The sequence below is a fragment of the Collinsella sp. AF15-51 genome (genome assembly GCF_003462845.1).
In the GTDB taxonomy this organism is placed as follows: domain Bacteria; phylum Actinomycetota; class Coriobacteriia; order Coriobacteriales; family Coriobacteriaceae; genus Collinsella.
The window spans coordinates 1-47,229 of record NZ_QRYG01000017.1; the positions used below are offsets into that span (position 1 = coordinate 1).

The following is a 47,229-nucleotide window of genomic DNA, read 5'->3' on the forward strand; positions in this document are numbered from 1 at the left end:
TGATTGGTTGTTGAGCGTTGGTCAAAATGGTTGTTTTTACAGTAGCGCTAACAGACGAGACCTACGCGTGCCTGCTCACCGTGCCCGGCATCGGGCCGAGGACGGCGGCGCAGCTCGCGGTATCGGTCGACATCGCGAGGTTCCCGGACCACGACCACCTGGCCTCGTACTGCGGCATAGCCCCGAGGGTGAGGAGCTCCGGCACGTCGGTGAGGTCGGTCAGGGCGTCCAGGCGGGGCGACGCGAGGCTCAAGTCTCTTCTGATCTTCTCGTGCAACAGCCTGGTGAGGTCGTCGGGGCGCTACGGCGAGTACTACCGGGCCTGCAGGGCGCGGGGCATGGGGCACGGGCGGGCGCTCAAGGCCGTCGCGAGGAAGCGGCTCAGGGCGATATACGCCGTGATGCGCGACCGGGTGCCCTACCGGGAGTAGCGTCGAAGGTTGACAAAACTATAGGAACACCCAATGACTACCTTTCAAACCTGGCAGTTGGGGACGTTCCTTATGTGCTGGCACTCGGGGAAACTCCTTGCGCCAGCGGACGCGGTTTGCTTGCTGGTATTGCCAGATTGTTGGGCGTTCTCCAAGCCCTGTGGGCAAAAAATGCCAAATATGAGTACTGTTGCTGCTGTAGTGCCATATTGCTCCCACAAAATAATGGACATAAAGTAAATATGTTCATTAACGCTAGTACATATAAGCCTGATACAGAGCTGATTGAGCAATGTGGAGGTGCATACAAGCTACAAGAGCGGTGTTTTGGGTCGTTTTGGATGTTACTAAAAAAGTAACAGTACTCATATTTGCCATTTTTTGTCCACGGGGCCTTGAGGGAGGGCGTCAATCAGGTCCCAGGGGAGGCGGTTCGAGGGCTGCAAAACAAAAACGGGGACGCAGATTGTCCTGCGTCCCCGTTCTAGGGCGTTATTCGTTCCCTGCGGCAGAATTTACGCCGCTTCGTCGAACTGCGAGTTGTACAGGTCGGCGTAGAAGCCGCCCTGGGCGAGCAGTTCGTCGTGTGTGCCCTTCTCGACGATGTCGCCGTCGCGGATCACCAAGATCACGTCGGCGTTACGGATCGTGGACAGGCGGTGCGCGATGACAAAGCTTGTACGGCCTTGCATCAGCGCATCCATGGCGCGCTGAATGAGCTCCTCGGTGCGGGTGTCCACGTTGGAAGTCGCCTCGTCTAGAATCAGCGCCGGGCGGTCGGCCAAAATGGCACGGGCGATGGTCACGAGCTGGCGCTGACCCTGCGACAGGTTAGTGCCCTCCTCGTTGATCATAAAGTCGTAGCCACCGGCGAGCGTATGGATAAAGTGGTCGCAGCGTGCGGCGCGTGCGGCGGCCTCGACCTCGGCGTCGGTCGCATCGGGGCGTCCGTAGCGGATGTTCTCGCGGATGGTGCCGTTAAACAGCCAGGTGTCCTGCAGCACCATGGCAAACTCGCCGCGCAGCGCCGCGCGGTCCCAGTCGCGCACGTCGACGCCTTCGACGCGCAGCGAACCGCCGTCCACGTCGTAAAAGCGCTGCAGCAGCTTAATGAGCGTGGTCTTGCCGGCGCCGGTGGGGCCGACGATGGCAATGGTTTGGCCGGGCTGCGCCTCGCAGCTAAAGTCGTGGATGATGGTCTTGTCGGGCGTGTAGCCAAACTTGACATGGTCGAACTCCACGTGGCCGGGGCGCTTTTCGGGAATCTGCGCGTCGGCCTTTTGCTCCTCCTCGGGCGCGGCCAGGAACTCAAAGACGCGCTCGGTGGCAGCGGCCATCGACTGCATCGTATTGCTCACGTTGCCCAGTTGCTGTACGGGTTGCGTAAAGTTGCGAACGTACTGGATAAAGCTCTGGATGTCGCCGGGCGTGGCATTGCCGGTCAACGCGAGCTGTGCGCCCACCACGACGACGCCCACATAGCCCATGTTGCCCACCAGGCTCATAAGCGGCATCATCAGGCCCGACAGGAACTGCGAGCGCCAACCGCTCACAAACAGTCGGTCGTTTTGACGGTCGAACTCCTCGATCGAGGCCTCGGCGCGGTCGAACACCTGAATGACGTTCTGGCCGGCAAAGTCCTCCTCGATAATGCCGTTGACGGCGCCCAGAACCTGCTGTTGCTCGCGGAAGTACGGCTGCGAGAAGTGAATCATCACGACCAGGATTATCGCGGCGGCCGGCAGCGTGAGCACGGTGACGCCGGTGAGCGGCAGGCTGATCGACAGCATCATGACGAGGACGCCGATAATCTGCGTCACCGACGTGATGAGCTGCGTCACGCTCTGGTTGAGCGACTGGCCCAGCGTATCGACGTCGTTAGTGATGCGGCTGAGCACGTCGCCCTTGCTGTGTCCGTTAAAGTAGCTCATCGGAACGACGGCGATCTTGGCGGCGATCTCCTTGCGCATGCGATAGCAGATCTTTTGCGTGACGCCGGTCATGAGCCAGCCTTGGATCAGGCTGCAAACAGAGCTCGCCAGATACAGGCAGAGCAAAAAGCCGAGCGTCTTGGCGATCCAGTCAAAGTCAACGTCGCCGGTGCCGTTGACCTTGGCAACCAGACCCTCGAATAGCTTGGTGGTGACCTGGCCGAGTACCTTGGGTCCCACGATATTAAAGACGACCGAGCACACGGCAAAGGCGACGGCGGCAAACACGGCAATCTTGTGCTGGCCGATATAGCCGAGCAGCTGCCTCATGGTGCCCTTAAAGTCCTTGGCCTTTTCGCCGCGACGCATGCCGCCCATGCGGCCCATGGGTCCACGCTGGCGGGTGGGCTTGGGAATCTGAGTCTTGGTTTCGTCTGCCATTAGCGCTCGCCTCCTTCCATAACGGCTTCAATCTCTTCTTGGGTAAGCCCCAGCTCCTCGGCGGAAAGCTGTGACTGTGCGATCTCCAGGTACGCCGGGCAGCTGTGCAGCAGCTCCTCGTGCGTACCGGTGCCCACCACGTGGCCGTCGTCGAGCACGATGATCTGGTCGGCGTGCATGATGGTCGCGATGCGCTGGGCCACGACCACGAGTGCGGCGTCGGTAACGTTTTTGGCCAGCTCCTCGCGCAGGCGAGCGTCGGTCTTGTAGTCGAGTGCGCTAAACGAGTCATCGAACACCACGACCTCGGGCTTTTTGGCCAACGCGCGGGCGATGGCCAGACGCTGGCGCTGACCGCCCGAGACATTGGAGCCGCCCTGGCTGATGGGGGAGTCGTAGCCGCCCTCGCGCTCGGCGATAAAGTCCTCGGCTTGGGCGATGCGTGCCGCCCGGTGCATGTCATCATCGCTCACCATGTCGCCGGCAAATTTAAGGTTGCTCTCGACGGTGCCCGAGAACAGGCGACCCTGCTGCGGGATGTAACCAATGCGGCGGCGCAGCTCGGAAAGGGTCATGTCACGCACGTCGATACCATCGAGCGAAATGCTGCCACCCGTGACGTCGTACAGGCGCGGAATCAGCTGCACGAGCGTGGACTTGCCCGAGCCCGTGGAGCCAATGATGCCGAGCATCTGACCGGCGTGCGTGGTGAAGTTCACGCCGCTGATGACGTCGGCGCGGGCAGCGGGATACTGGAAGCTCACGTCACGGAAGGTGAGCTCACCGCGCGGCGCGCTGGCAGCAGGCAGTTTGGGCGAGGCAGGGTCGTTGATGCTCGTGGGGCAAGTGATGACCTCTTCCACGCGCTCGACCGCGACCTCGGCGCGGGGCAGGATGACCGAAACCATGGTGAGGATCATAAACGCCATGACGATTTGCATGGTGTAGGAGATAAACGCCATCATGTTGCCGACCTGCATCACGCCGTCGGACACGCCCTGCGCGCCAAACCAGACGATGAGCACGGTGATGCAGTTCATGACGAGCATCATGAGCGGCATCATAAAGCTCATGGCGCGGTTGGTGTAGAGCTGCGTGGTCATCAGATCGAGCGAAGCCTTGTCAAAACGCTCGAGCTCATGTTCCTCGCGGTTGAACGAGCGGATGGGCATAAGACCGTCGAGCAGCTCGCGGGCGGTAAGGTTCACCCGGTCCACAAAGCTCTGCATCTTTTTGAACTTGGGCATGGTGAGACCCATAAGCACGCCGACGACGGCCGAGACCGCGATGATGGCCACGGCGATGGTCCACTCCAGGCCGGTATGGTTGGCCAGGACGCGCGTGACGGCGACGATGCCCATGACGGGGGCCATCAGACACATGCGGATAAACAGGGTTGCGGCCATCTGGATCTGCTGAATGTCGTTGGTGCAGCGGGTGATGAGCGAGGCCTGGCTAAACTTGCCCACCTCGGCCGGCGAGAAGTGCATAACCTTGTTGAAGGTCTCGCGGCGCAGGTCGCGGGCGATGGAGCAGGCGGTGCGCGAAGCCACGGCGCCGGTCAGGATGGTGGCGACGAGCGACACGAGGCACAGCCCAAACATCGTGGTCGCCATGCGGCCCAGGTAGGCGTTCTGCACGTCGGCGGGGTCGATGCCTTGCGCTTTGTACTCTTCTTGTACGTAGGTCACGGCGCGCTGGGTGACGATGGACCCCGACATGGAGCCCATTTTATCTGCCATTTCGTTGGCGCTTTCGACGAGCTTGCTTTGGTCTACCAGACCGCCTTCGATGCCCAGACGCAGGCTCTTCATGGTGATCTTACCGCCGTCTGCATCAATCTGCTTTTGCATGTTCTGGGCCGCCGTGGCCTTCTGCTGCATCTCGGCGAGCTGCTCGGGCGTCATCGCCGCCATTTGCTCGGGCGTGGGCATGGCCTGAGCGGCGTCGCTGTCTTTCTCGCTGGACGTGCCGGTCATGTCGCCCATGGAGTCGGCGTCGATGCCTTGGTTGAGCGAAAGGACGACGGTCTCGGGCAGGCTCATAATGTCGGCGAGCTTGCTGCCGTCGGCGCGCTCGTCCTCGGTGCCCTTGTACGTGCGAATCCCGTTTTTGTCTGCCTTGCCAAACGCAGCCTCTACCGTCTTGGCGTCTTTGGCGCTCATAAAGAGTTCGAGGTCGTCGAGCGATTCGGAGCGGATGGTGTCGGGCACGGGCGAGGCGATGCCGCCTTGCTGCACGCCCACGTCGACGATGTCGCTCATATAGGTAGGCAGCGCCAGATCGGCGTTGCAGCTGATTACGATAAGTACGATAGCTGCGAACAGTGCCAGGACATGCTTTTTAAAGAGCTTGAGAATCCTCACTCGGCATCTCTCCTTTCTTGGTTGCGGTCGATAATTTCGTTGGCACGTCTTAGAAGGCGCACCATCTCTTGGGTATCTGTTTCGCCGAACTGCTCAAGGAAGGCCGCGGTGCGGTCCTCGAATTCCCGACGCTTGATCTCGAGATCATGGAATCCCTTGTCGGTCACCGTGACGTGTACGCGACGACGGTCGGTCTTTGAGTGCTCACGCTCAACCCAGCCCTTGGCTTCGAGAGCGCGTAGGATATTGGCGATGCGGGCGCTCGAGACCCAGGCACGATTGGCGAGTTCGCTCGGCGTGAGCGAGCCGCCAGCGAGCATGAGAGCGCGCATGACGGCCATCTCGCCGCCGAGAGCTTTGTCCGCAAAGCGCGAAATGCGCTGATGCATGCTGCCAAACTCAGTTAAGAGTTGACGCCCAAGCTCATGGAAATCGGTATCTTCCACCGAAAACCCCTAACACTAGAAACTATTTTCGGTGGAAGATGATACCCCTGCACGCGCACCCTATACGGTAGATTTTTGGGACATGTCTAGAAAACTACCTTTAGGCGACCTCCGTGCACCGTCGGTACCAGCAAAGTTAGGGGTAGATCTCTAGGCATGTCCCAAAGCCTACTCAGAGGCACTTTACCCTACTAAAACTGGCATAACAGCTAGAGTGAACGTCGTACAAAGGCAAGGAAATATACCAAACAAATCGGTGAACGGTAGTTGCTCGCGCTCGCATTTCCTGCGGATTTGTTAAAAACGCCCTAATGGTATAAAAAAAGAAACATATAACAGCCCTGATGAAGGGGGTGGCTATGTTATCCTTCTCAAACGGGTGAAATCTTGGGTTTTGGGTTGCAGTTCCAAGGTGGACAAACGTTTTTCCCTGTACCAATGTGTGGTGAAGAACGGAAGAAGCCGGTAGTGCAAGCCGATAATTCAAGAATTCAATAAGCAGCGGTGTGAGAGAGCGCCGCATTACACGTAACTAGGAGCGTGGTTACACAATGCAGGAGGCATGGGAAGGCTTCAAGGAAGGCATCTGGACGGGAGAGGTTGACGTCCGAGACTTCATCCAGAAGAACTACACCCCCTACGAGGGCGACGAGTCGTTCCTCGCCGGCCCGACCGAGCGTACCAAGGAGCTGTGGGGCGAGGTTCTCGACCTGCTGCTCAAGGAGCGCGAGCAGGGCGGCGTCCTCGATATGGACACCAAGACCGTCACGGGTATCGTGAGCCACCCCGCTGGCTACATCGATAACGCCCATCGCGACAAGGAGACCATCGTCGGCCTCCAGACCGACAAGCCGCTCAAGCGCGCGCTGCACGTCAACGGCGGTATCCGCATCGCTTGCCAGGCTGCCAGCCAGCACGGCTACAAGATCGACGAGAACGTTGTCGAGCGCTACACCTTCGAGCGCAAGACTCACAACGCCGGCGTCTTCGATGTCTACACCCCCGAGATGCGCGCCTGCCGCTCGGCCCACATCATCACCGGTCTGCCCGATGGCTATGGCCGCGGCCGCATCATCGGCGACTACCGTCGTGTTGCCCTGTACGGCGTCGACTACCTGATCAAGGACAAGGAGGCCCAGAAGGCTTCCACCCCGACGGTCATGACCGCCGACAACATCCGCGATCGTGAGGAGCTGCAGGAGCAGATCCGCGCCCTCGGCGAGCTCAAGATGATGGCCGAGACCTATGGTTTCGACATTTCCAACCCTGCTACCAACACGCAGGAGGCCATCCAGTGGATGTACTTCGCCTACCTCGCTTCCGTCAAGGAGCAGAACGGCGCCGCTATGTCCATCGGCCGTACCTCCACGTTCATCGACATCTACGCTGAGCGCGACCTTGCCAACGGTACCTTCACCGAGGAGCAGATCCAGGAGTTCGTGGATCACTTCATCATGAAGCTCCGCATGGTCAAGTTTGCCCGTACCCCCGAGTACCAGGCCCTGTTTACCGGCGATCCGCAGTGGGTCACCGAGTCCATCGGCGGCATGGGTGTTGACGGCCGTACGCTCGTTACCAAGATGAGCTACCGCTACCTGCACACGCTCGAGAACATGGGCACCAGCCCCGAGCCCAACATGACCGTTCTGTGGTCGACCCGTCTGCCCGAGAACTTCAAGAAGTTCTGCGCCAAGACTTCTGTCGCCAGCTCCTCGATTCAGTACGAGAACGACGACCTCATGCGCGTCTACCACGGCGACGACTACGGCATTGCCTGCTGCGTGTCCTCCATGCGCATCGGCAAGGAGATGCAGTTCTTCGGCGCCCGCGCCAACCTGGCCAAGTGCCTGCTGTACGCACTCAACGGCGGTGTTGACGAGGTCTCCAAGAAGCAGGTCGGCCCCAAGTATCGCGCCGTCGAGGGCGATACGCTCGATTACGACGACGTTGTGGCCAAGTACAACGACATGATGAAGTGGCTCGCTGGCGTGTACGTCAACTCGCTGAACATCATCCACTACATGCACGACAAGTATTGCTACGAGCGCATCCAGATGGCTCTGCACGACAAGCACGTGCACCGCTGGTTCGCTACGGGCATTGCTGGCCTTTCCGTCGTGGCTGACTCCCTGTCCGCCATCAAGTACGCCAAGGTCCACCCCGTCCGCGACGAGAACGGCATCATTGTCGACTTCGAGACCGAGGGCGAGTTCCCCAAGTACGGTAACGACGACGACCGCGTCGACCAGATCGCTCACGACGTTGTGCACCAGTTCATGGAGTACATCCGCATGAACGACACCTACCGCAACTCCGTGCCCACGACCTCGGTTCTGACCATCACCTCCAACGTCGTGTACGGCAAGAAGACCGGTTCTACGCCTGATGGCCGCAAGGCTGGCCAGCCCTTCGCCCCGGGTGCTAACCCCATGCACAAGCGCGATAGCCACGGCGCCATCGCTTCGCTGTCTTCGGTTTCCAAGCTCCCGTTCCGCGATGCTCAGGACGGCATCTCCAACACCTTCTCCATCATCCCGGGTGCGCTCGGCAAGGAGGACCAGGTGTTCTTTGGCGATATCGACCTTGATCAGCTGGGCGAGTAACTATTGTTAGTGCTATACTAACAATAACGATTACTGATTAGTGCGCCGGTTTCGGCCGGCGCCTATCGATCGAAGGAGACACATTATGAAGGTTTCTGAAGTTTCCGAGACTCAGGCCGATAACCTGGTCCACATGCTCGACGCTTACGCCGAGAAGGGTGGCCACCACCTGAACATCAACGTCTTCAACCGTGAGACGCTGCTCGACGCTCAGGCTCACCCCGAGAAGTACCCGCAGCTGACCATTCGCGTTTCCGGCTACGCCGTGAACTTCCACACGCTCACCAAGGAGCAGCAGGACGAGGTCATTTCGCGTACCTTCCACAACAAGTTCTAAAGGGATTTAACTCCCGCAGGATCGCCGGGGCTGTTTGGGCTACCTCCCAAAACGTCCTCGGACATGCAAGAAGCCCTCGCTGCGCACTTCGTGCGGCGAGGGCTTCTTGCGTCCTGCGGAATATTTTGGGAGGTAGCCCAAACAGCCCCGGCGGGGTCCTGTGTAGTTACCCTTTAGGCGGAACTCTCCTAATGGGTTGAGCGTTCTGGATTCTTGCTTGCTACCGTTTATCGCGTATAGCTACCGTTTGCGGAATAAGTAACACTCCTTAATAAACCGTGTAGAATCTCAGATAAGCACGGAGTTTTCCAGGGAGACGCTGTCCTTTGTTGTGTGCAAGGGGCGGCGTCTCTTTGGCGCTTGGAGGCCGTTCTGCAGCAGGGCGGCGGACGTGCGTCACATATTCAAAAGCCAACGTCGAGATGGGTTGTGATGATAATGGGCAAGTACGTAATCGTGGTTGAGTCTGGTTCGGATGTGACGCCGGAGCTCTGCGAGCGCTATGGCATCGTGCGCGTGCCCATGCATGTCACGATTGGTGACGAGACCGTCGAAGACGGATCGATCGACCCGCTTGAGATTTACTCGCGCTGCAACGAGTTTGGTGTGATGCCCAAGACCAGCGGTTGCTCGCCGGCGGATTTTGCGCATGTGTACGACCGCATCCACGCCGAGCGGCCCGATGCGACCATTTTGCATCTTGCGTATTCCGAGGTTACGACCTGCTCGCATCAGTCGTCGAAGATTGCGGCAAAGGGCCGCGATTACGTCTTCTCCATGGATACGCGCTTTGTGTCGGTGGGCCAGTCGCTTGTCGCCGTTGAGACCGCCAAGTATATCGAAGCCCATCCGGACGCCACCGTCGACGAGATTTTCGCCTTTACCAATTCGGTGATGGACCGCGTGCTGCTGGGCTTTGTTCCTACGGACCTTGCCTTCCTTAAGGCGGGTGGTCGCTTGTCCAACGTCGCGTTTCTTGGCGCCCATCTGCTCAAGATTAAGCCCTGCATTGAGGTAACGGGTGGCAAATTCGTGGCGACCAAGAAGCTCCGCGGCTCTATGCTCAAATGTGCCCGTGCCTTTATTGACCACATGGTTGCGAAGGGCGATATTGATTACTCGCACATTGGTTTGGCGTATTCAGTGGGCCTTTCCGAGGAGCTGCGCGACGATATGGAAGTCTATGCGCACGACCTGGGCTTTAAGGACGTTACCTGGACTCAGGTCGGCGGCGTCATCTCGAGCCACTGCGGCCCGACCGCCTTTGGCGCGGTGCTTACGCTTAAGGCGTAGGGCCTGGCGTCTATCGATTTCTATTGCTTCGGCGGCGAGCGGGTTGTGACAACCTTCCCGCCGCTTTTGCGTGGAGTCAAATAGGACGATCAAATTGACCGCTAAACCGTTTCGCCATCAGGCGTATGGGCTAGAATGGCTCTGGCATTTTAATTGACAAAAACCAAAGAGAGGCAAGGTTGCGGGAATGGCTGAGATGACGCTTGAGGGTGTGGATGCTCATCCCGAGGACTCTGCGTATGCCCTGGGTCGCGTGCATTCGATCGAGACGATGGGAACGGTCGACGGTCCCGGCATCCGCTTTGTAGTGTTTGTTCAGGGTTGCCCCATGCGTTGTGCGTATTGTCACAATCCCGATACCTGGTCTGTTAACGGCGGCACGATGGTGACCGTCGAGCATCTCATGGACGAGTTCCAGAGCAACCATGAGTTCTACCGTAGCGGCGGCATTACCGTTTCGGGCGGCGAACCGCTCCTGCAGCCCGAGTTTTTGGCCGACCTGTTCCGTGCAATGCACAACAACCCCGATGGCCGCGTACACACCTGCCTAGACAGCTGTGGCTATGCATTTGATCCCAAGCATCCGGAGAAGTTCGATGCTGTTCTCAACGAGACCGATATGGTGCTGCTCGACATCAAGCATGCCGATCCGGTTGAGCATAAAAAGCTGACCGGTTGCGATCCTGCGCGCATCCTGGCGTTTGGCGATGAGCTTGCCCGTCGCAAGATTAAGGTTGTTATTCGCCACGTGGTGGTGCCGGGTATCACCGATACGGCGGAGGAATGCGAGAAGCTCGGTCGCCTGATCGCTCCATGGCACAACGTGGTGGGCCTGGAAATGCTGCCGTATCACACGATGGGTGTCGTCAAGTACGAGCAGCTGGGTATTCCCTATAAGCTCGAGGGCGTGCCCCAGATGGATACCGCGCGCATGCCCGAGCTGCGCAACGCCGTCATGGCCGGCATGAAAAAGCGCCGTGCGGAACTCAAAAACGCCATCGGCTAGCGAGCCATTTTCGCTCCCCAAGGGCACTCATTGGGGACAGACATAAATGAGTGCGCGATGGCATTGCGGACGACCAAGCTTTGGTGCGCAACAAGGCCGGCTGGATCAGCGAGGCAGGTTGCAATGCGACGTGCGATGCTGGCCTCATTGATGTTGACGGCGACACCTACATTATGAGCATCATGACATCGATGCCATGGAGCGACCATTCGAGTGAGGTTGTGACTGCCATCGCCAAGGCGCTCTATGATACCCGCGCTACGCTGGCTTAGCGTGTTCGTTTGGCGAGGTCAAACAAAATGCTGGTACCATACCGTGGTTGAGTATTTCGTATAGGTTTGGGGAATGGCATGGCTACCATCGCGATTATCGGTGCGCTCGAAAAAGAGATCATGCAGATTAAGGAAGAGTTGAGTAACGTTTGCATGGTACAGGAGGCGGGCTTGAACGTTGTGGCCGGCGGGCTCGACGGACTGACAGTTGTCGCCACAACGGCGGGCATGGGTACCGTGAACGCTGCCGCCGCAACACAGCACCTCATTAGCAAGTATGCTCCGCAGGCTGTTGTGTTTTCGGGCATTGCAGGCGGTTTGAACCCCAAGCTCCATATCGACGACGTAGTCATTGGCAAACGCCTGCGCTATCTGGATACCGATACCGCGCTTATCGCCGAGTCTGCACCGGGGCTCGAGGAGTTTGGCTCGACGCCTGCGCTGGTCGATATTGCTGCCGATGTGCTTGCTGAGCGTGGCTTTGTCAATGCTTCGACAAATGCAGCCGCTTCGAACGAGGGCACCAAGCAGTTCCTGGTCGGCACGATTGCCACGGGCAACCGTTTTGTGACGGGTGCCGCCATGCGCAACGACGCTATCGAGGCGACGCATGCCGATTGTGTTGGCATGGAGGGCGCGGCGATTGCCCATGTCGCAACTAAAAATGGTGTCGATTGCCTGGTGTTGCGCGCTATCAGCGATAATTGTGACGAGGCGTACGATGCGATTTGCGACCGTGAGTTCGACCTGTTCGAGTATGCCCGTACCGCGAGTGGCATTACGCTCGATATCGTCCGCCGCATTGCCGCTGCGCAATAGCGCGTCTATTTGTAAGAACCTACGACCAAGGAGTGTCCATGGCCGATTCCATTAACTACCAGCTTGCCAAGTTCGTCGCCAGCTACGGCAAGGTTTCGCAGATTCCCGAGTCCACCTGCCCCGAGGTGAGCTTTGTCGGCCGCTCCAACGTGGGCAAGTCGTCGATTATGAACAAGCTCTTTGGCCGCAAGAACCTGGTCAAGGTTTCCAGCACGCCGGGCAAGACGAGCAACATCAACTTCTTTGAGGCCGACGACGTGCATTTCGTGGACCTGCCGGGTTACGGTTTCGCCCGTCGCTCCAAGGCCGAGCGCGACCGTTGGGCCGAGCTCATCGGCGACTTCTTCGACTCCGAGCGCAGCTTTAACTTGGTCGTCTCGCTGGTGGACATTCGTCACGACCCCAGCAAGCTCGACCACGACATGATTGACTACCTACAGGGCAACGAGTTCAACTTTATCGTCTGCCTCACCAAAGCCGACAAGCTCAGCCGCACCCAGCAGGCCCGCCAGGCAGCAGCCATCAAAAAGCAGCTCAACGTCCCGGCCGAGAATGTAATCATCACGAGCTCCCAGACCGGCACCGGCATCGACGAACTCAAAAAGCGCATCGCCGAGGCCTGCCTCTAATCGGGCAGCATCCCCTCAAAAGCTCTCATCTATATCACCCCAGTGATAGTTATTGGTAAACTATCACTGGGGTGATATTTTTTAGGAGGTCGATATGGAGCTTTGGCACGGGTCGGAGGTTGTTGTCGAGCATCCGTCGCTGGATAGATGTAAGCAGTTCAACGACTATGGACGTGGGTTTTATTGCACGCCACATGAGGAAATGGCGATGGAATGGGCATGCCGGACCGAGTCCGATGGTATCGCGAATCGATATGAGCTCGATATGGATGGTCTCGCGGTCTTGGATTTGGAGTCCGGGGAGTTTTCAATTCTTAATTGGCTTGCGATTTTGGCCGACAACCGGGAGTTTAATGTCTCGACGCCAGTAGCACGCGAGGGGCTTCGTTATCTGCTGGATAACTGCCTGATTGATATTTCTCCCTATGACGTTATTCGAGGCTATCGCGCCGACGATTCCTACTTTTTGTTTGCAAGACAGTTCGTTAACGGCATGATCTCGCTCAGGCAACTGCAACTCATTATGCGTTTGGGCGATTTGGGCATCCAATACGCTCTTATGAGTGAGCGCGCGTTCTCGGCGATCAGGTTCCGCGATTGGAAGCAGGCCTCGGGAGCTGAGTTTTATCCCAAACGATTTGAGCGAGAACAGAATGCTCGACGTAAGTATCTGGATACGATAAACGGATTTGACACCGAGGGTGTCGACATTAGGGATTTGATGGCAGGGAGGGTCGATTTAAATGATCCAAGAGTTAACGGATTGTGGGCCGAGTAGGACATATCCCGTCTATTACCTCGAGGACGCAATGAACAACCTAGGCGACTGCTTTGACTATGCCGTTAATGATTATGGAGCAGAGGGATCGGAAGTTGCTGAACTCTTTTGCCTCAGCGGCGTAGCTCGCGAGTTCGAACGCGGCAACGCATGGGTCGTATCGGGAAAATCGGGCGTTGAGCTGTTCGCGCTTATCGCTGAAAGATCGGGCTATCAAAACAGGCCTATACCGGACTGCACCTATCGATTTGAGAAGACGCCGGAATATTGGGCGGGCTGGATGCTGGCATACCTGCAGTGGCGTTTAGGGGAGTCTTTCGAAGATCTGCTGCATGTCGTTCCATTTGATGCGCTGCGCGATCTGTACTATCCCTGGCATGAAGCCTCAGAGGAACGTGTGGCGCGTCTTATTTGCGATATGGCGAAGAAAACACCTCGTCAAACTAAACTGGCGCAAGCAAGAAAGAGGCTCAAGAAAACCCAACAAGACCTGGCATACGAATCGGGCGTATCACTCCGCTCAATCCAAATGTACGAACAGCGCCAGAGAAACATCAACGAAGCATCGGTAACAACCGTAAGGGATATGGCGAAAGTCCTGCACTGCAGCATCGAAGACATCTTAGAGCCAGTCTTTGAATACAAAGAAACTAGCGCAGCCTAAAAGAGATGCTGGCCGCTGATTGCTCAAGTTGCAGTTCGAGCAATTTGAGCAGCGAAGCCGGCTGCCTAGTGGGGGCATGTGGGCCTTCTAGGTATCAAAATCCGCCTACGTATCGAAATGCCCCGCCAAGCTAAAGTGCTCGGCGGGGCATATTTCGATTGACGATGCTAACAGGGGTTGAACTTTAATATGCCGCGAGTAAGAGGCGTCTGCATTTAGCAATTAAAGTAAATTATTCAATTCGGGTGCTCAGCCAGTATTCTCCATTTGAAGCTAAGATTGCGTACGTAATTCCATTTTTGACAGTTGGCGTACCTACGCAGGCAGCGCCAATCTCCTTAGCGTCGGAAAATGAGAGTGTTGGATCAATTGCTTGTATGGTTGCTAATGCTGTCGCCGCGGCATAATCTGAATTTTCGAAGTACATGACTATGTTTTTGAAGCAGTTTTCTGATCCAAGATAGCTGAATAGTAGTTGACTGCTCGAGTCCGAGAAAAAACCTCCAATACCGGCAAGCGTAGAGCCATTTTTTATCTGAAGCTCGAGTCCCGTGCCGCTATCGTCTAACTCGTAACTCGCCTTCATACTGCTGCAATTGGGAATATCGGAGAATTCCTCGTTAAGTCGTTCAATAAAGCCTTCAGGTGAAATTGAAAACGATCCGTCGCCAAGAAAGGAAGTAATTTCCTTTTCGTTGCGGGTGTCAACGACCTCTCCGCATCTCCCGCATTCTCGAATTTCCTTCGAGGTGGCGTCAACGTAATCGACTTCGGTAGTCCAAGAACCTGGTTGATGCCCAAGGGGTTTCCCTTCGGTTTTGCCGCAGCGTTGACAGGTCTTCGGAACCGTGCATGTTGCTTCTTCCCATTCATGTCCGAGCGGTTTCCCCTCGGTTTTGCCGCAACTTTTACAGGTGCGAGGGCTTGTACAGTTTGCATTGGTCCAAAGTTTGTGGGTGCAAAACATTTGAGGAAACAGCATGGGTAAGCAGAAGATGACGGCAACTATCGCAGCAGTTGCGATAGCCGCTCGTTTATTACCACCAAGTTTGTTAATGGCACTCGTTAGAAGTAAATCGTCCTCTTCCTTATTGCATGTGGCACCGTCTTCATTTGATGATCGATCGTCAGGGGAGGTGGTGTCGTCAGCACCATCAGAAACCTGCTTCCCTTCGATATTCGGCTTCTGTTCATCAGATGCACTGGGCGTTTGCTCACTATTGGGCTCTTTCATCTCGTCATCCATGCTTATCGAGTCCCCTCTCTCGTTTCAAATGTGCGATGCGAACAATTGCGATAAGTGAAACAGATACTCACATGAATATATCCTAGTTTGGGATATATCAAAATGGAATATAGCGTAAACGGTATGAACGTTGATGCTAATAGGACATGCGGAAAGTGCCTCTCCCAGATTCGTCGGGAACAAGGTATCACTCAGGTTGAACTCGCAAAGAAACTGAGGGTACCTCAGTCGTTCATCTCGAAAGTCGAAACCGGGGAACGCAGTCTTAGGGTTTATGAGCAGTTCGCCTATGCAGAGGCACTTGGAATTACCGTCGGAGTTCTCGTGCAAAGACTTGAGGCGGTTCTGAGCAGCGGAGATAAATAGATTGCGCCGCGAATCGGGCGATAATTAAATCAGCGAATGCGATTATCCTGTCGAGGCTGCGAAGGTCCCCTTGGGGCTTCCCCTGAAAACAATCCGCAGATCGAATTGCCCCGTCGCGCGAAGCGCACGACGGGGCAATTCATGATCGAGGACGTTTTCAGGGGAAGCCCCAAGGGGACCGGTGAGAGCAATGAGGCAGGGCGCTACAGGTACTCGATTTGAGCGCCCTCGGTGTCGCACGTCAGAATGTGCGTGTCACACTTGGGGAACTGTTCACGCAGTTTGACCTGTAGGAACTTTGCCACGATGGTGTCGTCAGTCACGGCCATGAGGGTCGAGCCCGAACCACTGATCCAGATGGTCTTAGCGCCGCCGTTAAGGCAGGTGTCGCGCACGGCGTTGTAGTCGGGGATGAGGCGACGGCGATACGGCTCTTGGATGCGGTCGTCGTTGGCGGCGGCAATCAGATCCAGGTCGCCGGTCTCCAGGCCGCGCGTCATGCCGGCGATGCGGCCCATTTGCCATACGGCGGTGGAGAGTGGAATCTCCTGCGGCACAACCTTGCGCGCCTCGCTCGTATGTACCTCGTAGGGCGGAATCACGGTAATAAAACGCAAGCGATCGCTCACCTCGTAGCGCAGGCACTGGGGGAGCGAATCGGTCGGCGTAAAGGAGCAGACGGCGCCGCCCAGGATGGCGGGGGCGACGTTATCGGGATGGCCCTCGACCTCGGTGGCAATGCGGACGAGCTCGGCGCGGTCGACGGTGTGGCCTGTCAGCGCGGCGGCGGCCATAATGCCGGCGACGACGCAGGTTGAGCTGGAGCCCAGGCCGCGGGCGACGGGAACGTCAGTCTGAATGTCGATGGCGACGGGGAAGGCCGGCTCGCCCCATGCGGCCAGTGCGTCGACAAAGCTCACGTAGACTAGGTTGTTCTCGTTTTGAAACTCCTCGGGGCAGCCCGTGATGGTGAGCTTGTCGGCGCGCTCGAAGGTGAAGTGCGAGTAGAGGCTGACGGCCATGCCGAGGGTGTCGTAGCCGATGCCTAGGTTGGCGCTCGTTGCTGGGACGGTGATTTTGATCATGTGAGTCCTCCTGGCGTGCCTGGCTGTTTAGTTCGCTGCTCGGGCAGTCCTGCGCAAGACGGAAAGCACATTAAGTGCTTTCCTTTGCGTGCGGAACTCGCGACGAACTAAACAGCCAGGCACGCTGTGCGCGTTCGTCATCATCCCGGGGATTATCTGATAAAAGAAGGTGCGCCGGCTTTCGCCGGCGCTTAATAAGGAATCTAGTTGGTGCTCATTCGTTTTGCTGCAGACTCGACGTAGCTTGCCATCTCATCGACGTCGCAGACGTCTTCGAAACGGACGGGTTTGGATTCGAGTTCGGCGAGCTGGGTCGGGGCGACCGTGTTGGTGGCCTGCTCGAGCACACGCATAGCCTCAAAATCATCCTCGGGAACGTCGAGCCCCAGGGCGTCGCAGCAGGCGCGTGGGAACTTGTAGGGGCTGGCGGTCGAAAGCAGCACGCGGGCCTTGGCGCCCTCGGCGGAAGCGACCTGCTCAAAGACGTGGTAGCCGCAAGCGGTGTGCGGGTCGATCACGTAGCCGTTCGCGTCCCAGCAGCTCTTGATGGCAGCGCGGACCTCGTCCTCGCTGGCCCAACCGCAGCCAAAGACGCTCTGAATCTTTGCCAGCAGTTCGGCGGGTACCTCGTAGCGACCGGTCTGTGCCAGCTGCTCCATAAGGCCGGCAACGAGCTCGCAGTCGCCGTCGGACAGGAAGTAGAGCATGCGCTCCAGGTTGGAGCTGATAAGGATGTCCATCGACGGCGAGATGGTCGTGAAGAACGGACGGTTGCGGTCGTAGACGCCGGTGGTCAAAAAGTCGGCCAGCACGTTGTTCTTGTCGCTTGCGACGACGAGCTTGGCGACGGGCAGGCCCATGCGCTTGGCGTAGTAGCCGGCCAGGATATCGCCAAAGTTGCCGGTCGGCACGCAGAACTCAACGGCGTCGCCGGCCTCGATAGCGCCGGCACGCAGCAGCTGCGCATAGGCGGCAAAGTAGTAGACGACCTGCGGCACTAAACGGCCGACGTTGATGGAGTTGGCGCTCGAAAGCACGGTGCCGGCGGCCTCCAGGCGCTCGGCAAGCTCCTTATCGGCAAAGATGCGCTTGACGGCGCTCTGGGCGTCATCGAAGTTGCCGCGGATGCCGCAGACAGCGACGTTATCGCCCTCCTGCGTGGACATCTGCAGATTCTGCACGCGGCTGACTTTGCCCTCGGGATAAAAGACGGAGATGCCCGTGCCCGGAGCATCGGCAAAGCCGGCGAGTGCAGCCTTGCCGGTGTCGCCCGACGTGGCGGTGACGATCATGATGCGCTCGGCGCCGCCGTCCTTGGCGGAGGTGCGGGCCATGAGGCGGGGGAGCATTTGCAGGGCGACGTCCTTGAAGGCGCTCGTGGGGCCGCCAAAGAGCTCCATTACATAGGTTTGAGGGGCGTCGGCGCCCGGTGCGGCGTCGAGTTTGACGAGCGGCGTGACCTCTTCGCTTGCAAACGTGCCGCGGTATGCCTCATTCACACAGGCCGAAATTTCTTCGGGCGTGTAATCATTCAGTAACATTCCCAACACATCTTGAGCGATTTCAAAGTACGATTTATCGGCAAGTGTGCTGATATCGAGCTGCTGGGTGCCAAGCTCGTCCGAGACGAACAAACCCCCGTCGGGAGCGATGCCGGTGCGGATTGCCACCTTACTTGAGCACGATAAAGTGCGTCCTCGTGTACTATGATAAGTTCCCATATAACACTGCTCCTCGGATGCCTTGGTCCCAATCGGTGAACCCATGGTATCAGAGCGCGCAAAACAGGTTTGCAGAGGCTTTTAGAAAGGTAACCTCCACGCCATGATAAAGATTGCCAAGTTTGGCGGCTCGTCGGTCGCCGACGCCGAACACTTCAAGAAGATCAAGGCCATTGTCGATGCCGACCCGGCCCGCCGTTTTGTGGTGGTTTCCGCCTGCGGTCGCCGCTTTAAGGGTGACACCAAGGTGACCGACCTGCTCTATCTGGTTAACGCACACGTTAAGTATCACGTGTCGTGCGAGGAACTGCTCGAGGACATCGGCCAGCGCTATTTTGATATCGCTGACGAGCTGGAGCTCACCTATCCCATCCGCGAGGAGTTTGCGGCCTTTGCCGAGCGCGCCCGCTCGGGCGGCTACTCCACCGAGGAGCTCGTGAGCCGCGGCGAGTACTTTACCGCCCGCCTGATGGCCGAGTACCTGGGCCTGCCGTTCCTGGACGCCGCGACGGTCGTGGCGTTCCATCACGACGGTACGCTCAGCATGAACCGCACTTCCGAGCTGGTGCAGGAGTATGGCCAGCAGGGCGGCTTTGTCATGCCCGGTTTCTACGGCGCGACGCGCGAGGGGCAGATCAAGCTGCTCGACCGCGGCGGTGGCGATATCTCGGGCTCGATCCTGGCCAAGTGCCTGGGTGCCGACCTGTACGAGAACTGGACTGACGTCTCGGGCTTCTATTCTGCCGATCCGCGTATTGTTCCCGAGGCTCAGCCCATCGCGCGCGTTACCTACGAGGAGCTGCGCGAGCTTTCGTACATGGGCGCGAGCGTTCTGCACGAGGAGGCCGTGTTCCCCGTGCGCGAGGCGGGCATTCCGCTGGTCATCAAGAACACCAACGCCCCGCGGGATCCCGGCACCATCATTAGCGAGACCGCAGACGAGGGCGAGGCGGAGCCCATCATTACCGGCGTGACCGGCAAGCGCGGCTTTGTCGCCATCAACGTGGCCCGCGACCGTACCAAGCCCCGCGTCGGCTTTATGCGCCGCGCGCTTTCGGTTTTCGAGCGCTATGACGTTTCCGTTGAGCATATGCCCACCGGCGTCGATCGCTTTGGCGCCGTGGTGCAGGAGCAGGATGTGCGCGATTCGCTGTACTCGCTCGTGGGCGACATTCAGCAGGAGGTCGAGCCGCTCGAGATCGAGGTTGTTGAGGGCCTGGCGCTCATCGCGACCGTCGGCCGCAACCTGCGCGGCCGCGCCGGTATTTCCGGCCACCTGTTTGGTATGCTCGGCCAGGCCGGCGTGAGCGTGCGCATGATTTCGCAGAGCTGCGACGAGATCAACATCATTATCGGCGTCGAGGAGAAGGACTTCGACCTGGCGATTCGGACCATTTACCGCGCCTTCTCCGACGAGAACGGCATTGTAAAGGTCTCCGACCTGGAGGCTTCCGCGCCGGTCGATCCCGCCCTGGCCGCCTTCCGCAAGTAACGACCATCCCGGTAGATTTTTGGGACATGCCTAAAAATCTACCGTAGGGCGTTTCGTTTCAGTTTCGTTTCGACGGGGCGGGTTTCATGCCCGTCCCGTTTTTGTATAAACTGGGCAAGAAAAACCAGCCTGCTCGGCGTGCGGGCAAAAGCCACAACCTTTAAAGGGGGAAGCATGAAACAGTACACGGTTGCTATTTTGGGCGCGACGGGAGCCGTGGGCACCCAGATGCTCGAGTGCCTCAACGAGCAGGAGTTTCCGGTTGGCAAGCTCAAGCTGCTAGCGAGCGCGCGCTCTGCGGGCAAGACCGTTGAGTTCCGCGGCGAGCAGATCGTGATTGAGGAAGCTTGCCCCGAGGCCTTTGAGGGCTGCGACATCGTGCTCGGCGCCGCCGGCGACGATATTGCGAAGGAGCTACTGCCCGAGGCCGTCAAGCGCGGCGCCGTCGTGGTCGACAACAGCCACGCCTTCCGCATGGATCCCGAGGTGCCGCTGGTTGTGCCTGAGATCAATGCCGACGACATCAAGTGGCATCACGGCCTTATCGCCAATCCCAACTGCGCGACCATCATCGGCCTGGTTCCTACGTGGCCGCTGCATCAGCTCGCCGGCGTGAAGCGCATGATCGTCTCGACGTATCAGGCGGCTTCGGGTGCCGGCGCTCCCGGTATGGCCGAGCTCGAGGCTCAGCTGGCCGCCCTGGGTCGCGGCGAGGAGATTCCCGAGCCGCGTGCATTTGCCGCCCAGCTGGCGAGCAACCTGATTCCGCAGATTGGCGGCGTCAAGGAGGAGGGCTTTACCTCCGAGGAGATGAAGCTGCAAAACGAGGGCCGTAAGATCATGCATCTGCCCGAGCTGCGCGTGAACTGCACCTGCGTGCGCGTGCCCGTGCTGCGTTCGCACTCCGAGAGCATTACGCTCGAGTTTGAGCGCGATATTACGGTCGAGGAGGCCCGTGCTGCGCTGGCTGCCGCTCCCGGCGTCAAGCTGGTTGACGATCTGGGTGCCGAGGGTGCACACGACCGCTTCCCCATGCCGATGGATACGTCCGACCAGGACCTGATTTGGGTCGGCCGCGTGCGTCGCGACATCTCGAACCCCGAGGCCGCGCGCGGCATCACCTTCTGGTGCTGCGGCGACCAAATCCGTAAGGGCGCGGCAACCAACGCCGTCCAGATCGCTAAGCTGCTCTGCGAGTAGTTTGACCTGTCCGGCGGGGGCCGGGCTTGGTTTTCAGAACGTCCTCGACCATGTGTGGCGCCTTGTCCTGCTCCTTCGGAGCCGCGGACAAGGCGCCACACTGGTCTGCGGAATGTTCTGAAAACCAAGCCCGGCCCCCGCCTGCGGTGACGCTGTTGCGAGCGCTCTGCGATGGGGACGTTGTTGGTTGGGGCCGCTGGGCTGATGTGGGGGCGCGTGGTTGTTGCGGGCTCTGGTCCCGGCGGCGGCCTCGGCGCTTCGCGCCTGCCGCCTGGGTCTACTGCGGGGCCGTGGCGGCAGCGGCGGCGCTTCGCGCCTGCTGCCTGGGGTGACTTTGGGCTTGGTGCGAATTGAGGTCTAATACTTTTCCCGTGAAGTGAACGACCTTATTTGGACCCCCGAAGCATTGGCATATTTTGACCGCTATTTCCTGCGGTTTTGCAGCGCGAATCCTGCGGTTTTTTGGTCTAAAGGTGTGGATGCTCCGGGGCTTCGTTTTTACTCGTTCACTTCTCGGGAAAGTATTAGAGCTCAGCTGGCGGGGGTACCGCCCTGGCGTCGAAGCCCCGCGTCTTCTTCGCTTGATTGGGAAAAACAGCCTCGCTGAAGTAATTGCGAGCCCGCCCGGACGTATCTGCGGGGGTTGTCTGCACAGTTCGCGGTATTATGTTTGCTGAGTTTTGAAAGGAGCCGCTGGTGGTCACGACGACATTTGCCTCGCCTTTGGGCGAAATCCTGCTTGCCGCTGATGGCCGCGGTTTGACGGGGCTTTGGTTTGAGGGGCAGGAGCACTTTGGCTCTACGCTGCTCAAAGAGGATGCAGAGTATGTCGTAGGTACCGATGCGGTTTCTGGTACCGGTGGGATGTCTTCGGTGAGTCCGGCAAATGGTGTGGCCTCTTCGGTGCTTGAGCGTTCATGGGCTTGGCTGAATGCTTATTTTGCGGGGCAGGAGCCTCGGTTTACGCCGCCGTTGCATTTGATTGGCACGGCGTTTCAGCGCGAGGTTTGGTTTGAGCTGCTTTCTATCCCGCGTGGCGAGGTCGCTACGTATGGCGAGATCGCCCAGCGTGTTGCGGCTCGACATCATGTGCCGGGAAACGAGGCACCCGTTGTATCTCCTCGCGCGGTGGGGGCTGCGGTTGCGCGTAACCCCATTTCGATTATCGTGCCATGCCATCGCGTAGTTGCCGCCGATGGTTCGCTCAACGGATATGCCGGCGGGCTCGATCGCAAGGAGTGGCTGCTTCGGCTTGAGGGCGCGTACGAGGAGTAATGCTCGAGCACTTTGCATAACTAGGGCGCCGTGAAAGGACGAGTCACTGTCCCTTCGCGCCCGGCATGCGTCAAAGCGCTCGACACGTGCGCCTTAAGTTTGGCTAAGCCACATCCTGCGTATTTAAAAACGCGCAGGCTGAGCAGCTAAGGCTGCGCTAAGGCGGTTGACGGTACGCTATCATCGGCAGTATCGAAACCTGTGGAGCCATGCGCCAATGGAGCAACTATGAAGCTGATGCTTGCCGAGGACGAACCTGGTCTCTCCCGCGCCCTCACCGCGATTCTTCAACATAGCGACTACGAGGTCGACACCGCCCTCGACGGCTTGACGGCGCTCGAGAATCTACTCACCAACGATTACGACGCCGCAATCCTGGACATCATGATGCCCGGCATGGACGGCATCGAGGTGCTCAAGCGTACACGCGCCGCCGGAAAGCGACTGCCCATCATCATGCTCACGGCAAAAAGCGAGGTGTCCGATAAGGTCGAGGGCCTGGATGCCGGTGCCAACGATTACCTGACCAAGCCGTTTGCCGCCAAGGAACTGCTTGCGCGTATTCGTGCCATGACGCGTGCCGCGACGGCAATTGACGCCACGACGCTCAGCGTGGGTAACGTGCGCCTCGACACGGCGGCTTGCACGCTTGTGGGACCCTTGGGCGAGGAGCACCTGGCCAATCGCGAGTTTCAGCTTATGGAACTCTTTATGCGCAACGCCGGCACGCGCATGCCCACTGAACGTCTGATGCTCGAGGTTTGGGGTGAGGACGCGCCCGAAGGCGCCAACGTGGTGTGGGTCTATATCTCGTACCTGCGCAAAAAGCTGACGGCGCTTGGTGCCAACGTTGCCATTCGCGCGTCGCGTAACCAGGGCTATTCGCTCGAGGTTGTCGAGGAAGGCGAATAAGCGTGAGCGCGAGCGCGTGGTGCAAGCGCATGACGGAGTGGTTTCACGCCGCCTCGAGTAGTAAGGGGTGGGCTAATTCTGTTGACGCATTGGGCCGCCGTCTGCGTCGCAAGTTTATCCTCGTTGCCATGGGCGCCGTGACCGTGGTGCTCACGCTCATCATCGCCGGCATCAACATCGTCAATTATTCGCATGTCTGCAAGATGGCCGACGCTCGCCTGGACTATATTCTGGCGGGCAAGGACGGTATCGATTGGGGGGACGAGTCTAAAGCCGAGCCCGCTAATGGCAAGGATGCCGGCGATAGCCAAGCGGGCGTTCGCATCAGACACTTCGAAGGCATGACGGCGGAGTCTCCCTTCGACACGCGCTACTTTACGGTGACGATTGACGCCGGACAGGTTGCCGATGTCAATACGGCCCGCATTGCCGCGGTTGGTGCCAAGCGCGCCGCCAGTATTGCCGCAAGGCTGCATGCCAAGGGCTGGACCTCGGGCTTCTCTGGCAATTATCGTTATACGACCGACGTCCAGGACGACGAGATCACCTATGTGTTCGTGGACTGCTCGCGCGAGCTTGCAAGCTTTCATTCGTTTTTGAGCGCGAGCGTGGCGATCAGTTGCATTGGCTGGCTGGCGGTGCTGGCAATTGTAACGGTCGCGTCGGGTGCCGTGATTCGACCGATGGTCGAGAGCTACAGCAAGCAAAAGCGATTTATTACCGATGCAAGCCACGAGATCAAGACGCCGCTCGCTGTGATCGATGCCGCCAACGAGGTACAGGAGATTGAGAGCGGCGAGAGTGAGTGGACGCAGAGCATTCACGAGCAGGTGGCGCGACTGACGGCACTCACGGAACGTCTAGTGTTTTTGGCACGTATGGACGAGGGCTCGGCGGGCTTTACCATGACATCGATCGATCTTTCGGAGGCCGTGGACAAGGCTGCGGCGCCGTTTGAATCGGTGGCGGTTTCGCGCGGCAAGCGTCTGTCGACGTCGATTGCGTGCGGCGTGCGGGCCCATGCCGATGCTGCGGCGGTGGCGCAGGTGGTTGAGCTGCTTCTGGACAACGCCACGCGCTATGCGAGCGAGGGCAGCGTGATTGAGCTGAGCCTGCGTGCCGTTTCGCGCGTTCAGGGTAAGGGCGCCACCGAGCTTGTCGTATCGAACGCCGTGGACGAGCTGCCCGAAGGCGACCTAGATCGATTGTTCGACCGCTTCTATCGTGCGGACGTGTCGCGCAGCTCCAAGACGGGCGGCTCGGGCGTGGGCCTATCCGTGGTGCGTGCCATCGCCGAAGCCCATGGCGGGAGCGCTTCTGTCTGCGGCCACGGTAACCAGATCACCTTCACCGTCCGCCTCTAAGACCTGCCAAAAAGGGACAGGTTTATTTTGGCAGGTTTTATCTGTGCAGACGGCAGCGGAGGCTGGCGGTGATCGGCGCCATGAACGCCACCGACCCAAATAAACGCACCTCTAACTGCTAAAATATGGACATCGTTGTTCGGCTCCCGAAGGAAAGGAGACGGTCATGCAGTACGAGATCGGCGGAGGGGCTTTCCCGGTTGTTACGTGCAACCTTAGCGACGGCGAATCCATGATCACCGAAAGCGGTGCCATGGTCTGGATGACCCCCAACATGGAGATGTCCACCTCGGGCGGTGGTATAGGCAAGATGTTCTCTAAGGCTTTTTCGGGTGAGGCGTTGTTCCAAAACATTTGGACCGCGCACGGCGATGGCATGATTGCGTTTGGCTCTTGCTTCCCCGGCCGCATTATACCGATCGAGATTGGCCCTGGTAAGAGCTGGATTTTGCAGAAGCGTTCGTTCCTTGCCGCGGAAAGTGGTGTTGAGCTGAGCATCCACTTTAACAAGAAGGCAAAGACCGGCGTCTTTGGCGGCGAGGGTTTTATCATGCAAAAGCTCACGGGCTCGGGTATTGCCTTTGCCGAGATCGACGGCGACCTAGTTGAGTACGAGCTTGCTGCTGGCCAGCAAATGATTGTAGATACCGGCAACGTGGCCGGCTTTGAGGAGACGGTGAGCATCGACGCGCAGATGGTCAAGGGCGTCAAAAACATCATGTTTGGCGGTGAAGGCGTGTTCAACACTGTGCTCACCGGTCCGGGGCGCATCTGGCTGCAGACAATGCCCATTTCCAATCTTGCGGCAGCAGTGGCTTCGATGACCAACAACAATAACTAATCGTGTATAGGATGACGCGCGCGGCGGGCCCGGCCTGTCGTGCGCGTTTTTTGGTGGCAAACGCCCTGTTTATCGGGTGCGGCTGTGCTCCTGCAGCGCATAGATCGACTTATCCATGTTGAACAGGTAGGCCACGACGCAGACAATAAAGAACGTCGGCAGACTGCTAAAGCCAAAGACCTCGCAGCCAATAAAGATGGGCGCGAGCAGCGTATTGGTGGCGCTGCCAAAGACGGCGGCGTATCCCAGCGCGGCGCAGAGCTCGACGGGCATGCCGAGAATCCCGGCGAGTACGACACCCAGGCTGGCTCCGATGGAGAACAGCGGCGTCACCTCGCCACCCTGATATCCTGCGGCAAGCGTGGCGATGGTGAGTACGAATTTGAGCGCCCAGTCCCAAGGCATGATCGACGCCTCACCGTTGTCACCCAGTGCCGCGGATATCAGGTTGGTGCCAAGGCCGCAGTATCGCCCCTGCCACAGCGCGAACAGAATCGCCGACAGCGCAAGGCCCATAACGGCAACGCGTATGTAAGGGCTGGGGAGCAGCCGCGCTGCAAGGGTCTTGGCATGGGCAAGGCACCAGGCAAAAGCTCCACCTACCATACCAAACGCGATACCCAACAACGCCAGTCGTCCAAGACCGGGGAGGTCGAGCGCATACGAGGCGGTAACGGCGACCTCAAACTTCTCGAGCCCCAGAGCGCCGGAGGACATGCTTGCGGCGAGCGAGGCTGTAAGCGCGGGAAACAGCGCGCGGTATTCCATGCGTCCTGCGACCAGTACTTCGATCGCAAAGACCGTGGCGGCGAGGGGCGTTCGGAAGAGTCCGGCAAAGCCGGCGGCCATGCCGATAAGCAAAAACGTGTTGCCGGGTTCTCGGAAAGGTAGACGTCGGCCGATCCAATGCGAGACGGTTGCGCCGATCTGCACGGCTACGCCTTCGCGTCCCGCGCTGCCGCCAAAGAGATGCGTGGCCCACGTGCTCAGCATAATGAGCGGCACCAGACGCGGGGAGATGGCGTCCTCGCGTCCGTGACCTACGTCGAATACTAAGCTCATGCCCCGATCGGTGCCTTTGCCCCAGGTGAGGTAGGCAAATACGATGGCCAAGCCCATGAGGGCGAGGAAGGGAAGGAGCAGTACGATGTGCTCGTCACGGAAGGCGCCGATTGCCAGGAGCACACGACCAAAAAGGGCACAGATGGCGCCAACGATAACGCCGATAGGGATTCCGACGGCGCCCATGAGCACGAGACCGCTATAGGTGTTGACCAGGCGTTTGATTCTGCTCGAAGCGCTGCTTTCTGACATTTTGCTTTCCGACACTTGCTCTCTTGATAGAAAAAGAGCTGGAGTTGCGCATCGTTGAGAGGCTTTCCAGCTTTAGCAAAACAAACTTATAAGATGCGACGGGCCGCGTCAAGATAATTACCGGACGGCCTAGGAGGCGGCTGGTTGGCCGGCTTAAAACCTAGCGCGTGAAATGACGCCCCACGCTATTCAGCGCGCTTGATAGGATGACGAACCACGGTCTTAAGTTTCTCCGGTGCGCATTTGCGTGGATCGGAGAGATAGATTTCGTGATGTAAACGGGTGTCTGAGAAGTCGGGAACATAGCCCAGCTCGGTCGTGTATTCATGCATAGCGTCTACGGTCGCCGGTTCGTTGTCGTAGGGCCCGGTGTGCATGCATTGAACGCAGAGACCCTCGTCAACTTTAAGCAGTTCGACGGCGGAAAAGTCCAGTTTCTTTTTGGTCGTGGCTTCCGCGACTGCCCAGTCAAAGTCATCTCGGGTGACGAAATCGGGCAGGCGGATGCACGAGATAAAGTTGAAATTGTCCTTGCGTACATAATCGATGCCGCCGCTCGGGGACTCTTGCCACCAGAAACCCTCGAGCGGCGGTACCACAAAGTCGAAATAGCCCTCGATACTCCTTGAGCCTTTCTTCGACATCTTGACGGTATAGGCGATGCCGTAAAGTAGCGGCAGGGCGTTTTGATACTCGCCACCTTCGGTATTTGGGTCGCCCTTTCCGCGAACGGCAACGTAGCTCATAGGCGGGACTGTTACGATGCTCGGCTTGCTTGCGGGTTTGTAGAGCTCCTTGCATTCCTTCTTAAAGTCGAACGCCATGTTGGCCGCCTTTCTGCGTATTGGCCTGCTTAGATAGTTGAATCATATCATAGAAACGAACAGCTGTTCGAATGATTTGGCTGACAGATTGAGATGCGTGCGTTGTGTTTGGCGGTCGGCCTGACCCCGTTGATGATTTCTCGGCCTCCCCGGCGCCCTATCTATAGCTGCCGTTTCCCAGTATAAAACCTGCCAAAATAAACCTGTCTCTTTTTGATAGGTGCGAAATGGGTAATACTAAAGAGTTATCCGACCAGATGGGAACCGATCGATGGCCTATATCGAATTTAAAGACGTCATCAAAGCATACGGCGAGGGCGATGCCCGCATTCACGCGCTCGACGGCGCGAGCTTTACCGTTGAGCGTGGCGAGCTTGCCATTATCCTGGGCGCTTCGGGCGCCGGTAAAACCACGGCGCTCAACATTCTGGGTGGCATGGATACGGCGACTTCCGGCACCGTGACGGTGGACGGGCGCGATGTGAGCTCCGCTAACGAGGCGCAGCTCGTGGAATACCGCCGCGCCGACGTCGGCTTTGTCTTCCAGTTCTACAATCTGGTCCCCAACCTGACGGCGCTCGAAAACGTCGAGCTCGCGGCGCAAATCTGCCCCGATTCACTCGATGCCGAGCAAACGCTTTGCCAGGTTGGCCTGGGCGAGCGCCTCGCCAACTTCCCCGCGCAGCTATCGGGCGGCGAGCAGCAGCGCGTGTCCATTGCCCGCGCGCTGGCCAAGAACCCCAAGCTGCTTTTGTGCGACGAGCCCACGGGTGCACTCGACTACAAAACCGGCAAGCAGATTTTGCAGTTGCTGCAGGACACCTGCCGCAAGCAGGGCATCACGGTCATTATCATCACCCATAACTCCGCGCTGGCGCCCATGGCCGATCGCCTGATCCGCTTTAAGAGCGGCCGCGTGGAGAGCGAGACGGTCCAGCAAAATCCCGTGTCTATCGAGACAATCGAGTGGTAGCGCCCATGGACCAGGACCGCCAAAACAGCCAAAACCACGATACGGAGCACGCGGGCCGCGACCGGGAGTTCGCGACCTACCGTACCGCCCAAAGCTCAAACGATATGGTGCCGACGGTATTTCGCCGTGGCATCTACCGCACAATCCGCGGCAGTCTTAAGCGCTTCCTATCTATCGTGGTCATCACCGCGCTCGGCGTGAGCGTGATGTGCGGCCTCAAGGCGGGTTGCGAGGATCTGTGCGATTCGGTCGACGCCTACTTCGACCAGCAAAATGTCTATGACATTAACGTGCAGTCGACCTATGGCCTGACTGACGATGATCTCGACGCCATCCAAGAGGTCGATGGCGTCGAAACGGCCGAGGGCATCTACGCCGAGACCGCCTACACCGCCGTGGGCACAACGCGCGAGCGCGTGGTCGTGCAAAGTCTCTCCAAGGAGAACATCGATCAGCCGGTGCTCGTGAACGGCGATTTGCCCGAGAGCGCCGATGAAGTCGCGGTGACTTCGAAGTTCCTGAAGTCTTCGGGCAAAAAGCTCGGCGATACGGTGAGTTTTGCCGCCAATGACGCGAGCTCGTCGAACCAAAGCGCCAAGGATCAGTTTGCCGCGGGCGATTACACCATTACGGCCGAGGTCCTCGATCCCACTGATGTGAGCTCCGACTCGACAGTCAACGCCTTTCGCGCTGCTTCGGCGGCGGACTATAAGTTCTATGTGAGCGAGGACGCCGCGACGTCGTCGTCCTATTCCGCAGTCCACGTAGTCGTCGAAGGAGCCAAGAGCCTCAACTCCTATTCGGATGCCTACGCGGCAAAGATCAACAAGGTCAAGGGCAATATAGAGAAGATCCGCGAGGAGCGTGAGAAGGCGCGCGCTCAGGAGCTGACAGTCGACACGCCGGCAAGCTTGGATGCGGCCGAGCGCCAGGCGAATATGCTCTTTGGGATTGAGCAGGACAACATCAATCGCATGGCCCAGGGCAGCGAGGAACGCGTCCAGGCTCAGGTCGACCTGGATCAGCGCCGCGCCGCCGCCGACCAGCAGTTTGCCGATGCCCGCGCCGAGCTTTCCGATTTGGGTGAATGCACGTGGTACATCCAGGACCGCGACAATATCGCAAGCTACTCAAGCGTGGAGAGCGATAGCTCGTCAATTGAGGCTATTGCGACGGTGTTCCCGTTCATCTTCTTTATCGTCGCCGTGCTCATCAGCCTCACCACCGCCACGCGTATGGTCGAGGAGGAGCGCACGCTCATTGGCCTGTACAAGGCGCTCGGCTACTCGCGCGAGCGCATCCTGTCCAAATACGTGGACTATGCGCTGTGGGCGTGCCTGATTGGCGGCGTGCTCGGCAATATCATCGGCTTTGTGGGCCTGCCGCTGTTCCTGTTTACGGTGTTCGACGACATGTACTCGCTGCCCCAGATGCTGCTTTCGTACGACATCGTGTCCTCGATCGTCTCGGTGGCGCTGTTTGCCGTGGGCGTGGTGGGCGCCACAATTATCGCCTGCCGCCACGAGATGGCCGAGACCCCGGCCTCGCTCATGCGCCCCAAGGCCCCGCGCGCCGGCTCGCGCATCCTACTTGAGCGCATCGGCTTTATCTGGCGCCGCATGGGCTTTTTGAACAAGGTGGCTGCGCGCAACCTGTTCCGTTACAAAAAGCGTGCCTTTATGACCATCTTTGGCATCGCGGGTTGCACCGCGCTTGTGATCTGCGGTATGGGTATTCGCGATACGTCGGTGGCGCTTTCGCCCAAACAGTACGGGCATATCACGCGTTATGACTTGCTGGCGGTCGCCAACCCCGATGACTTTACGCAGACGTGCGCGGCGTTGGATGAGCGCAGCGCGGCCAATGATTCCAACGTGACCGTGACTTCGACGCTGCCGATTATGACCGACAACGTCACCTTTACGTTTGGCGGCAAGAGCGAGACCGTGCAGCTGATCGTGGTGCCCGATGACCGCACGAACGACCTGGACGACTATGTGCGCCTCGAGGACGAGTCCAAAGAGCCGCTGTCTTTGCGTGACGGAGACGTGTATCTGAGTAAGAGTTCACAGCTGGTGCTGGGGATTCAGCCGGGCGATACGGCATACGTCCAGGATTCGTCGCTCAATGTTGCCAAGGTCAAAGTCAGTGACATTTCGCTTAACTATCTTGGCAACACGCTTTACATGACGCAGGGCACCTATGAGCGCGCGTTCGGTCGAAGCGCACGCCTCAACGGCGTCTTTGTGCTGCTTAAGGGCTCGTCGGCCGACCAGATTGCGTTTAGCAAGAAGCTTAAGAGCGACGGTTGGCTCACCATCTCGAGCACGGCCGAACATTGGCAGAACTACGAGGCGAACTTTGCGATCATCAATTCGGTCGTGGTGCTCGTGACTTTTATGGCGGCATGCCTGTCGTTTGTGGTGGTGTTTACGCTGTCCAACACGAATATCTCCGAGCGCGAACGCGAGCTGGCGACCATCAAGGTGCTGGGCTTCCGCCGTGGCGAGGTGCACCATTACGTCAACAAGGAGACGTTGATCCTCACGGCAATTGGCGCCGCGCTGGGCGTGCCACTGGGCGGCTTGCTGGCCGAGAGTTTTACGTACATTTTGCAGATGCCGTCGCTGTACTTTGACGTCGAAGTCGAGCCGCTAAGCTACGTGCTCGCCGTGGTGCTTTCCTTTGGCTTTACGTTTATCGTCAACCTAGCCACCAATCGTACCCTCAACAAGATCGACATGGTCGGCGCCCTCAAGAGCGCCGAGTGACCTGCCAAAAAGGGACAGGTTTATTTTGGCAGGTTTTATCTGCGCAAACGCCGGACAACCATTAGGTGGCCCGGCGTTTGCCCCGTTTTGCTGGGGATGTCTGTCGTTCAGTGCTCTTACTGGCCAATCCAGTGTTGCGCATAGCTCTTAATGTCCTCGGTAAAACCGTCAAGGTCGTCAAGGGTGATCACGCTGTCGATAAGCAAATTGGCTATCTCGCGGTGCATTGTGCTGCGGCGAATGTCGTTTGCAATTACGCCTGAGGACAGCTTGTCTCTATTGAGGCGCTCTTCTAGTGCCCAAAATCTACTGGACGCTTCACTGTCGCCGTTCAGTATCTCAACATACTGGCCGATGAGCTTTTCCATATAACGTTCTTGCCATTGAGGAAGCATTTTCTTGAACAGCTTCCAGTCGCTTTCGGCTACGTCGCGCATATGTCCTCCGCTCGTCAAACGGGCTTTCCATTTGCCTTTCATTCTATTTGGCTTTCGCTCACAGGCGTGGATGAGAGGCTCTCTTTAGCCTTCGAGATTGGGCCTGAATGGGTGGTTTAGGCCTGTTTGCGGTGCTTCCATTGTTTGCGGCACCAGCGCATGAGCGCCTTTATGACGGGAATCGTGATGAGGATGATCCATGCAGGATGGGGCTGTCCCAAACAGAGCCACATGTAGAGGAACCAAGCGATGGCGGCTGCCGGGTAGATGGCCTCGATCAGCTTAGACAGGTGGCGCCGATCGATGAAGTCGCCAATCGCGTAGTAGACGGGAACCAGAAAGACGAGGAAAAGCCCCATGCCCCATGTGCCGTAGACAATGCCGAGCACCAGATAGGCGAGAGTGACAAGTGCGGGGAAGGGGAATTTGTTCCATGCACGTCCGACCTTGGTGTGGAAATGCTTGCCATGATGGTCGAGCTTGTCGTGTGCTTCCTTCCAGCTGGAAAACGTCTCGCCGTCGATGGTGACGGTGCCGTCGTCATTGGTGCGTACGCTATGTCCATCGTCCTCAAGCGTATCGATATGCACGCCGTCCGGCCCCACATGCACCTCTTCGCCCTTGCGCTCGTTGGTCACATGGATGCCGCTCCAACCAACATGGACTTCCTCGCCTTTATTGGGATCAATGACGTGGATACCGCGCGCGAGGGAAATATCGACAAGTGGCTTATCGCTGCAATCAGCGTGCTCAGTAGAAGCCTCAGCCTCTTCAGCCTTATCTGAAGCTTTGGTGCCGGCGTTGCTGTTCTGCGCCTCATCATCAGCCTGTGAGTCATCAGCGCTAGCCACCGCCTCCCCATACAGCAGCTCATCCAGCGACACGCCATACAGCGCGGCGAGCGCAATAAGGTTATCGGTATCGGGCGAGGATTCGCTGCGCTCCCATTTACTGACAGCCTGACGACTCACACCCAGCTGGGCGGCAAGCGCCTCCTGAGAAAGCCCGGCAGCCTTGCGGCGATCAACGAGCCGCTGCGCCATCGCAAGATCCATGGTGGTTCCTTTCGTTTGATGGTCGAATCGAATGAGCCGAGTATGCCGAGAACAACCGGTAGCGACCACCATTTCTAGTTAGAATCTGCCCCAACCCTACCGCAACTACCGGTAGCAATCCCTAACGACCAGCCATTTCAGGACAAATGTCAGTGCTACTCTCAGCTAAGAGCCTGCAACATCCCAAAATCTCAGCCCACGCACTTGCAGCAAGAAGACGAATAGCCTCGGCCTCCCTAGTTACCGCAGGAGGCCCCAGGGCTTTCCTCCCAAATCTTTCCGCAGGACGGAAGGACCCCGCCGCGCGAAGCGCGCAGCGGGGTCCTGACATGTCCGAGGACGATTTGGGAGGAAAGCCCTGGGGCCTCCGATGAGAGCAGTTCCAGCCGAGGCTATTCGTCGCCGAAGCTGATGCCCAACGCCTTGGCCTCGCGTACCAGATCGCTCTGGGGGTCGACAAACTTGAGCTTGCCGGCGACCTCCTCGAGCGGCATGTGGCACATCTTGCCGTCACGCAGGGCAATCATGTAGCCAAACTCGCCGCGTAGGCAGCCAAGCGCTGCCTCGACGCCGCACTGGGTCGCAAAGATGCGGTCCTGGGCGTCGGGCTGGCCGCCGCGCTGCGTGTGACCGGGGATGGCGACGCGGGTCTCGCGACCGGTCTTGGCCTCGATCTCCTTGGCGATGTCGTACACGATTGACGGGCTCGTGCGCTCGGCGAGCTTCTTCTTGTACTCCTTCTTGGACAGTGCCGCGTCCTCCTTGGAGATGGCGCCCTCGGCGACGGCTACGATGGTAAAGCGGCTGCCGGTCTCCATGCGATGCTCGATGGTCTTGATGACGTTATCCATGTCGTAGGGGATCTCGGGAATCAGGATGACGTCCGCGCCGCCCGCGACGCCGGCATACAGCGGAATCCAACCGACCTTGTGGCCCATGATCTCGATGACAAACACGCGGCCGTGACTCGAGGCAGTGGTGTGGATGTCGTCGATGCACTTGGTGGCGACGTCGATGGCGCTCGTAAAGCCAAACGTCAGCTCGGTGCCCCAGGTGTCGTTATCGATGGTCTTGGGCAGGGCGATAACGTTGAGGCCCTCTTCGCGCAGGCGGTTGGCGGTCTTGGTGGAGCCGTTACCGCCCAGCATAAACAGGCAGTCGAGCTGCAGCTTATGATAGGTGTGGACCATTGCGGGCACCTTCTCGACGCCGTCGGCCTCGGGAATGTCCAGGCGCTTGAACGGCGTGCGGCTCGTGCCCAGGATGGTGCCGCCGCGGGTGAGGATGCCGCTAAAATCGGCGGGCGTCATGACGCGGAACCCGCTGTAGATAAGGCCCTGGTAGCCGTCCTCAAAACCATAGATCTCAATAGGCTCTTCGCTATTGGTCATAAGCGTTTTGACAATGCCGCGCATGGTGGCGTTGAGCGCTTGACAGTCGCCGCCACTGGTAAGAAGACCGATCCTAAGCATGATGAATCCTTCCGGGCAAGTTATAACATGCGCATAAGTTTACCCCCGCACACTGTTGATACGGGGGTAAAACGTGTTAGCTCAAGCGTATAGAAATGTAAACAACGCCAGGCGAGCGTAAAGTCGACGGGCCTGGCTCCTTACAGTGCGAATGCGTCGATGTCGCCCCAGTGGCGGCGCAGCGTGATGGCGGCAGCAGGCTCGGTGTTGTCAAAGACGACCGACCACTGCGTGTTGCTGGTGATGTCTTCCGGATTGGGCTCTTGCGCTGCAGCGCGTAGGGCCTTCCAAGCGACTGCCTCGTCTTGGGCGCCGGTATGGGCGTCGAGGACATCGGCGATTGCGGCGGCGCGCTCTTTACCATGGCCTAGCTCGCCATTCTTTTGGTTAGGCAGCACTTCGTCGCCATAGCAGGCGTAGAAGTTCGTAACCTGGGTTACAGGAGTCGCTTTGAAAGCGCGGTCCGGATCGCGCGGATCCCACTCTACTACGCGCGCGTCACCGGCGGCGTCGTTTATAAAGAAGTGGTAATCGCGTCCTGCCATGGCGTGCATGTCGTAGGCGGAAAGCAGGTCGACAGCTTCTTGCGTGGTGGCGGCACGGTCGAGCACCAGACGGATGGCGAGCGAGGTATTGATGACGGGGCGCTGCGTGTCCTGGTCACAGGGTTTGGAATCCAGGGTGAGCACGGCAATGGACACGCCACATTCGTTGACGCCGTCGAACTGGGCAAACGGGCCCATGAGTGCGGCGGCGCGTCCGGCGACGGAGTCAAGCGGAGTGTTATCGCCCAGGTTGTTAAGGGCGGCAAACCCGATGGAGGCATAGCCGCCGCGTGGGTGATTGCGCACCAGCAGCGCCGAGGTGTCGTCCTTAAAGTCGTAATTGCGACCGGTACGCACGCGGCCTTCGGCATCTACGGCGACAAAAGCGCTGCAGGCAAACTGGGGCGCCTGGACATGTGCCGGCACACCGGGCAGCACCTGCGCCACCACGGCATCGATGTAGGCCTGGTCGTCGCGTACGCCGGCGGCGATGATGCGATCAAGATCGTAGTCGTAGGCGATGTCGATTGCGTACAGGTCATAGCCATCCGCGTAGCCGGTCAAGCGTTTGAGCGACGCGGCGGACTTGATTTGCTTGTGATAAACGATACCGGTGGCAGCGGCAAGGCCGACGGCGACACCCGCGACACCGCAGGCGATGGCAATGTTACGTGGCTTCATGACGGCTCCTCTCGTCCTGTTAGCGCAATTGTCGCAAAAGGAGCGCGGGCATGATGGCTCAACTTGGTGAGCGGCGCGGAATTAAGCACGGAATGAAGAGTGCGGCGCTGGCGTGGCGGGGTATGCTGGAGGGGACCATCAACCCAGCGAAAGGGGAGAGCATGACGGATCAGGAAACGATCGAGCGCGTGCACGTGACGGCCGACGATATCGAGGCCTCCAACGACCTTATCGACTTTATCGAGGCATGCCCCAGCATGTTCCATACGGCAGCGACCATTATGGCCGAACTCGACGAGGCGGGCTTTACCTACCTGCCCGAGAACGCAGCGTGGGACATCGAGCCGGGCGGGCGTTATTACACGCAGCGCAACACCTCGAGCGTCGTTGCCTTTAAGGTGGGCGAAGACCTGGCCGCTACGTGGGGCGAGGACGGCGTTGCCGGCGACTATCATTTTCAACTCACGGCGTCACACAGCGATTCGCCGACGTTTAAGGTTAAGGCCGTGCCCGAGCTCGACGGCGCGGGCGAGACGCTGCGCCTGAACACCGAGGCCTACGGCGGCATGATCGACTACACCTGGTTCGATCGCCCGCTGGCACTTGCGGGCCGCGTGCTGGTGCGCGAGGGCGACCGTATCGAGAGCCGCTTGCTCGCTACCGAGCGCGAAGTTGCCATTATCCCGAGCCTTGCCATCCATATGAATCGTGGCGTTAACGAGGGCTTTGCGCCCAACCGAGCTGTCGACCTGTGCCCGCTCATCAGCGCCGGCGACCTTAAGCAGGGAGATTTTGACGCCCTGATCGCCGACGAACTGGACGTTGAGCCCGAGCAAATTTTGGGTCGCGACCTGTTCCTGGTCAATCGTCAGGATGCACGCATTTGGGGCTGGGCCGACGAGTTTATCTCGACGCCCAAGCTCGACGACCTGGCCTGCGCCTACACCTCGCTGCAGGCATTTTTGGGTGCCGAGAATGCGCACGACGTTTCGGTCTTTTGCTGCTTTGATAACGAGGAGGTTGGCTCCGAGACCAAGCAGGGCGCCATGTCGACGTTCTTGGCCGACGCGCTGCGCCGCATCAACGGGTCGCTGGGCTTCGATGACGAGTCGTACCACCGCGCACTTGCCGCTTCGATGCTCGTGAGCTGCGACAACGCGCATGCCGTGCACCCCAACCACGCCGAGAAGTGCGACGCCCGCAACCAGGTTGTGCTTAACGGCGGCATCGTCATCAAGGAGGCCGCCAACCAGCACTACTGCACCGACGCCTTTAGCCGCGCGGTGTTCCAGGCCATTTGCGATGACGCCGACGTGCCCACGCAGGCCTTTGCCAACAAGAGCGATATGGCCGGCGGTTCTACCCTGGGCAATCTGTCCAATATGCAGGCGAGCATGCATGCCGTGGACGTGGACCTGCCGCAGCTTGCCATGCACTCGAGCTACGAGACCGGCGGCGTGCGCGACGTAATGTACGCCATCCGCGCCCTCACCGCCTTCTACGAGCGTGACCTGACCATCAACGGCGCCGAAAGCGTGGAACTCTAAAACCTGCCAAAAAGGGACAGGTTTATTTTGGCAGGTTTTATCTGGGCGAATGCAAAGGGTGAAACCGAACTAGATCTGCGATACGTGGCCGCCGAGGTGCAGTGCGCCTCGGCGGCTTTTTGTGTACAGAGTACGGCTAATGCTTATAAATGCTATACATGCTTTACGTATCTACCATAGAGCTTTATGATATTTTGAAGTATTAAGGAGGGGTCATGACCACAACAGCCGCTCAGATCAACGTACGTCTCGATGCCGATCTTAAAAGGAGTGGGGACGCCGCTCTCTCCAAGGCCGGTATGACGCCGAGCCAAGCGGTGCGAGCGCTCTGGCAGCTTGCAGCATCGCTGGCCGATCGCCCCGGTGCGCTCGAGGATATCCTGCTGCCCAGTCGTGCCCGGGCGGAACAGCGCGAGCGCGAAAAGGCCGCCAAACGTAAGCTCGAGCTTATGGATCAGGGGTCGAAGCTGTTCGCTGCCGCTTGCTGTGAGTCGGGAATCGATATGGTCAAGGCTCAGCCATCGGACGACGAAGAGCTCAAACGGAATGCCTATGCGGATCGCTATGGCGAGGAGATGAGCTGGCTCTATGAGTGAGACTCCAAAGCGCATCTTGGTTGACACCAACGTGTGGCTCGATTACTTCATTCCCTCACGACGTGGTCGTTCGGTGGCGATTGAGTTTTTACGCGATGCATGCACGGCGCAGGTTGATTTGCTGTATGCGGCGACATCGTCCAAAGACCTGTTTCATTTGATTTCAAGCGAACATAAGGCATGGTATCGGCGAGAGCACGGCTCGCTTTCTCAAGATGCTGCCGTGGCGTCGACATCACTTGCATGGGATTGCCTCGACGTGTTGTCGCAACTTGCCACGTCGGTACCCTGCGACCTGAGTGACATATGGATGGCGAGCAGACAGCGTGAGCTCCATAGCGATTACGAAGACGATTTAATCATTGCGGCAGCGATACGTGCTCAGGCGGATCTACTGGTCACCAACGATGTCAAACTCTGTTCACACGCACCCGTCGCAGCAATGAGCGTAGAAGACGCAAAGAATTACTTAGCAACGCTCTAGCAATTTGAAGACCCTGCAGGTCGAATAAAAGTCAGCGAATGCCCCCAGGCAGGGCCGCGCCAGCCAGTCCCTACAGGTTGAACAAAAGTCAGCGAGAGCCCGTCTGGGCGAGCAAGGTGCCTTGAAACAAGGCGGCATTGACCTTCTGGTCATGCCGCCGAAGTTGAAAGGCAGATTGCCGTCCAGACGGGCTCGCAGCGTCGGCTCATTACGCCGTTCGTTAGAACGGCGTAATACTTAGTGTTCGATCCAACAACGTAGCGTCTCGCCCGCCTGCAGGTGACGCAGATTCTCCGCGGCGATGTCGACCACGTTATTGAGCGTGGCCTCTAGGTGGAACCAGCCGGAGACATGCGGCGTGATGAGCATGTTGGGCGCGTCCCACAGGGGGCTTGTCGCAGGCAGCGGCTCGGGATCGGTGACGTCGACCGCGGCGCCGGCAAGATGTCCCGACTCCAGGGCGGCAACCAAGTCGTCGGCGACCACAAGATCGCCGCGGCCGCCGTTGGCAAAGAAGGCGCCCGGTTTCATCGCGGCGAAAAACTTGGCATTCGCAAGACCCCGGGTCTCGGGCGTGCTGGGCAAAAAGGACGCGACGATATCAGCCTCGGCCAGGCGTTCGGGCAGGGCATCCATGCCGTCCATGTCCTCAAACACAATGGGGTAAACGAGCGGATGGCGCTTGATGCCGCGGACGTGTGCGCCCATGCTGCGGCAGAGCGTGGCAAAGTGGCCGCCGATATCGCCCGCGCCCAGCACCAGCACGTTGGCATTTTTGAGCGAGGTAACCTGCCCCAAATCCTCCCAGCGATGCTCGCACTGCAAGTCGTGATAGCCGGGCAGGCGCTTCATCATGGAAAGGACCATGGCAAACATGTGCTCGCTCACGGCCTGACCGTAGGCGCCGATTGAGCAAGACAGCTTGGCTTCAGCCGGTACGGTGCCGGCGGCAAGGTAGTCGTCATAGCCGGCGGTCTGCAATTGCAGCAGCTGGAGGTGCTCGCATGCGGCAAGCAGGGCAGGGTCGATGTTGCCCAGGATCACGTCGGCGTCGGCAACCTGCTCGCGCGTGACGGCGTCGGCGCTCGTGTAGATAAAGTCCTCGCCCGGAGCGCTCGACTCGAGGATTGCGCGGTGACGATCGTTGGCGGGCAGCAAAACCAAGATGTTCAAGAGAATTCCTCTCCGCTCAACCTGCCAAAAAGGGACAGGTTTATTTTGGCAGGTTTTATCAGACAAAACGTTCAAACAAAAACGCCGGATGCAAGACGAGCGTGCCCGTCAGCATCCGGCGCATCCATGGTTACCAGCTCAGCAGCTCGTAACCGTCCTCGGTCACCACGAGCTGTACCTCGCACTGCGCCGAGTCGCCGCCGTCCTTGGTGCGCACGCACCAGCCATCGCCCTTGCTAATCTTGATATCGGGCGCTCCGGCGTTGACCATGGGCTCGATGGTAAAGACCATGCCCGGGGCCATGATGGTGTCCACATCGGGCGCCTCGGTGGTAAAGCCCACAAACGGGTCCTCGTGGAACTCCTTGCCAATGCCGTGTCCGCCGTACTCGCGCACCACGCTAAAGCCAGCGTCCTCGACCGTCTTTTGCACGGCCTCGGCCATAACAGAGAGCGGCAGCCACGGCTTGACGGCGGCCAGGCCCGCCTCCACGCTGGCGCGAGTGACGTCGACCAGGCGCTGGCGCTCGGCCGAGACCTCGCCGATGCAGAACATACGGCTCGAGTCGCTAAAGTAGCCGTCCAAGATCGTAGAGCAGTCCACGTTGATGATGTCGCCCTCGTGCAGCACGTCCGTATCGCAGGGGATGCCGTGGCAGACCACGTCGTTGATCGAGGTACACACGCTCTTGGGGTAGCCTTCGTAGTTGAGGTCGGCCGGCGTGCCGCCATGCTCGACGGTGTAGTCGTAGATCATCTGGTCGATCTGGTTGGTGGTCATGCCCGCGGCGATGTGCTCGCCCACGTAGTCGAGCACGCCTACGTTGATGGCGGCCGAGCGCTTGATGCCCTCGATATCGGCGGGCGTCTTGTAGAGCGTGCGGGGCAGAACCTCCCAGCCCTCTTCCCACAGGCGCTCGAGGCGCTCGTCGAAGGCGCTGTGGCATTTCTTATATTTTTTGCCGCTGCCGCACCAGCAAGCGTCGTTGCGGCCGGGCACGGGTCCATTGTCAAACATGGCTAACTTCCTTTCATTCGCAGCTAGTATAGCCCACCCGCAGCCCCGTCCCAAAAAGACTGCCCTGGGCGGCTGTGCGGTTCCGCTAGTAGCTCACCTGGCAGGGGATGCCGAGGGCGCGTACACGTGCGGCAATCTTGTCGAGCACCTCGGGCGCCGCTTTAGCAAGGCCGGCGACCGGTGTCTCGCGCGCCACCGTGTAGATGGTCGCTTCCTGCGGACGAATGCGCTTGAGCGCCGCGAGCCAAGGGCCGACGTACTCCTCGCCGGTGTTGTCGATGAGCTTGCCCCGGTGCTCGCCGCTCAAAAAGATCGTCTGGATAATAACGTGACCGTCAAAGCTCGCGAACGTCTCGATCTGGTGCTCGACGTCGTAGGGGCCAACAGGCTGGTCGAGCAGCTGGATAAACGCCGGGTCGACCGTATCGAGCTTAAGAATGTTGTCGTCGACCATCATGAGCGCATCGTGTACCTCGGGGCGGTCGGCGCGCGTGCCGTTGGAGAGCACGGCGATCTTGGAGTTCGGGGCAAGCTCGTCGCGCAGCGCGACGGCACCGGCGATGGCCTGCGGAAACTCCGGTGCGGCGGTGGGCTCACCGTTGCCGGCAAACGTGATCACATCGGGGAGCTCTCCCTCGGTTGCCATCTCGCGCAGCTTTGCCTCGAGTGCATCGAGCACCACGGCAGCCGTGTTATACGGCTCGTGGCAGGGGCGCTCGGCGTTGAGGCCGTTCTCGCAGTAGATGCAGTCGAACGTGCAGATTTTGCCGCTGGCGGGCATCATGTTGACGCCGAGCGAGAGGCCAAGGCGACGACTGCGAACGGGCCCAAAGATGGGGCTGGCATTCAAAAACGTAGACATAGGCATATGCTCCTCAAGACAATTGTGCCTAAGCATAGCATCGGCTCCAAAGCAAGGCGCGGGCTCTTGCTTTACAAGTTTCGTTTTTTCACGTCGCTCATGATGCCGTGCCATGAAAAGCCTCAGGTCGGGTACAGTTAATCTGTTAACAAGGCGTAAGGCAATGCGGGTCTATCCAACCGTACTGACGTGCAACTGGATGGGCATTGACGATGGGAACACAGTATGGATTTTGCGGTCGAGAATGCGGGCACCACGATTGCCTGCCGCGAGTATGCCGGCCCGGTTGTATCGTCCGATACACCCGCCTTGGTGTGCGTGCACGGCGCCTGCGTCGACGGTGCCTTTTTTGACGGTATCGCCCGCGAGCTCGCCTGTGACTACCGCGTCATTGCCTACGACCGCCGCGGTTGCGGCGAGAGCGGCGACGCTGTAGACGGACGCTACGACCTCGCCGTCCAGGCTGCCGACCTGCAGGCCGTTATCGAGCATATTGGCGCTCCGGCAAACGTGCTCGCGCACAGTGCCGGTACGCTGGTGACCCTGGAGCTTCTCCGTGCAAACCCCGCCATAATCTCGCGTGCGATTCTGCATGAACCCGCCGTGACGGATGAGGGTGCCGGCCTGGGCGCGGCCCCGGTTTTGCTCGAGATGATCGCCGCGGGAAAGGTCTCCAGGGCATTGCGGGCCTTCCTGGGCGCCATCGGCGATTCGGACCCTGAGGCCCCCAAGTTAACCGAGGCGGAAGCCAAACATGCCCTGCGCAACGGCCGCAGTTTCATGGCGAACGAATACGGGATTACTATGACCTGCGTTCCCGATTGGAATAGCGTTCGCGCGTCAAAAACGGTGGCCGCTGTGCTCCTGGGCGAGCTCTCGATTGGCACGCCCCGCGAGGCGGGCACGAGGATGGCGGCTGAGCTTTTGGACTGTCCGCTCGTAACGATTCCCGGGGCGCACAACGGCCTGCGCGATCGTCCGGCAGCGGCTGCCCGGGCTGTCCGTGGCATCCTGGGGTTCTAGCACCCGCAATAGTCAAAACAGGCTCCATCCGCAAACGTTTCGGCCGTGTTAACAAATGTGCTCAAAACCTCACGTCTGCGGCTTCAATCGCGCCGTCTGCCAACTCATAAAAATGTAACAGCATTCACGTGCCTACCTGCATCGGCAAGGTGTTACTCTTGTAACATTTGGAACCCACCGCTACCATGCGAAACTATCGAAAGGGCCCCATATGCTCAATAATCACGAGGCCAATCTAACCGACGAGGAGGCTGCCGCCGAGGTCGCCCGTGTCGCGAAGACCTACCCCGTGGTACGTTTGCTGTCGGCCGATCAGATTAAGAGCGAGCCTAACTGCCTACTCGCCGGCGATCGGTGCCCTTGTCTGCGTCAGTCGAGCCTTGAGGCCTTGAGAGATTCCGATGAGGTGTCGGAGCAACTGCTCAACGATGGCGTTGAGTACCGCGCCCATCTGCGCCCCCTGAAGGTCGAGGGCGAGCCTCATGTCCTGCTGATGGTGCGTCCGATCGATGAGCAAGAGGCTGCAGAAGAGGACCTTGTCTACACCGATGTGCTGACGAGTGTGCACAATCGCCGGTATTACGAGGAAAAGCTTCGCGGCGCCCGTATGAATGCCGGCGTTGCGATGATCGACCTTGATGATTTTAGGGTCTTCAACGATACGTGTGGCCGTCATGCCGGCGACCTTGCGCTCGGTGCTGTGGCGACAGCCATACGCAGCGGAATTCGTTCGACTGACGAGCTTGTGCGCTATGGCTGCGACAAGTTTGTGGTTGTCATGCCCAATATTCCCTCCGATGACTTCGCCCGTCGCCTGCATCAGGTGTCCGATGCCGTTCGTGCCACGATTATTCCGGGCCATGAGTACATGAGCTTGACGGCATGTGTTGGTGGCGTTCGCATTCATGGCGAGACGGTCGATGAGGGCGTTGGCCGCGCTGTCCAGTTATTGAGCCGCGCTAAGGCAAAAGCCGGTACGGTCGTGACCGATGCCGATTCCATCGAGGCCTTCCAAAGCGAAAAGCCTTTGGTGCTTATTGTCGATGACTCCGAGATGAACCGAGTCATTCTCAACGAGATGCTCAGGGACGAGTACTGCATCCTCGAGGCCGATAACGGTCGTATGGCGCTCGACATGGTCGACCGCTATGGCGATGAGTTGTCGCTCGTGCTGCTGGACATTGTCATGCCGGGCATAAGCGGCTTTGAGGTGCTGGCCGATCTGTCGCGCCGAACGGGTATCGACAATCTGCCTGTCATCATGATCTCGAGCGAAGATTCCGATGATATGGTGCTGCGCGCGTATGAGCTGGGCGCCTCGGACTATATCAACCGCCCGTTTGACTCCCGTGTCGTGCGCCGCCGTGTAAGCAACACCATCCGCCTATACGCCAAACAGCGCCGTCTGACGAGCCTGCTGTCCCAGCAGTACAACGAGCGTGTCAAGAACAGTCGCATGCTCATCGACATCATGGCCGGTGTCATGGAGCTTCGCAATGGCGAGAGCGGCAGGCACGTTACGAATATCGAGAAGCTGACCGAGCTGCTGCTTGGCTGCCTGGTCCAGCGTAGTGACAATATCTTCCTCGACAATGAGGAACGCTCCACGATTGCTCTGGCTTCGGCGCTGCACGATATCGGCAAGATGTCGATTGACGATGCGATTCTCAACAAGCCCGGGCGCCTCACGTCCGAGGAATTCGAGATTATGAAGACGCATACCACGATCGGCGCCGACATGCTGCTCGAACTGGGCCGCCATCACGCCGGCAATGCGCTTATGGAATATGCGTACCAGATTGCGCGCTGGCACCACGAGCGTTGGGATGGCAGGGGTTATCCCGACGGCCTTAAGGGCGACGATATCCCCATCGCCGCGCAGGTGGTTTCGGTGGCCGACGTGTACGATGCGCTGACGAGCGTGCGCGTGTACAAGGATGCTATCCCGCACGAGGAAGCGATCCAGATGATCCTGGACGGTAAGTGCGGTACCTTTAACCCGCTGCTGCTCGACTGCCTGCTCGAGGTGCAAGACCAAATTGCCGAGACGTTGGCACGCCCCGCTGACGTCGTCGCGTTTCCCACGATTTAGTTTGACAAAAGGAGTTTTAACCCATGATTTCCATGCGTGAGGCGTATGAGAAGATTGGCGCCAATTATGATGACGCGTGCGCTCGGCTGATGGGCGATGAGATGCTTGCCCGCTTTGCCCTCAAGTTTTTGGATGACGAGAGCATGGACAAACTGGAGGCCGCCATGGCGGCAGGAGACGCCGAGAGTGCGTTTATGGCAGCGCACACGCTCAAGGGCGTGAGCCAGAACCTGGGATTCAACAATCTCTACGAGCCGGCGGTCGTGGTGACCGAGGAGCTGCGCGGCGCCGATGCCGTTGACGGCGCTCGCGAGGGAATGCATGCGCTGCAGCAGCAATATGCAGCTACGATGTCGGCCCTGCGCGAGGCGGCTGAATAAGAGGCTGTGAGCCTTGATGACTATGAGAGTGGATAATCTCCCGTTTTAGGCCCGGTGGCGGCCTCAAAGTGGGAGATTATCCACTCTCGTTCGATACGTGTCCAAAAATCCACTCTCACCCCTTCTGATTAGTGAATGGGCTATGCGCACTGGCGGGGCTTTCCGCATGCAATCCATATCGTTGTTCGATAAACTATTCGGATAACGATAGATTCGATGAGGGTGAGTGTATGTCCAACAGCGTTCAGCGTATGGCCAAGGCGGGCGAGACTGTAAGGAAGCTTGGCTTTTGCATGGCGGTCGTTTTTGCGGGAATGCTCGTCGCTTTTGCCGCGTTGGTTGTTTACGTGATCTGGTATGCGGTTGCAAACGTTGTTTCTGTCGATTCTTTCGGTGTCGTGACGCTTCTCGATGGCGGGAGCATCGTTATCCCAAGCGGATTGTGCCTGGCACTCGTCGTGGGTATTTCGCTTGTCGTTTTGTGCGGGATCAGCCGTAACATCTCTCGGGGCGTCTCGCCCTTTACCAAGACGCATGTGCGGCTTATCCGTGTTCTCGCGCTTGCCTTTGCTGTTAACGCCGCGGTTTCGCTTGTTGATGCCTATGGATCGGTCAATCTCACCATTGGCGGTCTGGAGCTTTACATCGTGCCCCATTCCTTCGTTATTGAGATTTGCCAAGGCGCTACCTTTGATGCGGGGTCGTTTATCGGCGCAGTTGTCTGTTTGTTTATCTCGGCGATCTGGAGTTATGCTTCGCTGCTCCAAGAGCAGTCTGACGAGCTTGTGTAGGAGGAAACATGAGCTATCTCATCATCGAGCTTGAGACGCAGCTGCTTAAGACCGGAAAGACCAGCGCTGATCTGATTCGGGCGACGGGGCATACTCCGGCTAATATTTCAAAGCTTAGAAACGGAAAGATAAAAGCTATTCGCCTAAAGACGCTTCTCGATATCTGTGATGAGCTTGATTGTCAACCGGGAGATATTATTCAGCGCGTGAGCGAGAAAGAGCTTGAGGAGCTTATTGTCGAGCGCGCGAAAAATGTCGTGAGACAGATGCGGGATGTCGGAGGCAACGAGGCGTCGCTTCCGACATCAGTCTTTGCTGTCGATTTGAGTGACGAGTAGCTTAAGGTGAACAACTAAAACGAAATATCAGCGTGAGGGAACCCGTGTCTAACACGGGTTCCTTCTTATAGATTATCTTGACAAATATGAGTTATCGAAAAACAATAACAACTATGAAAAACGATAAAGGAAAGAAGGAACGATATGAGCGGTTTTGTTATCAAGCGGAACAGGAGGACAGTGAACGCATCAGCGATAAAGCTATCAAAAGTTTCAAAACGCTACGGGAAACGGCACGTTTTGCATGACGTTTCCTTCGAGGTGCATCAGTCTGAGCTCTGTGCCCTTGTCGGTGCAAACGGGGCGGGCAAAAGCACGCTCATTAAAATCGTCTTGGGTATCTGTGAGCCATCGTCGGGAAGCGTGGAACTCTTCGGAGGCAAGTCAAAAAGAGAGCTTAGCCTGATGCGGACGCGTGTCGGCTATGTACCAGATTCCAGTGGAGCATACCAATCTCTCAGTGCGGTTGAGAATCTTCAAATCCGATGTGCGGAATGGGGGCTCGATGAGAAACGTGAGGTTCCTCGCGTCTTGGGCCTAGTCGGGCTGGACGTCGATGAGAAAAAGAGCGTGAGCAGTTTTTCTCTGGGAATGAAACGGCGACTGGATATAGCTACGGCTTTGTTGGGCGACACCGACGTACTAATTTTCGATGAGCCGGCAAATGGGTTGGACCCGCTGGGCATCGAGAGTATATGGGCCCTTATCGGCCGATTGAATCGAGAACAGGGTAAGACCATGCTCATCTCTAGCCATGATTTGAATGAGTTGGCATCGGTTGCAACAAGTTGCGTGTTTATTCATGACGGCGAACTGCTAAAAAAGGAATCGATGGACGTCATAAGGGATGAGGCGTCGTCCCTAAAAGAGTATTACAGGCGCTTGATGAAGGCGGTCTCGCTATGAAGCGGGCGATCCATTCCATAAAGGCAGATATGATGCGTTTGCACGGGATGTTTCCAGCGAAGTTTGGTCTTGCGCTTATGCTGGCGTTCGGCCTTCTCTTCGGTGTCTTTCTAAATAACGGAGCAACGTTGCTAGCCTTTGGCTATGGCGTTTGTGGGGAGGATATTGGTTTCCTCTGGAATGCAATCGATCCTTCTGCGCCTGATGAGTCCCTTGCGCGCAGCGCTTTTGCCGGTACATCCCTGTTCGTTCCACTCATCGTTTGTTTGGTGATTTTACAGGAGCATGGCTATAAAGAGGGGCACCGAATTTCTTCGGCAAGAGGTCTCAACCGCTTTTATGGGGCTCTAGCCCATGCATTTTCGTCTGCTTTAATAATGGCTCTGTTAGACCAAGGTTGACATAAAAACGATGTCACCGCGAGGCGGT

At 58.4% G+C, this 47,229-nt stretch carries 44 protein-coding genes; 29 read left to right on the forward strand and 15 right to left on the reverse strand.

Annotation, left to right across the window (positions count from 1 at the left end; genetic code table 11):
- Positions 1–26 precede the first annotated feature (26 nt).
- Positions 27–431, forward strand: a complete 405-nt coding sequence (locus DWW51_RS08020; RefSeq protein ID WP_231501618.1) for a transposase — start codon at positions 27–29, stop codon at positions 429–431.
- Between the two features lie 515 nt (positions 432–946).
- Here the strand turns inward: DWW51_RS08020 and DWW51_RS08030 are convergent.
- From DWW51_RS08030 to DWW51_RS08040, 3 genes are read right to left on the reverse strand one after another with little or no spacing between them, the layout of a single operon-like run.
- Entirely contained in the window at positions 947–2,803 is a 1,857-nt protein-coding gene (locus DWW51_RS08030) for an ABC transporter ATP-binding protein (RefSeq protein ID WP_117774137.1), read from the reverse strand.
- A complete protein-coding gene (locus DWW51_RS08035; protein ID WP_117774138.1) occupies positions 2,803–5,169 on the reverse strand; it encodes an ABC transporter ATP-binding protein in 2,367 nt (788 codons plus the stop codon). The genes DWW51_RS08030 and DWW51_RS08035 overlap by 1 nt, the downstream gene beginning before the upstream one ends.
- Positions 5,166–5,615 carry a MarR family winged helix-turn-helix transcriptional regulator gene (locus tag DWW51_RS08040; protein WP_117646257.1) on the reverse strand — a complete coding sequence of 150 codons (450 nt, stop codon included), beginning with the start codon at positions 5,613–5,615 and terminating at the stop codon, positions 5,166–5,168. The genes DWW51_RS08035 and DWW51_RS08040 overlap by 4 nt, the downstream gene beginning before the upstream one ends.
- A 551-nt stretch (positions 5,616–6,166) precedes the next feature.
- On the opposite strand from DWW51_RS08040, the gene pflB reads away from it, so the two are divergent.
- The 9 genes from pflB (at position 6,167) to DWW51_RS08085 (ending at position 14,016) form a co-directional block, all read left to right on the forward strand.
- Positions 6,167–8,218 (forward strand): formate C-acetyltransferase, encoded by a 2,052-nt coding sequence (gene pflB / locus DWW51_RS08045; protein ID WP_117758359.1) that lies wholly within the window; start codon positions 6,167–6,169, stop codon positions 8,216–8,218.
- Between the two features lie 85 nt (positions 8,219–8,303).
- A complete protein-coding gene (grcA3, locus tag DWW51_RS08050; protein WP_055252439.1) occupies positions 8,304–8,555 on the forward strand; it encodes an autonomous glycyl radical cofactor GrcA3 in 252 nt (83 codons plus the stop codon).
- Between the two features lie 438 nt (positions 8,556–8,993).
- Positions 8,994–9,848: a DegV family protein gene (locus DWW51_RS08055; protein WP_117637022.1), complete on the forward strand. Its 855-nt coding sequence runs from the start codon at positions 8,994–8,996 to the stop codon at positions 9,846–9,848.
- A gap of 187 nt (positions 9,849–10,035) precedes the next feature.
- Positions 10,036–10,854 carry a pyruvate formate-lyase-activating protein gene (gene pflA / locus DWW51_RS08060; RefSeq protein WP_117648282.1) on the forward strand — a complete coding sequence of 273 codons (819 nt, stop codon included), beginning with the start codon at positions 10,036–10,038 and terminating at the stop codon, positions 10,852–10,854.
- Between the two features lie 50 nt (positions 10,855–10,904).
- Complete coding sequence (locus tag DWW51_RS08065; RefSeq protein ID WP_117648281.1) at positions 10,905–11,126, forward strand: hypothetical protein; 222 nt, start codon at positions 10,905–10,907, stop codon at positions 11,124–11,126.
- Positions 11,127–11,204: 78 nt separating this feature from the next.
- Complete coding sequence (gene mtnN, locus DWW51_RS08070; protein ID WP_117654956.1) at positions 11,205–11,945, forward strand: 5'-methylthioadenosine/S-adenosylhomocysteine nucleosidase; 741 nt, start codon at positions 11,205–11,207, stop codon at positions 11,943–11,945.
- A gap of 38 nt (positions 11,946–11,983) precedes the next feature.
- Positions 11,984–12,574 (forward strand): ribosome biogenesis GTP-binding protein YihA/YsxC, encoded by a 591-nt coding sequence (gene yihA, locus DWW51_RS08075; protein ID WP_006234871.1) that lies wholly within the window; start codon positions 11,984–11,986, stop codon positions 12,572–12,574.
- Positions 12,575–12,668: 94 nt separating this feature from the next.
- Positions 12,669–13,352, forward strand: a complete 684-nt coding sequence (locus tag DWW51_RS08080) for a DUF3990 domain-containing protein (RefSeq protein WP_117774139.1) — start codon at positions 12,669–12,671, stop codon at positions 13,350–13,352.
- Between the two features lie 31 nt (positions 13,353–13,383).
- Positions 13,384–14,016 (forward strand): helix-turn-helix transcriptional regulator, encoded by a 633-nt coding sequence (locus DWW51_RS08085; protein WP_117774140.1) that lies wholly within the window; start codon positions 13,384–13,386, stop codon positions 14,014–14,016.
- Between the two features lie 232 nt (positions 14,017–14,248).
- On the opposite strand, the gene DWW51_RS08090 is transcribed toward DWW51_RS08085, so the two are convergent.
- Positions 14,249–15,262 carry a hypothetical protein gene (locus DWW51_RS08090; RefSeq protein WP_117774141.1) on the reverse strand — a complete coding sequence of 338 codons (1,014 nt, stop codon included), beginning with the start codon at positions 15,260–15,262 and terminating at the stop codon, positions 14,249–14,251.
- 102 nt (positions 15,263–15,364) lie between these two features.
- On the opposite strand from DWW51_RS08090, the gene DWW51_RS08095 reads away from it, so the two are divergent.
- On the forward strand, positions 15,365–15,628 hold the full coding sequence (locus DWW51_RS08095) for a helix-turn-helix domain-containing protein (protein ID WP_231501614.1): 264 nt from the start codon (positions 15,365–15,367) through the stop codon (positions 15,626–15,628).
- Positions 15,629–15,831: 203 nt separating this feature from the next.
- Here the strand turns inward: DWW51_RS08095 and thrB are convergent, their stop codons facing one another.
- Both thrB and thrC read right to left on the reverse strand, forming a co-directional pair.
- Entirely contained in the window at positions 15,832–16,713 is an 882-nt protein-coding gene (gene thrB, locus DWW51_RS08100) for a homoserine kinase (protein ID WP_006234874.1), read from the reverse strand.
- Between the two features lie 203 nt (positions 16,714–16,916).
- Positions 16,917–18,434, reverse strand: a complete 1,518-nt coding sequence (gene thrC, locus DWW51_RS08105) for a threonine synthase (RefSeq protein ID WP_117774142.1) — start codon at positions 18,432–18,434, stop codon at positions 16,917–16,919.
- Positions 18,435–18,537: 103 nt separating this feature from the next.
- Between thrC and DWW51_RS08110 the strand changes: the two genes are divergently transcribed.
- From DWW51_RS08110 to DWW51_RS08135, 6 genes are all read left to right on the forward strand, one after another.
- Complete coding sequence (locus DWW51_RS08110; protein WP_117654959.1) at positions 18,538–19,926, forward strand: aspartate kinase; 1,389 nt, start codon at positions 18,538–18,540, stop codon at positions 19,924–19,926.
- Between the two features lie 174 nt (positions 19,927–20,100).
- Positions 20,101–21,126, forward strand: coding sequence for an aspartate-semialdehyde dehydrogenase (locus tag DWW51_RS08115; protein ID WP_117774143.1), 1,026 nt, complete (start codon positions 20,101–20,103; stop codon positions 21,124–21,126).
- A 696-nt stretch (positions 21,127–21,822) separates the two neighbouring features.
- Positions 21,823–22,401 (forward strand): methylated-DNA--[protein]-cysteine S-methyltransferase, encoded by a 579-nt coding sequence (locus DWW51_RS08120; RefSeq protein WP_231501615.1) that lies wholly within the window; start codon positions 21,823–21,825, stop codon positions 22,399–22,401.
- A gap of 228 nt (positions 22,402–22,629) precedes the next feature.
- Positions 22,630–23,313, forward strand: a complete 684-nt coding sequence (locus tag DWW51_RS08125) for a response regulator transcription factor (protein ID WP_117648274.1) — start codon at positions 22,630–22,632, stop codon at positions 23,311–23,313.
- 2 nt (positions 23,314–23,315) lie between these two features.
- Complete coding sequence (locus DWW51_RS08130) at positions 23,316–24,677, forward strand: cell wall metabolism sensor histidine kinase WalK (RefSeq protein ID WP_117774144.1); 1,362 nt, start codon at positions 23,316–23,318, stop codon at positions 24,675–24,677.
- A gap of 166 nt (positions 24,678–24,843) precedes the next feature.
- Positions 24,844–25,518 carry a TIGR00266 family protein gene (locus DWW51_RS08135; protein ID WP_089572342.1) on the forward strand — a complete coding sequence of 225 codons (675 nt, stop codon included), beginning with the start codon at positions 24,844–24,846 and terminating at the stop codon, positions 25,516–25,518.
- A 69-nt stretch (positions 25,519–25,587) separates the two neighbouring features.
- Here DWW51_RS08135 and DWW51_RS08140 read toward each other — a convergent pair whose 3' ends face one another.
- Positions 25,588–26,832 (reverse strand): chloride channel protein, encoded by a 1,245-nt coding sequence (locus DWW51_RS08140; protein WP_117774145.1) that lies wholly within the window; start codon positions 26,830–26,832, stop codon positions 25,588–25,590.
- Positions 26,833–27,017: 185 nt separating this feature from the next.
- Positions 27,018–27,656 (reverse strand): GyrI-like domain-containing protein, encoded by a 639-nt coding sequence (locus tag DWW51_RS08145; protein ID WP_117654964.1) that lies wholly within the window; start codon positions 27,654–27,656, stop codon positions 27,018–27,020.
- Between the two features lie 271 nt (positions 27,657–27,927).
- On the opposite strand from DWW51_RS08145, the gene DWW51_RS08150 reads away from it, so the two are divergent.
- Both DWW51_RS08150 and DWW51_RS08155 read left to right on the forward strand, forming a co-directional pair.
- A complete protein-coding gene (locus DWW51_RS08150) occupies positions 27,928–28,629 on the forward strand; it encodes an ABC transporter ATP-binding protein (RefSeq protein WP_117774146.1) in 702 nt (233 codons plus the stop codon).
- Positions 28,630–28,634: 5 nt separating this feature from the next.
- A complete protein-coding gene (locus tag DWW51_RS08155; protein ID WP_231501616.1) occupies positions 28,635–31,400 on the forward strand; it encodes an FtsX-like permease family protein in 2,766 nt (921 codons plus the stop codon).
- A gap of 116 nt (positions 31,401–31,516) precedes the next feature.
- Here the strand turns inward: DWW51_RS08155 and DWW51_RS08160 are convergent, their stop codons facing one another.
- The 4 genes from DWW51_RS08160 to DWW51_RS08175 all read right to left on the reverse strand — a co-directional run bounded on the left by DWW51_RS08160 (position 31,517) and on the right by DWW51_RS08175 (position 35,590).
- On the reverse strand, positions 31,517–31,837 hold the full coding sequence (locus tag DWW51_RS08160) for a multidrug transporter (protein ID WP_117635687.1): 321 nt from the start codon (positions 31,835–31,837) through the stop codon (positions 31,517–31,519).
- A gap of 116 nt (positions 31,838–31,953) precedes the next feature.
- Positions 31,954–32,892 carry a helix-turn-helix domain-containing protein gene (locus DWW51_RS08165; RefSeq protein ID WP_117563855.1) on the reverse strand — a complete coding sequence of 313 codons (939 nt, stop codon included), beginning with the start codon at positions 32,890–32,892 and terminating at the stop codon, positions 31,954–31,956.
- A 392-nt stretch (positions 32,893–33,284) separates the two neighbouring features.
- Positions 33,285–34,364, reverse strand: a complete 1,080-nt coding sequence (locus DWW51_RS08170; protein ID WP_117774147.1) for a 6-phosphofructokinase — start codon at positions 34,362–34,364, stop codon at positions 33,285–33,287.
- 140 nt (positions 34,365–34,504) lie between these two features.
- On the reverse strand, positions 34,505–35,590 hold the full coding sequence (locus tag DWW51_RS08175) for a carcinine hydrolase/isopenicillin-N N-acyltransferase family protein (RefSeq protein WP_117774148.1): 1,086 nt from the start codon (positions 35,588–35,590) through the stop codon (positions 34,505–34,507).
- A gap of 161 nt (positions 35,591–35,751) precedes the next feature.
- On the opposite strand from DWW51_RS08175, the gene DWW51_RS08180 reads away from it, so the two are divergent.
- From DWW51_RS08180 to DWW51_RS08190, 3 genes are all read left to right on the forward strand, one after another.
- On the forward strand, positions 35,752–37,137 hold the full coding sequence (locus tag DWW51_RS08180) for a M18 family aminopeptidase (protein ID WP_231501617.1): 1,386 nt from the start codon (positions 35,752–35,754) through the stop codon (positions 37,135–37,137).
- 215 nt (positions 37,138–37,352) lie between these two features.
- A complete protein-coding gene (locus tag DWW51_RS08185; protein WP_117584152.1) occupies positions 37,353–37,733 on the forward strand; it encodes a translation repressor RelB in 381 nt (126 codons plus the stop codon).
- Positions 37,726–38,217 carry a PIN domain-containing protein gene (locus DWW51_RS08190; RefSeq protein ID WP_117774149.1) on the forward strand — a complete coding sequence of 164 codons (492 nt, stop codon included), beginning with the start codon at positions 37,726–37,728 and terminating at the stop codon, positions 38,215–38,217. The genes DWW51_RS08185 and DWW51_RS08190 overlap by 8 nt, the downstream gene beginning before the upstream one ends.
- Before the next feature lie 237 nt (positions 38,218–38,454).
- Here the strand turns inward: DWW51_RS08190 and DWW51_RS08195 are convergent, their stop codons facing one another.
- The 3 genes from DWW51_RS08195 to DWW51_RS08205 all read right to left on the reverse strand — a co-directional run bounded on the left by DWW51_RS08195 (position 38,455) and on the right by DWW51_RS08205 (position 41,270).
- Positions 38,455–39,390, reverse strand: a complete 936-nt coding sequence (locus tag DWW51_RS08195) for a D-2-hydroxyacid dehydrogenase (RefSeq protein ID WP_117774150.1) — start codon at positions 39,388–39,390, stop codon at positions 38,455–38,457.
- A gap of 130 nt (positions 39,391–39,520) precedes the next feature.
- Positions 39,521–40,408 (reverse strand): type I methionyl aminopeptidase, encoded by an 888-nt coding sequence (gene map / locus DWW51_RS08200; RefSeq protein WP_117774151.1) that lies wholly within the window; start codon positions 40,406–40,408, stop codon positions 39,521–39,523.
- A gap of 85 nt (positions 40,409–40,493) precedes the next feature.
- Complete coding sequence (locus DWW51_RS08205) at positions 40,494–41,270, reverse strand: radical SAM protein (protein ID WP_117774152.1); 777 nt, start codon at positions 41,268–41,270, stop codon at positions 40,494–40,496.
- A gap of 225 nt (positions 41,271–41,495) precedes the next feature.
- Here DWW51_RS08205 and DWW51_RS08210 point away from each other — a divergent pair, with 225 nt between their 5' ends.
- From DWW51_RS08210 to DWW51_RS08240, 7 genes are all read left to right on the forward strand, one after another.
- Positions 41,496–42,293 carry an alpha/beta fold hydrolase gene (locus DWW51_RS08210; protein ID WP_117774153.1) on the forward strand — a complete coding sequence of 266 codons (798 nt, stop codon included), beginning with the start codon at positions 41,496–41,498 and terminating at the stop codon, positions 42,291–42,293.
- A gap of 211 nt (positions 42,294–42,504) precedes the next feature.
- Positions 42,505–44,385 carry a diguanylate cyclase gene (locus DWW51_RS08215; RefSeq protein ID WP_117774154.1) on the forward strand — a complete coding sequence of 627 codons (1,881 nt, stop codon included), beginning with the start codon at positions 42,505–42,507 and terminating at the stop codon, positions 44,383–44,385.
- Between the two features lie 23 nt (positions 44,386–44,408).
- Entirely contained in the window at positions 44,409–44,765 is a 357-nt protein-coding gene (locus tag DWW51_RS08220) for an Hpt domain-containing protein (protein WP_117774155.1), read from the forward strand.
- A gap of 230 nt (positions 44,766–44,995) precedes the next feature.
- Complete coding sequence (locus DWW51_RS08225; RefSeq protein WP_117774156.1) at positions 44,996–45,556, forward strand: hypothetical protein; 561 nt, start codon at positions 44,996–44,998, stop codon at positions 45,554–45,556.
- Between the two features lie 8 nt (positions 45,557–45,564).
- Entirely contained in the window at positions 45,565–45,894 is a 330-nt protein-coding gene (locus DWW51_RS08230) for a helix-turn-helix transcriptional regulator (protein ID WP_117774157.1), read from the forward strand.
- A gap of 144 nt (positions 45,895–46,038) precedes the next feature.
- A complete protein-coding gene (locus tag DWW51_RS08235) occupies positions 46,039–46,800 on the forward strand; it encodes an ABC transporter ATP-binding protein (RefSeq protein ID WP_117774158.1) in 762 nt (253 codons plus the stop codon).
- Complete coding sequence (locus tag DWW51_RS08240) at positions 46,797–47,201, forward strand: hypothetical protein (protein ID WP_117774159.1); 405 nt, start codon at positions 46,797–46,799, stop codon at positions 47,199–47,201. The genes DWW51_RS08235 and DWW51_RS08240 overlap by 4 nt, the downstream gene beginning before the upstream one ends.
- Positions 47,202–47,229 lie beyond the last annotated feature (28 nt).

What these genes read in the sequence shown, in the direction of transcription:
- mtnN (WP_117654956.1), top strand. Translation starts at nt 11,205, where the DNA reads ATGGCTACCATCGCGATTATCGGTGCGCTCGAAAAAGAGATCATGCAG.
- DWW51_RS08185 (WP_117584152.1), top strand. Translation starts at nt 37,353, where the DNA reads ATGACCACAACAGCCGCTCAGATCAACGTACGTCTCGATGCCGATCTT.
- DWW51_RS08235 (WP_117774158.1), top strand. Translation starts at nt 46,039, where the DNA reads ATGAGCGGTTTTGTTATCAAGCGGAACAGGAGGACAGTGAACGCATCA.
- grcA3 (WP_055252439.1), top strand. Translation starts at nt 8,304, where the DNA reads ATGAAGGTTTCTGAAGTTTCCGAGACTCAGGCCGATAACCTGGTCCAC.
- DWW51_RS08160 (WP_117635687.1), bottom strand. Translation starts at nt 31,837, where the DNA reads ATGCGCGACGTAGCCGAAAGCGACTGGAAGCTGTTCAAGAAAATGCTT.
- DWW51_RS08085 (WP_117774140.1), top strand. Translation starts at nt 13,384, where the DNA reads ATGAACAACCTAGGCGACTGCTTTGACTATGCCGTTAATGATTATGGA.
- DWW51_RS08230 (WP_117774157.1), top strand. Translation starts at nt 45,565, where the DNA reads ATGAGCTATCTCATCATCGAGCTTGAGACGCAGCTGCTTAAGACCGGA.
- DWW51_RS08170 (WP_117774147.1), bottom strand. Translation starts at nt 34,364, where the DNA reads ATGCTTAGGATCGGTCTTCTTACCAGTGGCGGCGACTGTCAAGCGCTC.
- DWW51_RS08095 (WP_231501614.1), top strand. Translation starts at nt 15,365, where the DNA reads ATGGAATATAGCGTAAACGGTATGAACGTTGATGCTAATAGGACATGC.
- DWW51_RS08135 (WP_089572342.1), top strand. Translation starts at nt 24,844, where the DNA reads ATGCAGTACGAGATCGGCGGAGGGGCTTTCCCGGTTGTTACGTGCAAC.
- DWW51_RS08165 (WP_117563855.1), bottom strand. Translation starts at nt 32,892, where the DNA reads ATGGATCTTGCGATGGCGCAGCGGCTCGTTGATCGCCGCAAGGCTGCC.
- DWW51_RS08210 (WP_117774153.1), top strand. Translation starts at nt 41,496, where the DNA reads ATGGATTTTGCGGTCGAGAATGCGGGCACCACGATTGCCTGCCGCGAG.
- DWW51_RS08190 (WP_117774149.1), top strand. Translation starts at nt 37,726, where the DNA reads ATGAGTGAGACTCCAAAGCGCATCTTGGTTGACACCAACGTGTGGCTC.
- DWW51_RS08125 (WP_117648274.1), top strand. Translation starts at nt 22,630, where the DNA reads ATGAAGCTGATGCTTGCCGAGGACGAACCTGGTCTCTCCCGCGCCCTC.
- DWW51_RS08180 (WP_231501617.1), top strand. Translation starts at nt 35,752, where the DNA reads ATGACGGATCAGGAAACGATCGAGCGCGTGCACGTGACGGCCGACGAT.
- map (WP_117774151.1), bottom strand. Translation starts at nt 40,408, where the DNA reads ATGTTTGACAATGGACCCGTGCCCGGCCGCAACGACGCTTGCTGGTGC.
- pflA (WP_117648282.1), top strand. Translation starts at nt 10,036, where the DNA reads ATGGCTGAGATGACGCTTGAGGGTGTGGATGCTCATCCCGAGGACTCT.
- DWW51_RS08155 (WP_231501616.1), top strand. Translation starts at nt 28,635, where the DNA reads ATGGACCAGGACCGCCAAAACAGCCAAAACCACGATACGGAGCACGCG.
- DWW51_RS08215 (WP_117774154.1), top strand. Translation starts at nt 42,505, where the DNA reads ATGCTCAATAATCACGAGGCCAATCTAACCGACGAGGAGGCTGCCGCC.
- thrC (WP_117774142.1), bottom strand. Translation starts at nt 18,434, where the DNA reads ATGGGAACTTATCATAGTACACGAGGACGCACTTTATCGTGCTCAAGT.
- DWW51_RS08220 (WP_117774155.1), top strand. Translation starts at nt 44,409, where the DNA reads ATGATTTCCATGCGTGAGGCGTATGAGAAGATTGGCGCCAATTATGAT.
- DWW51_RS08240 (WP_117774159.1), top strand. Translation starts at nt 46,797, where the DNA reads ATGAAGCGGGCGATCCATTCCATAAAGGCAGATATGATGCGTTTGCAC.
- DWW51_RS08020 (WP_231501618.1), top strand. Translation starts at nt 27, where the DNA reads ATGGTTGTTTTTACAGTAGCGCTAACAGACGAGACCTACGCGTGCCTG.
- DWW51_RS08205 (WP_117774152.1), bottom strand. Translation starts at nt 41,270, where the DNA reads ATGTCTACGTTTTTGAATGCCAGCCCCATCTTTGGGCCCGTTCGCAGT.
- yihA (WP_006234871.1), top strand. Translation starts at nt 11,984, where the DNA reads ATGGCCGATTCCATTAACTACCAGCTTGCCAAGTTCGTCGCCAGCTAC.
- DWW51_RS08080 (WP_117774139.1), top strand. Translation starts at nt 12,669, where the DNA reads ATGGAGCTTTGGCACGGGTCGGAGGTTGTTGTCGAGCATCCGTCGCTG.
- DWW51_RS08145 (WP_117654964.1), bottom strand. Translation starts at nt 27,656, where the DNA reads ATGGCGTTCGACTTTAAGAAGGAATGCAAGGAGCTCTACAAACCCGCA.
- DWW51_RS08115 (WP_117774143.1), top strand. Translation starts at nt 20,101, where the DNA reads ATGAAACAGTACACGGTTGCTATTTTGGGCGCGACGGGAGCCGTGGGC.
- DWW51_RS08225 (WP_117774156.1), top strand. Translation starts at nt 44,996, where the DNA reads ATGTCCAACAGCGTTCAGCGTATGGCCAAGGCGGGCGAGACTGTAAGG.
- DWW51_RS08140 (WP_117774145.1), bottom strand. Translation starts at nt 26,832, where the DNA reads ATGTCAGAAAGCAGCGCTTCGAGCAGAATCAAACGCCTGGTCAACACC.
- DWW51_RS08175 (WP_117774148.1), bottom strand. Translation starts at nt 35,590, where the DNA reads ATGAAGCCACGTAACATTGCCATCGCCTGCGGTGTCGCGGGTGTCGCC.
- pflB (WP_117758359.1), top strand. Translation starts at nt 6,167, where the DNA reads ATGCAGGAGGCATGGGAAGGCTTCAAGGAAGGCATCTGGACGGGAGAG.
- DWW51_RS08110 (WP_117654959.1), top strand. Translation starts at nt 18,538, where the DNA reads ATGATAAAGATTGCCAAGTTTGGCGGCTCGTCGGTCGCCGACGCCGAA.
- thrB (WP_006234874.1), bottom strand. Translation starts at nt 16,713, where the DNA reads ATGATCAAAATCACCGTCCCAGCAACGAGCGCCAACCTAGGCATCGGC.
- DWW51_RS08055 (WP_117637022.1), top strand. Translation starts at nt 8,994, where the DNA reads ATGGGCAAGTACGTAATCGTGGTTGAGTCTGGTTCGGATGTGACGCCG.
- DWW51_RS08150 (WP_117774146.1), top strand. Translation starts at nt 27,928, where the DNA reads ATGGCCTATATCGAATTTAAAGACGTCATCAAAGCATACGGCGAGGGC.
- DWW51_RS08090 (WP_117774141.1), bottom strand. Translation starts at nt 15,262, where the DNA reads ATGGATGACGAGATGAAAGAGCCCAATAGTGAGCAAACGCCCAGTGCA.
- DWW51_RS08030 (WP_117774137.1), bottom strand. Translation starts at nt 2,803, where the DNA reads ATGGCAGACGAAACCAAGACTCAGATTCCCAAGCCCACCCGCCAGCGT.